General features: G+C 51.6%; 54 protein-coding genes (2 of these 54 cut by a window edge). 12 read left to right on the top strand and 42 right to left on the bottom strand.

What is annotated here, in order from left to right; translation table 11 throughout:
- The 3 genes in view from NST37_RS01125 to NST37_RS01115 are tightly spaced (at most 19 nt apart) and all read right to left on the bottom strand, a layout consistent with a single transcriptional unit that may run on beyond the window.
- Nucleotides 1-53: the 5' portion of an ATPase, T2SS/T4P/T4SS family gene (locus NST37_RS01125; protein WP_339186120.1), read on the bottom strand. Its footprint begins 1,435 nt before the window's first position; the window shows 53 of its 1,488 coding nt (coding positions 1-53); the start codon lies at nt 51-53; its stop codon lies beyond the left edge, outside the window.
- Between the two features lie 19 nt (nt 54-72).
- Nucleotides 73-1,566 (bottom strand): AAA family ATPase, encoded by a 1,494-nt coding sequence (locus NST37_RS01120; RefSeq protein WP_339186119.1) that lies wholly within the window; start codon nt 1,564-1,566, stop codon nt 73-75.
- Nucleotides 1,567-2,289, bottom strand: a complete 723-nt coding sequence (locus NST37_RS01115) for an RcpC/CpaB family pilus assembly protein (protein WP_122958273.1) — start codon at nt 2,287-2,289, stop codon at nt 1,567-1,569.
- A gap of 186 nt (nt 2,290-2,475) precedes the next feature.
- Here NST37_RS01115 and NST37_RS01110 point away from each other — a divergent pair, with 186 nt between their 5' ends.
- The 4 genes from NST37_RS01110 to NST37_RS01095 all read left to right on the top strand — a co-directional run bounded on the left by NST37_RS01110 (nt 2,476) and on the right by NST37_RS01095 (nt 6,577).
- The gene (locus tag NST37_RS01110; protein ID WP_003390299.1) at nt 2,476-2,733 is read left to right on the top strand and encodes a DoxX family membrane protein; all 258 of its coding nucleotides are present in this window, start codon (nt 2,476-2,478) and stop codon (nt 2,731-2,733) included.
- 95 nt (nt 2,734-2,828) lie between these two features.
- The gene (locus NST37_RS01105; protein ID WP_003390298.1) at nt 2,829-2,996 is read left to right on the top strand and encodes a TraB/GumN family protein; all 168 of its coding nucleotides are present in this window, start codon (nt 2,829-2,831) and stop codon (nt 2,994-2,996) included.
- A 660-nt stretch (nt 2,997-3,656) separates the two neighbouring features.
- A complete protein-coding gene (locus NST37_RS01100; protein WP_024984063.1) occupies nt 3,657-4,295 on the top strand; it encodes a hypothetical protein in 639 nt (212 codons plus the stop codon).
- Between the two features lie 884 nt (nt 4,296-5,179).
- On the top strand, nt 5,180-6,577 hold the full coding sequence (locus NST37_RS01095) for a TraB/GumN family protein (protein WP_339186116.1): 1,398 nt from the start codon (nt 5,180-5,182) through the stop codon (nt 6,575-6,577).
- Nucleotides 6,578-6,647: 70 nt separating this feature from the next.
- Here the strand turns inward: NST37_RS01095 and NST37_RS01090 are convergent, their stop codons facing one another.
- Nucleotides 6,648-7,220 carry a hypothetical protein gene (locus NST37_RS01090; RefSeq protein ID WP_339186114.1) on the bottom strand — a complete coding sequence of 191 codons (573 nt, stop codon included), beginning with the start codon at nt 7,218-7,220 and terminating at the stop codon, nt 6,648-6,650.
- Between the two features lie 670 nt (nt 7,221-7,890).
- Between NST37_RS01090 and fmdA the strand changes: the two genes are divergently transcribed.
- Both fmdA and NST37_RS01080 read left to right on the top strand, forming a co-directional pair.
- On the top strand, nt 7,891-9,069 hold the full coding sequence (gene fmdA, locus NST37_RS01085; RefSeq protein ID WP_339186112.1) for a formamidase: 1,179 nt from the start codon (nt 7,891-7,893) through the stop codon (nt 9,067-9,069).
- 36 nt (nt 9,070-9,105) lie between these two features.
- Nucleotides 9,106-9,471 (top strand): FmdB family zinc ribbon protein, encoded by a 366-nt coding sequence (locus tag NST37_RS01080; protein WP_003390290.1) that lies wholly within the window; start codon nt 9,106-9,108, stop codon nt 9,469-9,471.
- Nucleotides 9,472-9,568: 97 nt separating this feature from the next.
- Here the strand turns inward: NST37_RS01080 and NST37_RS01075 are convergent, their stop codons facing one another.
- The 8 genes from NST37_RS01075 to NST37_RS01040 all read right to left on the bottom strand — a co-directional run bounded on the left by NST37_RS01075 (nt 9,569) and on the right by NST37_RS01040 (nt 17,657).
- Entirely contained in the window at nt 9,569-9,772 is a 204-nt protein-coding gene (locus tag NST37_RS01075; protein ID WP_051567418.1) for an aspartyl-phosphate phosphatase Spo0E family protein, read from the bottom strand.
- Nucleotides 9,773-10,128: 356 nt separating this feature from the next.
- Nucleotides 10,129-11,487 carry a helix-turn-helix transcriptional regulator gene (locus NST37_RS01070; RefSeq protein ID WP_339186110.1) on the bottom strand — a complete coding sequence of 453 codons (1,359 nt, stop codon included), beginning with the start codon at nt 11,485-11,487 and terminating at the stop codon, nt 10,129-10,131.
- Between the two features lie 339 nt (nt 11,488-11,826).
- Nucleotides 11,827-12,591, bottom strand: coding sequence for a type III pantothenate kinase (locus NST37_RS01065; protein WP_122958268.1), 765 nt, complete (start codon nt 12,589-12,591; stop codon nt 11,827-11,829).
- A gap of 10 nt (nt 12,592-12,601) precedes the next feature.
- Nucleotides 12,602-13,447: a carboxylating nicotinate-nucleotide diphosphorylase gene (gene nadC, locus NST37_RS01060; protein WP_024984723.1), complete on the bottom strand. Its 846-nt coding sequence runs from the start codon at nt 13,445-13,447 to the stop codon at nt 12,602-12,604.
- A complete protein-coding gene (gene nadB, locus NST37_RS01055) occupies nt 13,437-15,059 on the bottom strand; it encodes an L-aspartate oxidase (protein ID WP_003390284.1) in 1,623 nt (540 codons plus the stop codon). Before nadB ends, nadC begins: the two co-directional genes overlap by 11 nt.
- Nucleotides 15,060-15,555: 496 nt before the next feature.
- On the bottom strand, nt 15,556-15,987 hold the full coding sequence (locus NST37_RS01050) for a Fur family transcriptional regulator (protein WP_024984725.1): 432 nt from the start codon (nt 15,985-15,987) through the stop codon (nt 15,556-15,558).
- Nucleotides 15,988-16,018: 31 nt separating this feature from the next.
- Entirely contained in the window at nt 16,019-16,858 is an 840-nt protein-coding gene (locus tag NST37_RS01045) for a metal ABC transporter permease (protein WP_003390281.1), read from the bottom strand.
- A gap of 31 nt (nt 16,859-16,889) precedes the next feature.
- Nucleotides 16,890-17,657: a metal ABC transporter ATP-binding protein gene (locus NST37_RS01040; RefSeq protein WP_171506529.1), complete on the bottom strand. Its 768-nt coding sequence runs from the start codon at nt 17,655-17,657 to the stop codon at nt 16,890-16,892.
- 278 nt (nt 17,658-17,935) lie between these two features.
- On the opposite strand from NST37_RS01040, the gene NST37_RS01035 reads away from it, so the two are divergent.
- From NST37_RS01035 to NST37_RS01025, 3 genes are all read left to right on the top strand, one after another.
- A complete protein-coding gene (locus NST37_RS01035) occupies nt 17,936-18,238 on the top strand; it encodes a metalloregulator ArsR/SmtB family transcription factor (protein ID WP_003390278.1) in 303 nt (100 codons plus the stop codon).
- A gap of 148 nt (nt 18,239-18,386) precedes the next feature.
- The gene (locus NST37_RS01030) at nt 18,387-19,571 is read left to right on the top strand and encodes an MFS transporter (protein ID WP_327926347.1); all 1,185 of its coding nucleotides are present in this window, start codon (nt 18,387-18,389) and stop codon (nt 19,569-19,571) included.
- Nucleotides 19,572-19,975: 404 nt separating this feature from the next.
- Nucleotides 19,976-20,965 (top strand): WG repeat-containing protein, encoded by a 990-nt coding sequence (locus tag NST37_RS01025; RefSeq protein ID WP_172920350.1) that lies wholly within the window; start codon nt 19,976-19,978, stop codon nt 20,963-20,965.
- Between the two features lie 81 nt (nt 20,966-21,046).
- On the opposite strand, the gene NST37_RS01020 is transcribed toward NST37_RS01025, so the two are convergent.
- Nucleotides 21,047-22,159, bottom strand: coding sequence for a zinc ABC transporter substrate-binding protein (locus NST37_RS01020; protein WP_172920351.1), 1,113 nt, complete (start codon nt 22,157-22,159; stop codon nt 21,047-21,049).
- Nucleotides 22,160-22,331: 172 nt separating this feature from the next.
- Here NST37_RS01020 and NST37_RS01015 point away from each other — a divergent pair, with 172 nt between their 5' ends.
- Complete coding sequence (locus NST37_RS01015) at nt 22,332-22,823, top strand: PCYCGC motif-containing (lipo)protein (protein WP_003390273.1); 492 nt, start codon at nt 22,332-22,334, stop codon at nt 22,821-22,823.
- A 64-nt stretch (nt 22,824-22,887) separates the two neighbouring features.
- On the opposite strand, the gene NST37_RS01010 is transcribed toward NST37_RS01015, so the two are convergent.
- Complete coding sequence (locus NST37_RS01010; RefSeq protein ID WP_339186106.1) at nt 22,888-25,074, bottom strand: acyltransferase family protein; 2,187 nt, start codon at nt 25,072-25,074, stop codon at nt 22,888-22,890.
- An 893-nt stretch (nt 25,075-25,967) separates the two neighbouring features.
- Between NST37_RS01010 and NST37_RS01005 the strand changes: the two genes are divergently transcribed.
- Entirely contained in the window at nt 25,968-26,303 is a 336-nt protein-coding gene (locus NST37_RS01005; protein WP_003390271.1) for a PadR family transcriptional regulator, read from the top strand.
- Nucleotides 26,300-27,598 carry an FtsW/RodA/SpoVE family cell cycle protein gene (locus tag NST37_RS01000; protein ID WP_031933427.1) on the top strand — a complete coding sequence of 433 codons (1,299 nt, stop codon included), beginning with the start codon at nt 26,300-26,302 and terminating at the stop codon, nt 27,596-27,598. The genes NST37_RS01005 and NST37_RS01000 overlap by 4 nt, the downstream gene beginning before the upstream one ends.
- 144 nt (nt 27,599-27,742) lie before the next feature.
- On the opposite strand, the gene nadA is transcribed toward NST37_RS01000, so the two are convergent.
- The 28 genes from nadA to NST37_RS00860 all read right to left on the bottom strand — a co-directional run.
- Nucleotides 27,743-28,687 carry a quinolinate synthase NadA gene (gene nadA / locus NST37_RS00995; RefSeq protein ID WP_003390269.1) on the bottom strand — a complete coding sequence of 315 codons (945 nt, stop codon included), beginning with the start codon at nt 28,685-28,687 and terminating at the stop codon, nt 27,743-27,745.
- Between the two features lie 96 nt (nt 28,688-28,783).
- The gene (locus NST37_RS00990; protein ID WP_003390267.1) at nt 28,784-29,647 is read right to left on the bottom strand and encodes a Cof-type HAD-IIB family hydrolase; all 864 of its coding nucleotides are present in this window, start codon (nt 29,645-29,647) and stop codon (nt 28,784-28,786) included.
- A 154-nt stretch (nt 29,648-29,801) separates the two neighbouring features.
- A complete protein-coding gene (locus tag NST37_RS00985) occupies nt 29,802-30,767 on the bottom strand; it encodes an oligopeptide/dipeptide ABC transporter ATP-binding protein (protein ID WP_031933425.1) in 966 nt (321 codons plus the stop codon).
- On the bottom strand, nt 30,760-31,746 hold the full coding sequence (locus NST37_RS00980; RefSeq protein WP_003390263.1) for an ABC transporter ATP-binding protein: 987 nt from the start codon (nt 31,744-31,746) through the stop codon (nt 30,760-30,762). Before NST37_RS00980 ends, NST37_RS00985 begins: the two co-directional genes overlap by 8 nt.
- Before the next feature lie 11 nt (nt 31,747-31,757).
- Nucleotides 31,758-32,684, bottom strand: a complete 927-nt coding sequence (gene opp4C, locus NST37_RS00975) for an oligopeptide ABC transporter permease (RefSeq protein ID WP_051925628.1) — start codon at nt 32,682-32,684, stop codon at nt 31,758-31,760.
- A 12-nt stretch (nt 32,685-32,696) separates the two neighbouring features.
- A complete protein-coding gene (locus NST37_RS00970; RefSeq protein ID WP_003390261.1) occupies nt 32,697-33,653 on the bottom strand; it encodes an ABC transporter permease in 957 nt (318 codons plus the stop codon).
- Between the two features lie 54 nt (nt 33,654-33,707).
- The gene (locus tag NST37_RS00965) at nt 33,708-35,441 is read right to left on the bottom strand and encodes an ABC transporter substrate-binding protein (RefSeq protein ID WP_024983359.1); all 1,734 of its coding nucleotides are present in this window, start codon (nt 35,439-35,441) and stop codon (nt 33,708-33,710) included.
- A 211-nt stretch (nt 35,442-35,652) separates the two neighbouring features.
- A complete protein-coding gene (locus NST37_RS00960; RefSeq protein ID WP_024983360.1) occupies nt 35,653-35,982 on the bottom strand; it encodes a hypothetical protein in 330 nt (109 codons plus the stop codon).
- Nucleotides 35,983-36,063: 81 nt separating this feature from the next.
- Nucleotides 36,064-36,705, bottom strand: coding sequence for a hypothetical protein (locus tag NST37_RS00955; protein WP_141334247.1), 642 nt, complete (start codon nt 36,703-36,705; stop codon nt 36,064-36,066).
- Nucleotides 36,706-37,042: 337 nt separating this feature from the next.
- Entirely contained in the window at nt 37,043-39,079 is a 2,037-nt protein-coding gene (gene ftsH / locus NST37_RS00950) for an ATP-dependent zinc metalloprotease FtsH (RefSeq protein WP_122958773.1), read from the bottom strand.
- A 69-nt stretch (nt 39,080-39,148) separates the two neighbouring features.
- Nucleotides 39,149-39,688: a hypoxanthine phosphoribosyltransferase gene (hpt, locus tag NST37_RS00945; RefSeq protein WP_003390258.1), complete on the bottom strand. Its 540-nt coding sequence runs from the start codon at nt 39,686-39,688 to the stop codon at nt 39,149-39,151.
- Nucleotides 39,685-41,112, bottom strand: coding sequence for a tRNA lysidine(34) synthetase TilS (tilS, locus tag NST37_RS00940; RefSeq protein ID WP_024983363.1), 1,428 nt, complete (start codon nt 41,110-41,112; stop codon nt 39,685-39,687). Before tilS ends, hpt begins: the two co-directional genes overlap by 4 nt.
- Nucleotides 41,090-41,539: a threonine/serine exporter family protein gene (locus NST37_RS00935; protein WP_122958774.1), complete on the bottom strand. Its 450-nt coding sequence runs from the start codon at nt 41,537-41,539 to the stop codon at nt 41,090-41,092. Before NST37_RS00935 ends, tilS begins: the two co-directional genes overlap by 23 nt.
- A 7-nt stretch (nt 41,540-41,546) precedes the next feature.
- A complete protein-coding gene (locus tag NST37_RS00930) occupies nt 41,547-42,296 on the bottom strand; it encodes a threonine/serine exporter family protein (protein WP_003390255.1) in 750 nt (249 codons plus the stop codon).
- A 15-nt stretch (nt 42,297-42,311) separates the two neighbouring features.
- Nucleotides 42,312-43,244: a serine/threonine protein kinase gene (locus NST37_RS00925; protein WP_003390254.1), complete on the bottom strand. Its 933-nt coding sequence runs from the start codon at nt 43,242-43,244 to the stop codon at nt 42,312-42,314.
- The gene (locus tag NST37_RS00920) at nt 43,234-43,995 is read right to left on the bottom strand and encodes a VWA domain-containing protein (RefSeq protein WP_251237975.1); all 762 of its coding nucleotides are present in this window, start codon (nt 43,993-43,995) and stop codon (nt 43,234-43,236) included. The genes NST37_RS00925 and NST37_RS00920 overlap by 11 nt, the downstream gene beginning before the upstream one ends.
- Nucleotides 43,996-44,144: 149 nt before the next feature.
- Nucleotides 44,145-45,869, bottom strand: coding sequence for a phosphoenolpyruvate--protein phosphotransferase (gene ptsP, locus NST37_RS00915; protein WP_339186103.1), 1,725 nt, complete (start codon nt 45,867-45,869; stop codon nt 44,145-44,147).
- A 15-nt stretch (nt 45,870-45,884) separates the two neighbouring features.
- Entirely contained in the window at nt 45,885-46,145 is a 261-nt protein-coding gene (locus NST37_RS00910; RefSeq protein WP_003390251.1) for an HPr family phosphocarrier protein, read from the bottom strand.
- A 21-nt stretch (nt 46,146-46,166) separates the two neighbouring features.
- Nucleotides 46,167-48,185 (bottom strand): PTS fructose transporter subunit IIABC, encoded by a 2,019-nt coding sequence (locus tag NST37_RS00905; protein ID WP_003390250.1) that lies wholly within the window; start codon nt 48,183-48,185, stop codon nt 46,167-46,169.
- A 15-nt stretch (nt 48,186-48,200) separates the two neighbouring features.
- Nucleotides 48,201-49,115: a 1-phosphofructokinase gene (gene pfkB, locus NST37_RS00900; RefSeq protein ID WP_003390248.1), complete on the bottom strand. Its 915-nt coding sequence runs from the start codon at nt 49,113-49,115 to the stop codon at nt 48,201-48,203.
- Nucleotides 49,112-49,867 carry a DeoR/GlpR family DNA-binding transcription regulator gene (locus tag NST37_RS00895; RefSeq protein WP_024983368.1) on the bottom strand — a complete coding sequence of 252 codons (756 nt, stop codon included), beginning with the start codon at nt 49,865-49,867 and terminating at the stop codon, nt 49,112-49,114. Before NST37_RS00895 ends, pfkB begins: the two co-directional genes overlap by 4 nt.
- Nucleotides 49,868-50,072: 205 nt before the next feature.
- Complete coding sequence (gene spoIIE, locus NST37_RS00890) at nt 50,073-52,550, bottom strand: stage II sporulation protein E (protein WP_003390246.1); 2,478 nt, start codon at nt 52,548-52,550, stop codon at nt 50,073-50,075.
- 360 nt (nt 52,551-52,910) lie between these two features.
- Nucleotides 52,911-53,276 carry a S1 RNA-binding domain-containing protein gene (locus NST37_RS00885; protein ID WP_003390245.1) on the bottom strand — a complete coding sequence of 122 codons (366 nt, stop codon included), beginning with the start codon at nt 53,274-53,276 and terminating at the stop codon, nt 52,911-52,913.
- Nucleotides 53,277-53,318: 42 nt separating this feature from the next.
- Nucleotides 53,319-53,630: a septum formation initiator family protein gene (locus NST37_RS00880; protein WP_024983369.1), complete on the bottom strand. Its 312-nt coding sequence runs from the start codon at nt 53,628-53,630 to the stop codon at nt 53,319-53,321.
- Between the two features lie 20 nt (nt 53,631-53,650).
- Nucleotides 53,651-54,220: a spore cortex biosynthesis protein YabQ gene (gene yabQ / locus NST37_RS00875; protein WP_003390243.1), complete on the bottom strand. Its 570-nt coding sequence runs from the start codon at nt 54,218-54,220 to the stop codon at nt 53,651-53,653.
- The gene (gene yabP / locus NST37_RS00870) at nt 54,217-54,501 is read right to left on the bottom strand and encodes a sporulation protein YabP (protein ID WP_003390242.1); all 285 of its coding nucleotides are present in this window, start codon (nt 54,499-54,501) and stop codon (nt 54,217-54,219) included. Before yabP ends, yabQ begins: the two co-directional genes overlap by 4 nt.
- A gap of 222 nt (nt 54,502-54,723) precedes the next feature.
- Nucleotides 54,724-56,787 carry a copper amine oxidase N-terminal domain-containing protein gene (locus NST37_RS00865; RefSeq protein WP_024983370.1) on the bottom strand — a complete coding sequence of 688 codons (2,064 nt, stop codon included), beginning with the start codon at nt 56,785-56,787 and terminating at the stop codon, nt 54,724-54,726.
- Between the two features lie 264 nt (nt 56,788-57,051).
- A protein-coding gene (locus NST37_RS00860; protein ID WP_003390240.1) for a tetratricopeptide repeat protein crosses the window boundary here: on the bottom strand, nt 57,052-57,671 show its 3' portion. The gene runs 55 nt beyond the window's last position; only the last 620 of its 675 coding nucleotides appear in the window; the start codon falls outside the window, past its right edge; its stop codon occupies nt 57,052-57,054.

Genomic DNA, 57,671 nt, shown 5'->3' with positions numbered 1-57,671 from the left:
CGTTCACGGGTGACAGCCTGAATTCCGAGCAAAGTCTTTTTGTCAAAGTTCATCCAGCTCTCTTCCTCCTTCCTATCTCCTCAACCACTTCCACAGGGAGGCGCGTTCCTTCTCCTTCTTTTTTCCCGAACCGTCGGCCTCTTCTTCCAGAGGCAAAAGGGCTTTGCCCAGCGCTTCAATGGCATCCTTGGCCGCCAGCTTTCCCGGATGCAGCATGACAGGATTGCCCGTGTTGATCGATTTTTTCACTTCCTGGTCATCGGGGATTGGAAATATCTTTTTGCTGGGATGGAGTTGAAAATAGGCGCGTATCTCATCCAGGGTAAACATCTCTTTTCGCTGCAAACGGTTCATGCACAGAGAAATGCGTTCTTCCGGATAATCCGCCTCCCGCAAGAGTTTTAATATACGTTGAATATTTTCAATAGAATCAACTACGGGATTCCCGACCATCACGACCTGCTCGGCAAAAAACAGCGCCTGGATCGTTGCATCCGTCGTATCTGGAGCCGTATCGATCAGGATGACATCATAGTGGCTGTTCTTGAGCGCATCCAGGATCAAATACAGATGGTAGTCTTTGATCTCAAAGCTGTGCCGGATATCGCGCGGAGAGGTCAAAACATGCAAGCCGCTTGCCTCGTGGACAACGATATGCCTGTCCACTTCCTGCGGCGAAAGCTGTACACTACCGATCTGGACCTGCCACTCCTCCTGGCTCAAATCACCCGGTTCCCGGCCTTGGGAGCGAATCCAGTCATGCAGCCGCTCGTCGATATCCTGGACCCACGAATACAGATTGGGAGTACGCGGCAAATTCAATGCAGTCGCAAAGGTTCCCAGGTCCAAATTGAAGTCGACAGCCAGAACCTTCAGAGGATTTCCGCCAAGCTTCCGTTGTGCAAAATAGATGGCGAGCTCGCGGGAAAGAAAGGTTTTTCCGACGCCCCCTTTTGGACCGTATACGGTAATGAGCTGTTTTTTTGCCTGTTGGCCGCTTCCTGCAACATAGGGGTGGTGGGGCTTGGCCTCCGCGACTCCAGAAAATCCAGCCGCCTGCATACCTGCTTCCACGCCCGGAAAAGCCGCTCCGCCCATACCGTTGCTTGTCGTTCCGATACCGGTCAGACCTGTTCCCGTCCCGCTCATTCCTCCCATCGCCGCACTGCCTGCCGGCATGCTGGCATGCATCGAGGACATGGCTGTCATGGAAGAGAGCTGCATCGCGAGCGCTTCCAATTGGCCAGAATGGATCGGCTTGGCGATCACCCACATGCCCAAATTGCGGAAAAATGGCTCCCATATCAGCTCCTGTTCACTGCAAGCGGCGATAAACAACAGGTGCGGAAAAGCAAGTCTGAACTGCTGGCACAAAACCCCTCTTTCCGCTTCCTGCACTCCCCCGAGCAGCACGATGTCCGGTTTGTTTTCATGAAGGGCCCGCCACGTCTCCTCTACCCCTGTCGTTTGTCCGCACACCTCCAGCCACCGGCTTCCGGCCGTCTGTGTTTGCAAGGCTGCGCCGACAGCGGGATCATCATCCACGATCAGCAATCGCTTTTTCACTTACTGCTCCTCCTCTCCCCACCGTTTTTTCGTTTTCATCAGAGCCGCTGCAAAGCTCGCGTCACCGACTCCCGCACTGTTTTCTTCCTCCAGGAAAGACGCCTTTCCCAAGCGGATCTTTCCGTAATGAAGGGCGTGGGTAAGCAAAACGGCTTCCCTCAGCTGCAGCGAAAGCGTGACCGCCTCCAGTCTGGGAATATCGCCGTCCATCTCTCTCTGCACCCCGATCACCGGCATGTTCCGCAGGAGCAATCCGGTATGCGCGCCGCTGTCGTCTTCAAACGATGCGTACACATGCACCCGCTCGCCAATCGCTACATGCGGATTAATGCCCGTGACGTTGTTGACCGGAATGCTGATGCCCGTCATCGACCGCTCCAGCTCCCGCCCTTTCGCAACTTCCCCCGCCTCCTCAACGTCTCCCGGCAAAAGCGGTCTTCCTCCTTCTACCCTGCGGGACAAAGGGCGGTTCAGATAACGCGGAGCTTCTTCCCACGGGATCAAGCCGAAAGCCTCCGCAGACTGCTCCCGGGCAAGGCCGCCCACCTGAATCTCGCCGCGCTCAAGATCGGATGCAGTCAGCTTTTCTCCGCTCTCCTTCGCCACATTTCCCCTCAGCTTGACAAAGACAAAGGTTTGCGGCTGCAAAAAGTGATATGCTCCCGCCGCCACGCAAGCAGCCAAGAGCAGGATGGCAACCAGCCGCAGAGGATGGATGGACATGCCTTTGCCTCCTTTCTCTGTTTTTGCCAGCGTACAAAGGATGGACGGGACAAAAAAAGCCGGCTTTCCAGCAATAGGGAAAGACGAGTCTATCTCCTCGGACTTTTGCTTCGCATATATGACATTAGATGTCATACCTTGGAAGCTACACTTAGTTCCATCTAGGGAATGAATGGGGGATTCAGTATGAAAAAATGGCTTCGTATTGCAAAATGGACTCTGTTATCTGTAACCTGCTTTTATTTTCTTTTCATTGGTTTCTTTAAATTAAATGGAAATCCGGACATTACACTCGCTTTTCAACAGTATGGATATCCTTATTGGTTTCAGATCATAATCGGTCCTGGTGAAGTGCTGGGGGGCCTCGGATTGTTATTTCATAAGCTTTTCCGCTACGCAGCCTTCGCATTGGCTTTTATTACGTCTGGCACCCGATACGGCTAAAGAGTTTAACAAACGGCAGCGACTGTGGGCAAAAGAGGATCTGGGCGGCTTTACGAAATCGTTTACTGCCTCCCAGCAAATAATGGAGAGTGACGTTGTTCGGAGAACGGGACACGAACATGGCCGTAAAGCTGGCTACCTTTCTTGAACAGGGAGGGAAATCCACCGCCTTTGTCGTCATTGGCGCCGGACATTTTGTTTTTGAGAACATGGTAATTGATCAATTGAAACAAGAAGGCTATTACGTGGAGTTTATTCGGTAGCTTTTTTGAAAAAAAAGGACGCATGATTTCCATGCGCCTTATACATTGCTCGCCCCACCTATTCTTTTCCAAAACGCTATAAATGTAGACATGAATAAACTCTCTAAAACTTATTTTTTCGATTCTTTTCCGTTGTCTCCCATCAATACGATGGGTTACGTTTAACCCTTTTCCAGAAAAGGAGTAGCATAAACTTGCGTATTTGGATAGATGTCGCTATAAACTGTAGCAATCACTCTATCCTCGTCCTTGGAGTTGTAAAAATGAGGGGCTTTTTCAACTGAAACTGCTTTTCTTCTCCTGGTGATAACCCCACAATTACCACATTTCCCTTGCTTTCATTCTTTGAAACTGTAGTCCAATCTATGGTTGTTTCTGTCCACATCGTTTCAAATTTGATTCTTCGCTTTTTACGTCTGTCCGCTTCTTTACTACCTAAATGCAGGTTCCCAAGTTGTTCCAACTAACTTCACCGAGTTACCGTGGCCGTGAAAATACAGATTAATTTTATCTCTGCTAAAGCATTTTTTTTTGGCTTTGTACACTTTATGCATTCTATTAGCATTCTATGTCCCGATTTATACATTTAATGTAAAAAATGTATTTTTTATAAAGTTAATATATTACATTAATCCCATAATATTAGAAAGGAGCTTTGCTATGAAAAAAACAATTGGAAAACTTGCAGTTCTCTCTTTATGCTCTGCTTTTCTGCTCACCTCAGTACCAACCCATGGCTTTGCCGCATCATCCTTAAGTCAAGTTGCCGTTAACGATCAACAGGATAACGCATTCGTGAAAAAAGTTGACCCTTTTGTCAAATTAGACGCCAACACTATGCGTTTCTTCTTAACAAGTGATGCAAAAAAACATTTGTCTTCGAATGAGTATTCTCAAGCAGTAGCAGCCATTAATCAAACGAATGCTTTGATTAAAAAGAACAAAAGCAACTTGATAGCAAATGGTAAAAAAGTATCAATTAACCAAAAGATGGTTGCCAATTCAATTGATACTAATGCATACTGGGATTACGAACTTTTCTGGTGGGGACACCGCTTTTATCTCTCTCATGAGTTATGTCAAGACATTCGAGCTGAAGCAATGGGAATTGGTGGAGCTGGCACCATAACGGCAGGAATCCTTGTAGGTTTAGGGGTTCCGGGTTGGGTGGCTTCAATCATCGTTGGTTCTGGAGTACTAAGTCTTTACGTCGTCACCAAGATTGACAAAGGAAATGGAGTTTATATTGATACCTTTCATGTAGGGGTTCCGGGTGTTCCTAACGTGTACTCTGCTTAATAATTTCGGTTAAATGGGTAGAACACTCCGTTCTACCCTTCATACATAGAAAGGGGGTGACGGTACTTGATAGCAACCCGCTTTATCACTCATAACGTATTTGGCTTTCTTGCCATTTTGCTAATTTCTCATTTACCACTTTCCCCCTTTCTCGGAGTCCTCTTGGTAAGTATAATATGGATGGTCTCTGCTGCCTTTTTTACAATGGACTATAAAGAAACTAAACAAATTAAAGGAATAGTTCTTGCCGCACTAACACTTTATGTCATTATGGATCTATTGGTCCTTATAACGCTTTTGGAAAACTGAAGCCCATAATAGGAATGCCCTCTTGCAATATTCGCTGGAGGGCATTGGCTATTGTTTTTCTGTTATCCGGTCTAACATCGTAAACATAAGCCAAGGTGATTTGCTTCAGTATGCCTGCCGGATCGTCGGCTAATTGCTTTTTTCAACTGTCAGGATTGTTCAATAATCATTTTGTAGTAAGGCTATCGATTGCCTTCAATTTTACTTGCTCCCAGTCATCAAGCTTCAAAGTTTCTTTGTAAATCCACAATTTTATCCCCGACTTGTTGACAACATCGTATTGTATAACTCGAATTTTCTATCAGGCTGATCGCTTTTCGGGATAATTCGGATCGTTTGCGTAGCCGCCCTTCCAGATTGCTGGCAGGCCGTCATGTAATCTGCACCAAGTACGTCATAGTAACGTATGGCTTTCCCTCGTACCGTTCAGGATTAACTCGGAGAGATCAGCGATAGACTCAGCGCAAGGTTTTGTTTTCGTAAAAGTGTTTATTACATCTATGAATAGTGTAAATAATACACCATCTTCATCATAATATATTGGGGTATAATCCCTCTGAAAGGGAGAGTATTACATGAGACTCAGTAAATGGAGTAAACTACAACGCCTACTCGCCAGCGGCTTGCTCGGCATAACCGCGATACTCGGAAGCGTATTGACCGTACAGGCGAACGAAGCGCCTGCCGCAGCGCCTGCAATCAGCCCCTGGGCCGTCCAGACCCTTCACGAAGGCGAAAAATACGGAATTTATCCGCTTGCCTGGTATCAAGACGGCACCTTTCAGCAGCCGATTACCACGGACAAATTTCAAGCTTTACTGACCAGCACGGCAGCGAAGCTGGATAAGCTGGGCTTCAGCAAGAAGACTGATTTCAGCGGCCCGAAAGCAACAGATACAATAACGAGAGAAATGGTCCTGAACTCGCTGTACGGCGTCCTCACACAGTACGAGCTGCCGGAAGCTTTCGAAATCGGCAAGCTTTCCCCGATTGATTATTTGCAAAAGAAAGGCATCGTGAGCGGAACCATTAAAAGCCTGGGACTGAACCAGCCATGCACTGTCGAGCAAGCCGCCGTCTTTGCAAGCAGGCTTGTAACCTATACATACGATACCGCCCAGGGAGGGGCAAAAGGGCTGCTCTGGAAGGCCACCAAGGGGGGCAACACGCTTTACCTGCTCGGTTCGATTCACTATGGCACTCCGGATATGTACCCGATGCAAAAAAACGTCAGGGACGCGTTCGCCGCATCCGATACCCTTTGGGTGGAGCTGAATCTCCTCTCTGACGATGAAGAGGCGTTGGAATACTTTAAAGAATCCATGATGTACACCGACGGCACAACACTGAAGGATCACGTATCCAAAGCGACGTATGAGAAGCTGCAGAAGGTTACCGACAAGCTGAAACTTCCCCGGGATGCCTTCGACTCCTACAAGCCTTGGGCCGTATCCACCGGCCTGTCCCTGAATTCCACCAGAGTCTCGCCAAGCGAGCAGCCTCAGTCTTCGGCTTTGGGGGTCGACATGTACTTCCTGCAAAGCGCGCTTCTTTCCGGGAAACCGATACACGAGTTGGAAGGCATAAAGCTGCAAGCCGATCTTTTCAACAACGCACCGCCTGACCTGCAGGAAAAAGAATTGAATGAACTGCTGGACTCGGTTTTGAATCCGGATGCCGCCTCGCAGAACACGGCGAAACAGCTTATCGAGTGGCAGCAGCTATGGGCAAAAGGGGATCTGGACGGCTTTACGAAATCATTTACTTCCTCCCCGCAAATGATGGAGAGCGCTCTTGCGAAGGGGTTGTTCGGAGAACGGGACAAGAACATGGCCGCGAAGCTGGCTTCCTTGCTTGAAAAGGAAGGCAAATCGACTGTCTTTGTCGTCATTGGTGCCGGGCATTTTGTGGTCGAGAATATGGTGATTGATCAATTGAAGCAAAAAGGCTATAAAGTGGAGTTTATTCGGTAGCTTTTTTGCGGGTAACAGAGAGGGCGCATGGATGTCATGCGCCTCTTTCATTACCGTATATAGGATCAAGCTAGTTTATATTTTCAAGGTATTTAATAAATTCGGGTAAAAATTCAGTGTTATGTAAATCTCTGGAGTGGTCTGCGATAAGTACAATACTCGCATTTAGTTCTTTACCTGAAAAATTATAGATAAGAAAATCAGTATTTGGATATATCTCACTGTATCCTTTTGTGATTCCGCTATCTTCATTCGTTGCATTATAAAAACCAGATGAATAGGATAATGCATTTTTCCATTGGAATTTTTCTTCTATACCGGGAGAAAGCCCAACCATAACAACGATTCCTTCACTCTCATTTTTATATACTAAAGTCTTGTTGTTTTCTTGAAAAAGGCTATGCTCTGAATCGGAACTGTCTTTAAATTTACGAACGAGATTCGTAATAGCCCAGTCTTCGGTTATTTCAATATAACCATCTAGTGAAAAATTAGTCTTAATATCCAGATACCTTTTGTTAAATTTGTCGATGTCTATAACTGTTGAATTACTGCTAACGTGATTACTCTGGCATGATATTAGCAGAAGGATTATGGATGTAAACATTAGGTATTTTACGTGCACTCTTTTTCCAATTTCCATACAAACCACCCTTTTTTAGAGGTTGGACACGCAAATAATAATCGAGAGACATTATAGTTTGCTTACTAAGAACATATCGCTAAAGTGCCCTTAAAACCTTACTCCGAGATCAATAGCTAGTTGGTCCTAAAGCCATCCGCAAAGTAATTGCAAACAACATCGGTTATGTCTCGCTCTCTCTTCGCAAACGGAGTCCGTAAAGGGCTTCCCCAGCCTTATGTAGTTCCTGCGTTGGAAGATCCTTCAATATTTTGCAATCGTAACATTCCCTGCCCTTCTGAGTGCTTAACAATGCTCTCGAACGCAAGCTATGCGTTCTTTATTTGTGTCGGTTTTTTGGTCACTGCTGAACCTGTATTCTTGGGAAAAATGGGTATAGAAGTAGAATATATAGCAAGCATAAGGCAAATATACCATACATTGGTAATCTCTGAATATAATTTTTAGTTTACAGAAAATGCCTATATATTTGCATTCGTCTGTCATCTATCAATAAATCTTTCACAATCTCCTTGGCGAAATTAAAAGAAGGTAGACTTGTCTTTAAAAACAAACAGACGCTTTTCTATTTTATAACAGGCTTAAATCGAACCATTCACGCATATGGACTTAACAAAGGGGGGACAGGTGAAACCAGGTGAGCAAATGAGGAAAACAAGGGGGAGACAAAATGCCTGAAGTGCTGTTCAAGGTGGATTTGACCAAACCGATGGAGGAGCAGGATTTACCCGGACACAACCGCTGGCATCCCGATATTCCTGCCGTGGCTGCGGTCAACCCGGGGGCTATGTTTCGCATCGAGTGCAAGGACTGGACGGATGGACAGATCCAGAACAACGACGATCCGAGCGACATCCGCGACGTCAATCTAAAGCGCGTCCACGTGCTCAGCGGACCGATCTGGGTAAACGGGGCAGAGCCGGGCGATTTGCTCGTCGTTGACATCCTCGACATCGGCCCGCTGCAGGGGGCGGAGTGGGGCTTTGCCGGCATTTTCGCCCGGGAAAACGGCGGCGGCTTTCTCACAGAGCATTATCCCGAGGCAGCCAAGTCGATTTGGGATTTCCACGGTATCTACACCACCTCGCGCCACATACCCGGAGTCAGATTTGCCGGGATTACCCACCCCGGACTGATCGGCGTTGCCCCTTCCCACGAGCTGCTTGCGAAGTGGAACAAGCGTGAGAGGGAGCTGGTCGCGACAGACCCGCATCGCGTGCCGGAGCTGGCTACTCTTCCCGATCCGACGAGCACTGTGCTCGGTTCGCTTACCGGTGCCGAGTATGAGCGAATCGCAGCCGAGGGGGCCCGTACCGTGCCGCCGCGGGAAAACGGAGGAAACTGCGATATCAAAAACCTGTCCAGAGGCTCCCGCATTTACTTCCCCGTCTTTGTCAAAGGGGCGAAGCTGTCGATGGGAGACATCCACTTTTCCCAGGGCGATGGCGAAATCTCTTTCTGCGGCGGGATCGAAATGGCGGGCTTCATCGATCTGCACGTGGACATTATCAAGGGCGGCATGGCCAAATACGGCATCGTCAACAATCCTGTTTTCAAACCAGGTCCGGTCGAGCCTCACTATTCCGAATTCCTTGTCTTTGAGGGCATTTCCGTCGACGAATTCAGCGGCAAGCAGCACTACCTTGACGCTCATCTCGCCTATCGTCGTGCCTGCCTGAACGCCATCGAGTATTTGAAAACGCTGGGATATACCGGCGAGCAGGCCTACATGCTGCTTTCCACCGCACCTGTGGAAGGGCGGATCAGCGGCATCGTCGACATTCCGAACGCGTGCTGCACGCTCGCCATACCGACGGCGATCTTTGACCGTGCTATCACACCGAAATAACAAACCTTCACTTTCTTTTTAGGAGAGGATGCAGTCATGCCGACCTACTCGTTTTTATGTGAAACCTGCGGCGTCTTTGATCTGTACCGCAGCATGGCACAAGCCGGGGACCCCGGCCATTGTCCGGAATGTCAAAAGCTTGCGGTCCGGCTCTATTTGCCCGCCGGGCTGATTACGTCGTCCAAAGCGCTGCGGACCCGCATCGAGCAGAGTGCGGTGCCGAAGGTGGTGAAAAGGGAGACTCCCGGCTGTTCCGGGGAAGGCCAGAGACGCGGCAGCGCTCAAGCTCACGGGCATGCTTGCGGATCGCATGGACACAGCCATGCGGGCCATGCCTCTCGTCCCGGCAAGCCGGCCTATCGTTCGCACGCACCCAGCCGTCCGTGGCAGGTGGGGCATTAATCCGTTTGAGAAAAACATCTGCGAGAATATCAAGCCCAGCACCGTGGCGTGCTGGGCTGTTTTTGCTTACGTTTGACCATGCATGTTTTCAATGATTTTATTTGATTGACTTAATTTTCATTCTGTTTTGATACTGGACAATATACTGGTCCAGACGCTGGCTCAATTCTACAACTTCCCCGTTGTCAAAGCCTTTTTCCTGAACAAGTTCAACTAATTGTCCCCGCAAGCTCTCTATAATCCTTATTAAGTCCGTCTCATTATGCCGATTTTGTTCTTGTTCACCTACCAACCGGATCATGCACCTGCCTTTAGGAGCAAGCGATTCCCCTTTTGTAGGCATTCCTTTTAACGGGCACATAAGGGGAACGTCCCATTCTAGAATTTTCACAGCGATAGGATATCACGCCTTCCTTATTATGTAATACAAGGGCATTTATAACTATACTAGATTCTCCAATAAATACGGCTTTGAAAAAATAAGGAAATATAAAAAGCCAGTACCCGTTTGAAGGTACTGGCCTTTTGATTATCCACCCATTCCGTGTGTGTAGGTTTGCACTGTTTGGGTGACTGTAGTAGTTGACGTTTCATTGTTTGCAATACCGATGCACAAGCTTACAATTAGCGCGAGTGATAACGAAAACAACTTTCGTTTCATTCTTTGAACCTCCCTATTATTTCTTGATATATTCGTTCATGCTGCTTCGATGCATGGTGTCGATGTTCCCAAAACAGTGCAGTACATCGTTTAAATGCTTCTTGATTCTTCAACTTATCGGCTAGGTCCAAACAACATAATATTTCTTCAAGTGCATTGGTAATGCGCCCTTTCTTTAACTCATAGACGATCTTATTATACCTAAAATTATAATGTCTGCCAATATTAACCGGATCCTCATATTTATAAAAACGTTCTATTTCTAGAGAATACTGTTCTAAAATAGGTTCGATAATAATGTCATATTTACTGGCCGCTTCCATGAGAGTCAAAAGCCCCGCTGGTATTTCCGCTGGATGATTGGCTAAAAACTCCAAATACTCAGGCAAAATATGGGTTTCCCCCATCAGCAAATTATACGTGTACAAATTGGCTTTTGCCCACGTCTTGAAATTCTCAACCTCTCTTTTTCCCATATCATCCAAGAGTTCGAACCATCCAAGGTCAGCATAGCCTTGAACGTATTTTTTCGCTTCGTTATACAACCCTTGCATTTGTAATGCGACACCTTTTGCGAGAAACCCTTGTCCATAGTACACAACCAAATGGCGTTCCGTTCTTAACGGCTCACAGGTCTTGCCGTTTTTTTGTTTACGCAACTCATCCTGATAGACCTTCATGGCTAGTGATCGTAGTTCGTCTGCGTACTTCTCCACTTCCCTCCACTTTTGCTGCATAAAACACACATTCGCCAATTGTAACAGCCCGTCCAACTGAAAATTTTCCGGCAAACGCTTCCGATAAGGTTCAAACCGAATAACCGCCTTCCAGTTCTCTTCGGCATCTGTCCCTTGTGCTGCCCGGAACAACCGGTACTGACTGATCAAAAAACGGTCGGAATGACTGTCCTTCTCATTTTCAATTACGAACTCATAGAACGGAACAGACTCCTTCCGTTTCCCGCCCTCAAAGAGCTGCTCTGCCACTGAAAAAAGGATCCCTACATTTTTGGGGTCATCCAGCAATTTGGAAACGATCTGTTGAATACAATCCTTCAGGCCAATTTCTGCGCACCGGATCAGGTAGGGAATCACTCGCGGGCGAGATACCCTCTCTTTTGCGAAACACTCTTCTGTGTACAATTCATAGAGCCACCCAAAAGGCTTTCCAAAAACTTTAGTCAACGCATCCAATTGTCCTATCGTCATCGGGCGGTTGCCACGTAAAATATCACTAAGGTGTCCGTGATTTATACCGGACAATTCGCTGAGCTTGCTTAATGTATAACCGTTTTGCTTCTGATGCGTTTCTATCTCTGACCGCAACGACCGTTGCACCGTCTCTTGCAGCCTCATAGAAAAACACTCCCCCTACTCCCAAAGTGATTACTATTCAGTACGTTAAGTCACTCTTGATAAAGAGATATCTTTTTTGATGTTTCTATATTTTACCATATGATACACATAGAGGTAAACTAGTGGAAGTATTTCTCCTAACATATCTTCTCATTTTGTTGGAGATAACCCCCGGCAAACAAAGAAAGAGTTTCGAGCGCCTGTCTCCTCGGTCGAGGTGAAAACAAGAAAAGCAGTAGGAGTCGATGAATCTTAAAGGCTCCCATTATAAAAGAGAGCAACCCTCCTGCCGATTTCCCTGCAAGAGAACTGCTCTCTTTTTATGAACAAGCTTACATCTCACTGATTCCGTTCGTAAATCAAACGAAGGCCCTTCAGCGTCAAGTCGCCATCAACAACATCGATGCACTCTGCTTCGTTAGCAATCAAAGGAGCCAAGCCCCCTGTCGCGACAACAGTCGGCTGTGTACCGTACTCGGCCTTGATCCGGCGGACAATGCCCTCCACCTGACCGACAAAGCCGTAGTAAATCCCGGCCTGCATCGCTGATATCGTATTTCGCCCCACCACGGACGAAGGCTTCGCGATCTCGATGCGGGGCAGCTTGGCAGCGCGGCTTACCAGCGCCTCCGTGGAAATGCCGATCCCCGGGGCTATGGCACCGCCCCAGTACTGTCCGCGCTCGTCCACATAGCAAAAGGTGGTGGCCGTGCCAAAATCGACGACGATCAGCGGGGTTCCGTACTCGTGAATCGCGGCCACCGCATTGACGATGCGGTCTGTCCCGACCTCGCGCGGATACTCGTACTTGATGTTGAGGCCGGTCTTGATTCCGGGTCCCACGATCAAAGGCTTATGGCGCAAGTACTTCTCGCACATCCGCTCCATCATCACGTTGATCGGCGGCACGACTGAGGAAATAATGACACCGTCCACGCTGTCCAACGTCAGGCCGACACTGTCAAACAGGCTGCGGACGAGCATGCCGTATTCGTCTTCTGTTTTGTTGCGGTCCGTAGCCACGCGCCAATGATGACGCAGCGTTTCTCCCTCATACAGTCCCATCACGATGTTGGAATTTCCGATGTCCATCACCAGTAGCATAAGGCTTCTCCTACCGTTTCCGGGTGTTTAAATCGAGACTGATATCGAGCGCTTTTACCGAGTGCGTCAGCGCTCCGACCGAGATGACGTCCACCCCAGTTTGGGCAATGCCCCCGATCGTCTCCAGCGTGACGCCGCCGGAGGCTTCCACGACAGCCCGGCCGCCGATCATGGCGACGGCTTCACGCATCGTCTCGTTTGGCATGTTGTCCAGCATGATGATATCGGCTCCGGCAGCCAGTGCCTCCTGCACCTGCCCCAGCGACTCCGCCTCCACTTCGATTTTCATCGTATGCGGAATGGCGGCACGGGCCGCCGCGACTGCCTGAGCAATTCCGCCCGCTCCCTTGATGTGGTTATCCTTGATCATCACGGCATCGTACAGTCCGTAGCGGTGGTTGTGTCCGCCCCCGACGCGGACTGCGTATTTTTCCAGCATTCTCAGGCCCGGGGTGGTTTTTCGCGTATCCACCACCCGCGCCTTCGTTCCTGCGACTGCGTCGGCATACTGCCTGGTCAGCGTCGCGATGCCGGACATGCGCTGAAGCAGATTGAGCGCCAGACGCTCACCGCTCAAGATCGAGCGAACCGAACCGCTGACGTCTGCGATTTGCTCTCCTTTTTCGACACGCGCCCCTTCCTGGACGCGGCTTGTAAAGGACAAGGCTGGATCTACGGTCGCAAACACCTGCTCCGCCACGGACAATCCGGCAATAATCCCTGCTTCCTTGGCGTACAGAATGCCCGTCCCTGTCTCCGTCCCGGGAATCGTGCTCATTGTCGTCACGTCTCCGAAGCCGATGTCCTCTTGCAGCCACTCTTCAATTTTGCGTTGCAATTCCCGCTTATTCCACATCGTACTGGTCACTCTCCTCACGTACACCCTCATCCATCGACTGGATGATGTGCTTGCGCCAAATCAAATCGTCTTTGTTCGGGAAATCATTGCGATAGTGTCCGCCCCGGCTTTCCTCCCGCCGCAATGCCGCGCGTGTCGTCAGCACGGCCGTACCGAGCAGGTTGAGGAATTCGAATGCCTCGATTTCATGGTGCTCGCAGGCGTAAAACCGCTGCATGCGCTCCAGCTCTTCCAACGCCTTTTGCAGTCCCTTTTCCTGCCGCTTTACGCCGACGTGGCGCAGCATCAGCTTTTGCAGCTTGACCCGCTGCTCTCTCGTGTTGACGGTCCGATTCCCCCGTTTTTCTGCCTTTGCCTGCAACGGACGTATTTCGGGCAACGGCGGAAGCTCCCGGATGCGATGAACAATCCGGTGGCCAAACACAACCGCTTCCGACAGCGAGTTGCTCGCCAGGCGGTTCGCTCCGTGCACACCCGTGCAGGATACCTCGCCGCAGGCAAACAGGCGCTTGGTAGAGGTCTCTCCGTTCAGATCGGTCTGAACTCCGCCCATGATATAGTGGCAGGCAGGCGCGACCGGAATCCAGTCGGTTACCATGTCCAGCCCGTATTGGAGGCAGAACTGGTAAATGTTTGGGAAGCGATGCTTGATCAGCTCCTCCGACTCATGCGTGATATCCAGATAAACATAAGCCGAATGCGTGCGCTCCATCTCGGAAACGATCGCCCGGGCTACGACGTCGCGCGGCGCCAATTCCTTTTGCGGATGGTACTTTTCCATGAAGCGCTCCCCGCTCGTATTGCGGAGAATCGCCCCTTCCCCGCGTACTGCTTCCGAGATGAGAAAGCGCGGCGCACCCGGATAATACAGCGCTGTCGGGTGAAACTGGATAAACTCCACATCCTTGATCCGCGCTCCGGCCCGATACGCGATCGCGATTCCGTCCGCTGTCGCGATCTCCGGGTTGGTCGTGTAGCGGTAGAGCTGACCCGCTCCCCCGGTCGCGAGCACCGTCGCCTTTGCTTCCAGGAAAAAGCGTTCGCCGTCCGGCTTCATGGCGATCACTCCGACGCATTCGCCGTCCTGTGTCACAACATCAATCGCAAAGTGGTCTTCCAGTACGGTGATGTTGGACTTCTCCCGAACGCGTGCGGACAAGGCGCGGACGATTTCCGCTCCCGTTGCGTCCCCGTGGGCATGCAAAATACGACGCTTGCTGTGCGCCCCTTCTTTGGTCAGCTCGTACCGCCCCTCGGCGTCCTTGTCAAACTCGGTGCCGTAGGCGATCAGTTCTTTTAAGCGTTCAGGCCCTTCGTGGACGAGGACTTCCACCGCTTCGTACGAGCACAGGCCCGCACCTGCAATCAAGGTGTCTTGACGGTGCAGCGCAGGCGAATCGGACTTGGCCGTGACCGCGGCAATCCCGCCCTGCGCCCAGCGCGTATTGCTGTCGTCGAGTTTCTTTTTGCTGATCAATACCACTTCATTTTGTTCACTGGCTTGCAGGGCCGTATACAGCCCGGCGATGCCAGCGCCGATGACCGCCACTTCCGTTTTCATCCGCGGCAATGTTTGCAAATCAAAGTCAGCAATATAGCGGGGGATCATTCCCTGTGTCCCTTCTCTCATCCGTGATCAAATCTATGTTTCACCCATTATAACAAATACGTCTTGGTAGCAAAATGAGTTGGCGCAGCTCTTTTGTAAGCCTGAAGCTTTGCGAGTCTTAGCAAGCTTTACGAGGCTTTCGGGTTTTGGGCGGCGTTGTCCGGGCTGCGGTGGCGGAGATGAAACAGGAGAAAAAGGCTCCAGGTTCGGTGGGACACTTGCTTGGAAGCTTATACTGTCCGGCTCCATTCCAAAAGGGAAACCGCGTCCAAAAGCAGCCTGCCCGAGGATGCGTCTCAGAGGTTGGACGCGAAAAGCGTGTTCCCCTTTTTCCATTCCTCCTGGGCCGGTGTCCCAAAGACCTTCGCCTTTTTCTCCTGTTTCATCTCTACAGCGATTGTTTTCGCCCGGTCTTCCTAAAAGCAAAAGATAAAAAATCCTTTGCTTCGATGAACTTGTCATCGCTGCAAAGGCTGAAAGGGAGTCTGTAGAAAGTTTATGAATGAGACGGCACGGACGCACAGTCGGAGCAGGTGCCGTATACTTCGAATTTGTGGCCGGTGACCTGGAAGTCCTCGGGGATCGACGACATGATGTTCATCGGGCAACCGGGGAGTGAGGAGGTCTTGCCGCATTCGGTGCAGATGACGTGGTGGTGATGGTGGCCGTCTGCCGAACAAGCGAGCCTGTATTTTCCTTCCCCATCCAGCTCCGTCTCCTCCAGAATGCCCAGATCGACGAATGTCGAGATGTTGCGATAAACGGTGTCAAAGCTGAGATTGGGGTAGTCGTCCTTGATCCGTTCCATGATATCCTTGGCTGACAGGTACCGTCTCTCTGCCGCGCAGATGCGGATCAGCTTTTCCCGTTTACCCGTGTATTTATATCCTTTTTCCTTCAATATCTGCAACGCTTCTTCTACCTTCATCATCCTTGCTCCTTCCCGCATTGGTCACATGCTATCGCAGAGCCGCTTTGATTTTCTTCACACCGAGCACGATCAACAAGATGCTTACGGCTACCAATACAATTGTACCACCAGATGCCCAATCTAGCAGATAGGCAAAATAGAGTCCGGCCAAAACGGATGTTTCGGCGAAGACGATCGCGTACAAAATCGTTTGGCGGAAGCTTCCGGCAATCTGCAGACTGGCTGCTACCGGCAGCGTAATCAGGGCGGAGATCAACAGCACGCCCACGATCCGCATGGAGGCGGCAATCGTCAGCGCCACCAGAACCATAAACCAGAGGTTGATCGAGCGGCGGGCCACTCCGGAGACGCGGGCGAATTCCTCGTCAAACGATACGGCAAACAGCTCCTTGTAAATGAGGAAAACGGTGCCGAGAACGACTGCCGCCACGCCGATCAGCGCGTACAAATCTTCCTTGCTGACCGTCACGATTTTACCGAACAAGTACGAATACAGGTCGGTGTTAAAGCCTTTGGCGATGCTGATCAAAACAGTAAACAGCCCGAGTCCGGTCGAAAGGATGATCGGAATCGCCAAGTCCTGATACGATTTGTACACCTTGCGCAGCCGCTCGATAAACAGAGAGCCGATGACCGAGAACAGCATCCCGAAAAACAGAGGATTAACAGCCTGAAACAGCGCAATCTTTTTTGAGATCAGCATGCCTGCCGCTACTCCTGAAAGCGTTACATGCGAAAGGCCGTCCGCCATCATCGACAGGCGGCGCACAATCAAAAAGGTCCCGAGAATGGGACAAATCAGTCCAATCAGTATCCCTGAAAACAGGGTATACCGCAAAAAGTCATACTGCCACCAGTCAGCCAGCATGGTTCTACTCCTTCTTTCGTTCCAAATCTACTCAATGGTGGTGAGCGAGCATTTTGATCGAATCACCGTACATCTGCTGTAAAATCTTGTCGTGATTGTGGGCAAAGTCGTGCGCGGAGCCGTGGAAGTGGAGCTTCCGCTGCAGGCAGGCTACCTTGTTGACCCACTGCGTCATCACGCCTACATCGTGGCTGACGATCATCATCGTCATGCCGTTTTCTTCTTTCAGCGAGCGAAGCAGCTCGTAAAACTGTTCAATTGACTCCTGATCCACACCGACGGTAGGCTCGTCGAGGATCAACAGCTCCGGCTCCGCCACCAATGCCCGGGCGATGAAGACTCGCTGCAGCTGCCCGCCGGACAGGTTGCCGATCCGCTGGTCCAGCTTTTCCGTCAAGCCGACGCGTTCGACGACTTCTTCGACTTTTTGGTGGTGCTTGCCTTGCAGGCGGCGGAACAAACCGACCTTTCCCACCAGACCGGAAGCAACTACCTCCCGTACGGTAGCCGGAAAGCCGCCTGCCCCGTGAGCGACCTGCTGGGCCACGTAACCGATCTTGCTCCAGTCCCGGAACTTGGACAAAGGCTGCCCAAACAGCTCCACCGTCCCCTTCGTGGCGGGAAGCAGTCCGAGCAGCAGCTTCATCAGCGTCGATTTGCCCGAGCCGTTCGGTCCGACAATGCCGACGAAGTCTCCGCGTTCCAGAGAGAAGTTTATGTTTTCCAGCACGACTTTCTCTTCATATTGAAAGAATACCGACGTCAGCTTGACTACGGCATCCTCATGTTTCGCTTCCATGACGCCATCCTTCTTCCTTTAAATCGGATTTATTCTGATTTACTACGTTACATCGTACTACGATTCGGCAAAAATCTCAAGAAGTCAAATGCGGCATTCCGCTTTTCCGCCGTCAACTCCCAGAACATCCTCTCCGCTCTTAAAGACCCGCACGTTCTGACGGCGGGTCGCAGAGCGAACGCCAAACACAGTACGGCAAGCAGGCATTAGAAGCCGCCAGAATCAACGGTCAACTGATTCGTGTTGACATATCGGAAATCGTCGATATAATGATGATTATGGAGCCAATCGAAGTGTTTAAAGCATTGTCTAACGAGTCGAGGTTGCAAATTTTGCAATGGTTAAAGGAGCCGGAAAAACATTTTGTGCCCCACGAAGGGATTGATATGAGAAAAATCGGGGTTTGCGTGAGTCAGGTCACAGAGAAGCTGAAGATGACTCAATCAACGGTTTCCCAGTATTTGTCCATACTTCAACGAGCCGGTCTGATAAAAACAGAACGGATCGGCAAATTTACGTACTATAAAAGGAATGAAGAGAAAATACGTGAATTCGCTGCTTTTTTCAATAGTGAGCTCTAATTCTATAACTGAATGCCGAAAATGTATTCGGTTTTTGTTTTGTTTGTCAAATCGACATATCGCGATATGTATTATCATATAGTTTTGTCTTTTGTATCTACATTTTTCAATTTATCGATCTAAAATCGACAAAGGAGTTGTGATTTCATTGTCCAATACGTGGAAGGTTTACTTTTTGGCATTAGTCAGTTTTTTAGTCGGCACATCCGAGTATGTCATTTCAGGCATCTTGGATAAGATTTCGGAGACCCTGGGTATCTCCGTCACTTTGACTGGGCAGCTTGTGACGATCTTTTCATTTGTTTATGCTGTCTGCACGCCGGTACTCATGGCTTTGACGGCAAAATGGGAAAGGCAAAAGCTGCTGGTTTCTGCAATGGGCATCTTCGTGTTAGGGAATGTTTTGTCTTTTGTCCTGCCTGGGTTCGAGCTTTTTGTTGCAGCCCGTGTCATCATGGCTTTAGGCGCGGGAATGGTGGTTGTCACCGCCTTGGATATTGCCGCTAAAATTGCCGCCCCGGGAAAACAAGCAAGTGCCCTTGCCACAGTGGTTATGGGATTTACTGCTTCGTTGATTATCGGGGTTCCTCTTGGACGAGTTGCAGCGGCTGCGTTCGGATGGCGGTCTGTGTTCGGCTTCCTGGCACTGGCAGGCTTGCTGGCGATGTTTGTTCTCTACACAGTATTGCCTCGAGTCAAAGGAGACGATCCCGTTCCCTTGTCCAGGCAGCTTGCTTTTTTGAAAAACGGAAAAGTAGCGCTAGGGCTTGCCATTACCTTCTTCTGGCTGGGCGGATACTCCATCGCCTATACCTATATCTCGCCTTATCTTCTCGATGTCGCCGGCTTGAAGGAGGACATGCTGAGCGCAGCTTTATTGGCGTTCGGAATCGCCAGCTTGGCCGGATCCAAATTCGGCGGGTTCAGCACGGACAAGTGGGGCGTGTTCCCGACGCTGACCGGGGGCATGCTCCTGCACGCAGCAGCCCTCATCTTGCTATCCGTTTCCGTTTCCTTGCCCCATTCGTGGCTTCTTGTTGCTGTCTTACTGGTTTTGTGGTCGTTTGCGGCCTGGTCTACCGGTCCTACGCAGCAATTTAATCTGGTTCGGATTGAACCAAACTATTCGGGAATCATGCTGGGCCTTAACCAATCCATGATGCAATTGTCCATGGCGGCTGGTGCAGGAATGGGAGGCATCATTATCGATCAAGTGTCGTTGTCATCGGTTACATGGTTCGGCATGATCGGAGTGGTCCTGGCGATCCTTGCAGCGTTTCTGTTGAGGCTGCGGATGAGTGAAGGAAAGCAGATGGCTCAAGCAAACGAATAAACGAATACAACCGGAATCAGGAGGGCCGAACCGATTCCGGTTTTTTTGTGCTTGGCAGCTCTACAAGCCCATCCTTCGTGAATCAGGAAATTTTGAGGATTATTTATCTCTCTTTTGCGAAACAAACCGGTGTAATTACCGTCATACTAATTGTAAATACAGGGATAAATACCAGAATTGAGGGATTATTATCGAACAAAGGTGATTATCGTAAAAATGAACTCCCCTTTGTTTGTTATATAAAACAGGTGTTTTGGCGACAATAACCATCCGTAAAACAAAACGTAAAATTTCGAAAATACATGGGGTGAGATTTCGCTGTGAGTATATTTCGCCTATATACTCTTGGAATGCTACTGCTGGTCATATTGGTTGGATGCTCTCCCCCAAAGCCGCAAACGGAAATGCCAGATCATGCACCCCCGCATTCAACTCCTGCCGGGCAAGTCAAACAGGGCAAGCCCTCAAGCGAAGACGACGCGCTTTTCCCCATTAGACAAAGGGACCATGCAGGATATATCAACCGGAGCAGACAGGTCGTTATCGAGCCGTCATTTCTCCAAGGTTTTGCCTTTTCAGAGGGTCTCGCCATTGTAGAAAATGACGATCGGAAGCTGGGGTACATCGATAAACAAGGAAGCGTTCGAATCGATTTTCAATTTCCCGATGCACAGGATTTTTCGGAAGGGCTGGCTGCGGTACGGGTCCCGAACGGAGAAGGATGGGGTTATATTGATCGGACCGGCAAAGTCGTCATCACACCGCAATTTAAATTCGCCGGAAGCTTTCACGAGGGGCTGGCTGCTGTCCATGATCACGACTCCTTCCGCTTTATCAACCGATCTGGAGAACCGGCTTTCGAGATCCCGTTTCCGAATGTACAAGAACTGGGGGATTACTCCGAAGGCTTGGCTTTTATAAAAACAGGGAATCTATACGGCTTTTTGGACAAAAGCGGAAAGGCAGTCATCCCGCCCACCTTCCAGAGTGCACATTCTTTTCAAGAGGGATTCGCAGCGGTGAAGCTCGACGGCAAATGGGGATTTATCGATCGACAGGGTACGATGAAAATAGCCCCCGCGTACGAATTGGCCCATGCTTTTTCCGAAGGATTGGCCGAGGTCAAGACAGGGCAAGGGTGGGGATTTGTCGACAAGACGGGAAAGACAGCCATTGCCCCGCAATTTGCGGAGGTGGGTTCCTTTTCCGAGGGGCTTGCCGCAGTAAAGCTTAACGAAAAGTGGGGGTTTATCAACGCACGCGGAGAAATCGTCATTCCGGCTCAATTTGATTTTGCTTACGACTTTCATCATGGCCTGGCTAACGTGCAAACGGGTACAGCATGGGGCTATATCGATCGAAGCGGTGGAGTTGTCTGGCCCCCGCAACAGTAAAATCCGGATATAAAAGATAGAAAAAAGGAAGCTGCCCCTTTGGCTCTATGGATCGCCAAGGACAGCTTCCGTTCCTGTTTCCTATTTCAATGCCGCACGCAGCATTTCGAGGTTGTCTTTCATAATAGAGAGATAGTCTTTCCCCGCTTTCGCCTCTTCCTCCGTCAAGCCTTCCAGAGGATTAAGCGTTCCCGTTTGGACGCCTGCTTCTTTGGCAATCACTTCGGCTACCTTCGGCGACGCCAGGGTCTCAAACAGGACATACGAAATGTTGTGTTCCTTCACGTGTTCGACGAGCTCCTTCATCTCTGACGGCGACGGCTCGTCGGCTGGATCAATCCCTGAGATTGCTACCTGCTCCAGTCCGTAACGCTTGGCCAGATAGGCAAAGGCGCTGTGGGCGACCATAAACTCTTTTTTGGAGGATTTGCTTACCATATCCGCAAAGTCTTTGTCCAGCTGATCCAGATCGGCGGCCAGCTGCTGGTAGTTCTTCTCGTAGGCATCAGCATGCGCCTTGTCCTTTTCAACCAGAGCGGACTTGATTTTCTCCGCCTGTGCTTTCAGCATGGTCGGATCGAGCCACACGTGGGGATCGGTACCACCGTGATCATGCTCGTGCTCATGGGCATGCTCCTCGGTAGAGCCAGTGGCAGCAGCCGCATCCTGCTTGTGTTCTTCGTGACCCTGGGCTTCGGAACCTTCCTTGTGTTCCTCATGTCCTTGAGCCCCGGAGCCTTCCTTGTGGTCGTCATGTCCTGCTTCGGCTGCCTCGCCCTCGTGTCCGTGATCATGGTCATGTCCCCCCGCAGCTTCCAGCAGGGAAAGTCCCTCCGTTGTATTGACCACTGTCGTCTTGTTTTTGTCCATGCCTTTTACCGCGTTGTCCACCCATGCCTCAAACCCGCTCCCGTTGTAAATGAACAGGTCGGCACTGCTCAGAGCGACCATATCCTTGGCAGTCGGCTCAAAATCATGAGGCTCCACTCCGGCTGGTACGATATTCGCCACGTCGGCATATTCGCCAGCGATCCGCTTGGCCGCATACTCCAGCGGGTAAAGCGTCGTATATACTTTTATTTTGGATGTTCCCTCATCCGTTTGCGGAGACGTATTGGCAGTATTTGCTGTGCCGCAGCCAGCCATAGCCAATGCGGTCACAATCGTCAGCGTAGCCAGCATCGTTTTTTTCATCCTTCTTCCACTCCTCTTCCAATTCATAATCATTCCGATTTGTATCTCAACCGTTTTTTATTATACGGGCAGCTGCCCATAAAGTAAATAGGATTTATTCCGATTTGCGCCGGTTTCTTCACAATTTCTTCATCGCATTATGATATGATACCGGTAAGGAGGTCTGTCCAGGATGAAACGGAAACATTTCTTTGTAATTGGTCTTTTGGCTGCAGCCCTTGTCTCCGGCTGTGCCTCTCAAGACAAAGCCCAGGGCGATCATGCAGCGCATCAGCAGCACGCCCCAAATGGAGACCTGCAGGAGATGACCGCTTCGGTGGATCAACTGCCCAGCTTTTTGGACAACCAAGACCCGCAAATCGTCGCAGCCTATAAAGTCGCTGCAGCCAATCGCGAGCTTCTCAAGGTGATTCCTTGCTACTGCGGCTGCGGTGAAAGTGCCGGCCACCAGCACAATGGAAACTGCTTTATTAAAGAGGAAAAAGAAGACGGCTCCATCGTCTGGGACGATCATGGCACCCGCTGCGGCGTATGTATGGAAATCGCCGTCGTCTCTGCCAAGATGAAACTGGATGGAAAAACCGATAAAGAAATCCGCACGTTTATCGACGATACGTATAAAGACGGCTATGGAAAGCCGACTCCGACTCCCATGCCGTCGTAAGATTCGGTTGCAGGAGCATATGACAAAACCCCTTCCAAGCGCAGGAAGGGGTTCTTGTTTTCCGCTAGTTTTCTTCGCCGAGGTACTTGATGCCATTTGCCAAAAGCGATGCGTAAACCTTGGCTCCTTCGGTGGTGAGATGAACGCCGTCTTTTACAAAATACTCATCGTGGTTGGCGCTGGCCTCATGCCAGTTGATCAGCGAAATTTGCGGAGAGCTGTCGGCCCTCTCTTTCAGTGCTTCGTTGACCGTACTCTCCCATGGACGAGGGACACGGGTGTTGATCAGGACGATCTGCCGGTTTTTGCCGAGTGTGTGCAAGAGTGAATCCATCTGCTTCTTCGTGAAAGCACCGTTTGAACCAAGCTCCAGCACCACGGTTTTGCCCAGTTTCCCTTCCGCATGGAGGCGGTTGGCCACTTCCAGCGCTTGGGACATCTGTCGGCCAACCTTTCCGTCGATGACAATTCCCGGCAGCATCTCTTTTAAGTAAGGCTCCGCGTCGAGAATTACGGAATCCCCAATGACGGTAATGCCATGGCCGTTCCCGATGACAGGTGTTTCCGCTTTTCCCTCCTGGCCTTTCTGCTGTTCCGCAGCCGAACCGTCGGGTTGGTCTGTGCTCGTGCCTTGGCTGTTGCCCGCTGATTGCTTGTCGCCCGTTGCGGCATCAGCATTCGAAGATTTGTCTGCTGCTGAAGGGGTCTGCTTCTCCTTTGACGCATTCTTTCCACCAGCAGGAGATTGCTTGCCGTCCTTGGCGCCGTTCTTTCCGGCCGCCACCGTATCCTTCGCGCTTTCTCCACTGCCGGGCTGATTGGTTTGCTTTCCATTCACTGCCTGATTGCCTGCCGGCTTTGTTGCATGTCCGCTTTTATCAGCAGCAGCACTGTCTGCACTGCCTGGGATTTGGGGTCCCTTTCCATCGCCGGGCGTTTGTGCTCCCGCAGCAGCTCCAGACCCATGCGCTTGATCAAGGGACGCTGGATCTGCTTCCGTTTTGCCATAAACCTTGTCAGGAGTAGACGAACTCGCGGTAGCTATCGGGAACAGATGCGTCATCCCGGCAAAGGAAAGGCTGATCACGAGCAAGGCCCCAATCGAAGCAATCCATGCGACGCGTCTGCTCCTCCCCGACCGTCCTTTGATGCGTTTCCACAACCGTCCCAACCCGCCGTGGCGAATCGGTTCTTCAATGAATCTCCACGACAGGGCAGCGAGCAGGACGCTTGCCGTTACCTGAACAAATGCCAGCGGGACGTTCACTCCCCCTGTATTTACCTCTGGGCTGGTCAGCACAATGACGGGATAATGCCACAGGTAGATGCCGTACGAGCGAACGCCAAACCACCGCAGAGGCTTTGCGCCCATCAGCTTGCCAAGCAAAGAGGCGGGGTGGGCAAGCACAGCTACTACGACAGCCGTTGCCAGAGAAAGTACGACCAATCCGCCTTGATAGAGAAACTCGTCATACTCATTTATATGGAAGATCATCGAAATGACGACCAAAAGACCTGCTCCCCCGACCAGATCGAGGGCCAACCGTACGCCAGCCGAGACGTTGTGGGAAAGCTTCCTGCTCGGCCATACCATCGCGAGCGCAGCCCCGATGAGCAAACCGAAAACTCTGGTGTCAGTCCCGTAATACACCCGGCTCGGATCAGCCCCCGGCTCATAAAGCAGCCCCATCGCCAGTGCTGAAGCGGCGGCTCCCGCCAGCGTCAGTCCAAGCAGCTTTCCCCGTTTTCTCAGGAGGCTAAGCCCAAGTACGAGCACCAGCGGCCAGATGAGGTAAAACTGTTCCTCTACAGCCAATGACCAAAAATGGCCCAGCGGAGAAGGCGGACCGAAGCTCTCGAAGTACGAGACCTCATGAAAGATCAGCCACCAGTTGCTGACATAGAGCAGCGCCGATCCGATTTCTTCTTTCATCGCCAAAAGTCGGGAGGGATCCTTAATGGCAAGCCATCCAACTACCGCTGCCATCATGACAAGCATCGCCGGCAGGAGCCTTCGCGCCCTCCTCAGCAAGAAATCGCCCAAATGGAGCCTGCCGCTTCGTTTCCACTCGGCGATGAGAATGTCCGTAATCAAATATCCGGACAAAACGAAAAATACACCGACCCCCAGCAGTCCTCCGGGTGTCCAATCCAGATGAAGGTGGTAAGCGATAACGGCCAGCACTGCCAAAGCTCTAAGCCCATCCAAGCCAGCCATGTAGCGGCCGTTTGCCTTGATCGGCTTAGGCATCTCGTCCACCCCCTCTGCGTGTTGCTGCTCTTGCTGTAATTGACTCTTGCTGCCCTCTTGTCATGATCAGTCTGCCTTCCCCTCTAGTGTACTTGTATATATGAAAGGAAAATCCTCGATTGAGGCGATTTCACCAAAAAACGACATTGTTTTCACACGAAGACAAACGCTCCTTCCGTCCCTCATATGAAGAGCTTTCCTATGTACGTTCCCATTATAAGAAGTACAATCGCAAATGTATTTACAAATCGTTAAAAAGAAAAAAGTTATTTTTTTCCGCAAGATAAAAAGAATCGACAAAAATGTTAAACCCCACGTAAAAGCTCGAAAACATACTTCGACAGCTATACGGTATGTTGATTGCAAAGCGTTTGATAAAATGGAAGTAACTCTCTGTCCACTGGAGATAAAAAGGGGATATTGCCCATGACGGATCAGCAATCACGTTGCTCCTCATTGATTTGCAGGTTGGACCACTTTGGGGAACTTACAAGACCGAAGAAACCTTTGCGGTGATTCAAACCTTGATCGAAAAAGCACAAGAAGCGCACATTCCGATTTTTTACATCCAATACGAAGGAATACCCGGAGATATGATGGCAAACGGATCGATGTTCTGACAGTTTGTCCAGGGGATTTCGCCTTGCGACTCCCGACAGGGGAATGACCGTCATCCCGGCAGAGCAGGTGCGATTTCAGACAGCGGCCATCTGGGGCTGCTGTTTTTTGTTCAGGCGACTGAATGGAGACTATCCAACATAAAGTTTGACGAAAAGGAACCAAAAACGTTTCGACCGATTCTTGCCATTCCCCCTTTACGAATGCGGCTGGCTTCTTGTATGATTATACCTAGATATTCGATGTATCGAATTCCAATGCAAAAGGAGGCTATCATGAAAATCAACAAGGAGCTGATGAAGGGCAGCACGGTCATCCTCATTCTGACCCTTCTCGAACGAAAAGCGATGTACGGCTACGAGATGAGCAAAGAAATGGAAAAGAGCTCAAACGGCATCCTTTCCTTGAAGGAAGGAACCCTGTACCCTATCCTCCACACGCTGGAATCGGAGGGACTTGTCGAATCGTACTGGAGCGATGGCGAAGGCGAGCGGAAGCGGAAATACTATCGGATCACCAGAGAAGGAAAAGCACGGCTGCAGGAAAAGAAACAGGAGTGGGTCGCGTTCCGCACCGCTGTTGATCAGGTACTTGGGGAGGGACGGGCATGACGCCAAACGACAAGATTCAGGCGTACATACGGCAGGTCTGCTCTCAGATTCGCTGCAAGGACGTGCATCCAGCCGTAACGCTGGAGCTGGAGAGCCACATCGCCGACAAGGTGGAGGATTTGATGGAGTCCGGCAGCACGGAAGCCGAGGCTGTCGAACGAGCCCTGGCGGAAATGGGAGATCCGTTCGCGGTGGGAAAACATCTGCATGAAGCACACAAGCCCCGGATGGAATGGAGTGTCGTCGGGATGGTGGCGGCATTGATTGGGATCGGACTCCTCGTTCTGCTCTCACTTATTGCGGGCAATCCCGAAGATATCAAGTTCCTGAAGAGACAGCTCGTCTTTGTCTGCTTTGGAATTGCTGCGTTTGTCGCCCTGCTTTACGCCAATTACAGCAAAATGAAAGCTTACGGCCTGCTCATGTATATGGGTACTCTCCTCGCAGTTTTTTTTGCGTTTACACAAGGAAAGACCATGTCAGGAAAACCGTACATGGATATCGGCATACCCATCGATATTGTCAGACTGAGTCCGTTTTTGCTGATTATCTCGCTCGCGGGAATATTTTCAGACTGGAACTGGCAAAGGAAGCTCTCTCTGTGGCTGGTATTGGGGCTGTATTTTGTTCCTTTGCTGTTTTATGTCAAGGCACCTGACCTGTTTGCCGGGATCCTTTTTTCCGTCGGTTTTTTCGTTCTGCTTTTCCGCTCGCCGGCGAGTAGGCGTCAAGCTTGCATCAGCCTAGGCACACTCTTGATTGGAGCCGTGGCATTACTCCTTCTGACGATGGAACGCTATCAGCTAGACCGCTTGTTGTACTGGGTCAACCCGTATGAAGAACCTATGGGGAGAGGATATATGCTGATTCGGTCCCTGGAGGCAATCAGATCCGCAGGCTTGTGGGGACATGGTTTCGGTACCAAGCTGGAGGGGTTGGGTTATACCGCAGCACTGGGGTCCGATTTCATTTTTGTTTATCTGGTGTACGCGTTCGGGCTGGCTGCAGGGGTCGGCGTCCTCTTGATCGGCATGCTCTTGCTGATGCGACTGTTTCGAGCCGCCAAGCAAACGAACGACCGTTACGGAGCACTGCTTATGTGTGGACTTGCGGCCATGTTTTTTACCGAGTATTTTTGGGGGATTTTGATGGCCTTCGGGTGGGTCCCATTTTTTTCCGCACCCATACCGCTCATCAGCTACGGCGGTCTTACCTTCATCAGTCACATGGCAATACTGGGTCTGGTCCTTGGAATTTTCCGCCAAAAGGACGTGAGACAGCCGCTCTCCTCTTAAAGCTTTTACAGTGAATACTTTGGCTTTCACAATAAAAACCTGCCCCCTTTTTGACAAAAGAGGTGCAGGTTTTTACTTGTATCTCGGGTTTTTACTTGTTTCTCACGTTCTCACCAGATTCCTGAAAAACAGGCCGCTCCAGCATTACGCTGGCGCCACGGCCAGCATGCGCTCCAGGGAAGCACGTGCTTTGTCCGCGATATCCTCCGGCACGTAAATCTCCGGCTTCATGTTCTCCAGCGCTTCCACGCATTTTTTCAGGTTGTTGACCTTCATGTTCGGGCAGACCAGATACTTGGAAGCAAAGATAAACGTCTTGTCCGGGCTGTCCTTCTCCAGCATGTAGCGGGTGCCGTCTTCCGTACCGATGATGAACTCTTTATGGGAGGATTCACGGCAGTATTTGAGAATGCCTGTCGTAGAACCGACGTAATCGGCCAGCGCCACTACTTCCGGACGGCACTCGGGGTGGACGACGACGAGCGCATTTGGATGCTGCGCTTTCAGCGACATGATGTCCTGGACGGAAAGCTGGTCATGCGTATTGCAGTACCCTTCCCAGATGATCATCTTCTTGTCGGTAAACTGGGAAACGTAGTGACCCAGGTTTTTATCCGGGACCCAGATGATCTCGTCGGAATCGATCGACTCGATGACCCGTTTCGCGTTGGAGGACGTACAGCAAATGTATGTTTCCGCTTTCACATCGGCGGACGTGTTGATGTACGCAACCACCTTTGCATTCGGATGCTGCGCCTTCAGCTTGCGCAAGCCTTCCACGTTGACCATGTCGGCCATCGGACAGCCGGCGCGTTCATCCGGGATGATGACGGTCTTTTGGGGATTGAGAATTTTTGCACTTTCCCCCATAAAGTGTACGCCGCAAAACAGGATGACGTCCGCGTCGGTTTCCTTGGCTTTTTGCGCCAAACCGAACGAATCTCCAATATAGTCAGCCACTTCCTGAATCTCCGGCCGCTGATAAAAATGGGCCAGAATGATGGCATTGCGTTCTTTTTTCAATTGCATCAGCCGTTCGCGCAACTCAGCGTTTCGCTGGGCCTTTTTTTCTAACGCCAAGGCTTCCATGAATATTATCCCCCTACGTAGGTGTCATAATTTAGGGCCATTGTAATCCCAACCCACTTGCTTGTCAATGCATATCCGCTGGGGAGACTGCTGTATTTACCCATCCGCCAGCACGCGCTCGCGAATAAAGCGCGCCACTCCGTCCTCGTCGTGATGCGGAGCGATAAAACGGGCCAGCTCTTTCATCGCCGGACTGGCGTTTTCCATGACGACAGGAAACCCTACGTTGGACAATGCTTCCCGGTCATTTTCCGCATCGCCAAACGCCATGACTTGTTCGGGCGCAATTCCCCATTTCCGACAAAAATAAGTGAGCCCCTCCCATTTGGAGACGCCTTTCGGGATCACCTCCACATTGTGCTTCCCTGAAGATGTGATGTCAGCCTGATCACTCCAACGCTCAAGCTGTTCCCGGACAGGCACGAGCGCTTCCGGGACGGGGTGCCAGACGAACAGCTTGACGATCTTCGACTCGCCGGTGGCGATCCGCTGCATCATTTCTGCCAAGGGAACGACCCGTGACCACTCGTAAAAGGAAAAGCGGCGCAGCGACACTCCTTCGACCGAAGCATCTTCTTCAATCAATGTTTCTATCCGTTCCCTGTCTTCCTGAACCATCCAGCGATTGCTTTCGGTGTCGTGCAGCTCATAGTAGATTGGTTCCTGCCTTAGTGTATGCACAGCCTGTTGGATCATTTCCAGCGGCAAAGCAGCATGCTGAACCAATGTTCCGTCCGCCTCCAGAACTGTCGCGCCGTTGCTGCATACATATCCGTCAAACGCGAATCCGCCGATCGGCAGCTGCGCGGATGCATAGGTGCGGCCGGTCGACAACACCAGCTTGCAGCCGCTGGCTTGCAGCAGCCTACAGGCTTCCTTCGTTGCCTCTGTCATCTGTGACTGTTCATTCAGCAGGGTCCCATCCATATCAAAAGCTGCCAGACGGAGCCTAGAAAACAAGGCGATCTCCTCCTTTGATGAAAAGAAAAGCGCAGGCGCCACATCCTGCACTTTATTTCCAAATCACTATGAATTCTTCCACCTTCAATGTACCCTATTCGCCCAGGTTATTCAATACGGGGCCAGACATTCCGCCTGCATAATCGAAAGTCCGCTATACGAGATGGCAAGCTACCTGATGATCGCTGTCCGCCAATCGTAAAACGGGTACTTCCTCCTTGCATCGGTCAGTCGCGAGCGGGCATCTCGTATGGAATTTGCAGCCCTTCGGCGGATTCGCCGGACTCGGAATGTCTCCGCGCAGAACGATCCTCTCCCGCTTGAGCCGCGGATCGGGGATAGGCACCGCCGACAACAGCGCCCGCGAATACGGGTGCAAGGGACGGGCAAACAGTTCATCCCGCGGCGCAATTTCCACCAGAGAGCCCAAATACATCACGCCGATGCGGGTGCAGAGGTGCTCCACCACACTCAAATCATGCGAGATGAACAGGTACGTAAGCTCTTTTTTCTCCTGCAGGTCGCTAAACAAATTGATGATTTGCGCCTGTATGGAGACATCCAGCGCAGAAACAGGCTCATCGGCCACAATAAACTCCGGCTGCAGGATAATCGAGCGGGCAATACCGATCCGCTGCCGCTGACCGCCGGAGAATTCATGCGGAAACCGGTCGATGTGATACGGAGCCAACCCGCAGAGAGAGAGCACCTCCTGCACCCTTTCCCGTATCTCCGACTTGTCGGCCAGCCCGTGGTCCATGAGGGCTTCTCCGATCGCATCCCCTACCCGAAGCCGGGGATTGAGCGAGCTGTACGGGTCTTGAAAAATGAACTGCATGCTGGGCCGAAGCCGACGAAGCTCTTGCTTGCTTACTGCATGCAAATCCACTCCCTTGTACTTGACCTCGCCCGCCGTTTTATCGGTAAGGCGCAAAATCGTGCGTCCCGTCGTGCTTTTGCCGCTCCCGGACTCGCCGACCAGACCGAAGGCTTCTCCCTTCCGGATGGCAAAGCTGACGTCATCGACTGCCTTGACGTGACCAATGGTCCTGCCAAAAATGCCCCCGGTAATCGGGTAGTACTTTTTCAACTGCTTGACTTCCACCAATGCCTCACGCAAGCCCGCTCTCCTCCTCGTATAACCAGCACGCCACCCTGTGCCCGTCGTCGATTTGCTTCAATTCCGGCTGCTTCAGTCGGCAAACCGACATGCAGCTCTCGCAGCGGTCATGGAAGTAGCAGGAATCAGCCAGACCAATCAGATTCGGTACTTGGCCCGGGATGGAGTTCAGCCGTTTTTTCCGCTGGCCGATCACCGGCTTTGCTTGCAAAAGCCCGCGGGTATACGGGTGCCGGGGATTGCTGAAAAGCTCCAGGACAGGCCCTTCTTCAATCACCTTGCCCGCGTACATGACGACCACATAGTCGGCCATTTCGGCAACGACGCCCAGATCATGGGTGATGAGCAATATCGCCGTGTTGTACGTTTCCTTGATCTCGCGCAAAAGATCGAGAATTTGCGCCTGAATCGTCACATCCAAAGCTGTCGTCGGTTCATCGGCGATCAGCAGTCTCGGATTGCAGCTGATCGCGATGGCGATCATGATCCGCTGCAGCATGCCTCCGCTTAGCTGATGCGGGTACGCGTTCATGATCTCCTCGGGACGGGGGATGCCTACCAGCGAAATCAGTTCAATCGCTTTCGCTCTGGCTTCCTTTTTGGAGAGAAGAAGATGCTCCCACAGAGGCTCCATGATCTGTTCGCCTATGGTCAAGACGGGATTGAGCGAAGACATCGGCTCCTGGAAAATCATCGCGATGTCATTGCCGCGCAGCTGCTGCTTCTCCAGTGGGCTGAGCTGCAGCAGGTCTACGCCATCGAACCGGATGTCTCCCCCAACCACTTTTCCTTGCGGCTCCGCTACAAGCCCCAGCACGGACATGGCCGTTACGCTTTTACCGCAGCCCGATTCCCCGACGATGCAGACCGTCTCGCCCTCCCGTACGCGAAGACTGATGTCGTTTACCGCTTTGACGACTCCCGACGGGGTGAAAAAATGGGTCTGCAGATGATCGATTGTAAGCAAAGCGTTTGTCATAACCGTCTCTCCTACCTCTTCATTTTCGGATCAAGCGCATCACGGAGGCCGTCACCGAGCAGATTGATCGAAATTACGGTGGCAAATATGGCAAAGCCGGGTGGAATCCAGAGCCACGGCCGTTTCTGAAAATCGATCAGCGTATTCGCGGCATCGATCATATTGCCCCACGTCGGCGTCGGGGGAACGACCCCCAGGCCCAGGTAGCTGAGTACAGACTCGCTCAGAATCGCTCCCCCGACCCGCAGCGTAGCTACCACGATCAGGATCGGGATTGTATTGGGCAACAGGTGAAAAAACAGCTTGCGGTGATCGCGCAGCCCCAGAGACTCGGTGGCCTGCATGAACTCCCGCTCGCGCAGACTCAAAATCTGGCTTCGCACCAGTCTCGCCAGCTCCGGCCAGCCGATCAGGCTGAGCATCAGCATGACGATGTAGATCCGGTAATCTGTGGGCACCTTCCACTCGGACAGGATCGCCCCGATAATAAACAGCAGCGGAAGTCCCGGAATCGTCATCAGAATGTCTGCAAAGCGCATCACGATTTGATCGACAACCCCTCTGTAATAGCCAGCTACTACTCCCAGAACCGAGCCGATAAAGACAGACAGCACCATGGCGGCCAGTCCCACCGTCAGCGAGATGCGGCCGGCCTGCATCAGCCGGGTCAATATGTCCCGCCCCAGGTTGTCCGTACCCAGCCAATGAGCCATGCTGGGGGGCTTGTTGATCATCACCGTATTGACCTTTCCGGATGCGTAGGGCGAAAAAAACGGCCCGATGAAGCAGAACAAAAACATAATGACCAGAAACACCAGTCCGCACATGGCGACCTTGTTCTTTTTCAGCTTGGCAAACGTATCTCTCCAGAGCGAAGACCGCCGGGCACCGGTCCGCGTGCCTGCCAGTCCCGCTGTCTCCGTGACGATGGATGACAATGTCGACTCCTCCTATTTCAATCTCACTCGCGGATCAGCCACGCCGTACAAAAGGTCGGCAAGCAGATTGCTGACGACGGTCAAAATGGCCAAAAACATCGTAAATCCCATCAACAGCGGGTAGTCGCGCAAGCTGAACGCCTGCATGTACAGCTGCCCGACCCCCGGCCAGTTGAAAATCTTCTCCGTGATGATCGCGCCGCCAAACAGGGCCGGAAGCTCAAAGCCAAGCAGGGTGATCGCGGGAAGCAAAGCGTTTCGCAGGGCGTGCTTGTAGACGACTGTTTTTTCCTTCAAGCCTTTGGCCCTTGCTGTCCGGATGAAATCCTGCCGGATGATTTCCAGCATGTTTGTACGAAAATAGCGGGTCAGGGAGCCGACCCCGAGCATTGTGAGCACAAGCACCGGCAAAAACATATGGTCGATAACCTCCCACACGTATGCAAGTCCGGTCGCATTGCTGCCGGTCGTGATCATCCCCCCGGGCGGGAACCAGCCAAGGTCCACCGCAAAAAACTTGATGATCAACAGCCCGGCGAAGAACGAGGGAAACGACATCGCGGCAAATGCCCCGATCGTCACTGCTGAGTCAAAGAATGAGTACTGTCTGGTCGCCGAGATGACCCCGATCACAATCGCGATCAGCCAAGTAAACAAGGTAGAGGCGGACGCAATCAAAAAGGAATTCCAGATGTACTGACTGAGCAGCGAGGTGACCGGCTGCTGATACTGAAGGGAATATCCAAAATCGCCCCGGACGGCATTGCCGAGCCAGACGAAATAGCGCTCCACGACCGGTTTATCCAGACCGTACATCTGTTTTAGCTCCGCTTTTCGCTCGTCAGTCAGCTTCGGATTGTTATCGACAAAATCACCCGGTGTCAGGGCGTACAGGCCAAAAATCAAAACGGATGCCCCAAACAGAGTCAGGACCATGTACAGCAGTCTGCGGATGATATAGGCTTTCATCTTGTGCCTCCCAAGGAATATGCCCAGCCCGGAGGCTGAGCATCTTCGTTCGATCTATTGAATCGGTTCAATCTTCAGATCGGGCAAATTGCCGGAAATGCCGGTATATCCGTTCGGATCAAATCCGGACACTCTCGCGTTGTGGGCGGTCAGCAGCTTCCGATAGGTGAGGAAAATGTACGGCGGATCGTCGCTCAGCTCGTTGTACAGCTCTTTGTAAATTTCTTTCCGCTTTTCAATATCGAGCGTGCTGATCCCCTTTTCCAGCAATTCGTCTACCTTTGGATTGGAGTATCCGTTCGTGCCGGTAAAGCTGCTTGAACGGTTCGACCCAAATTGAATCACGCCATCGGACGGATCGGTCAACATCGTGGTAGAGAAGGAGGCGAGGTCATGGTCACCTTTTGCTGTGCGTGCCAGCAATGCATTGTAGTCCATCAGCTCCGCTTCCAGTTGTACGCCCAGTTCCTTGTAGTTTTCTTTTGCGATCGGGATGAGCACATCGCTCAGCGGTCCTTTGGTCGTCAAGTAGTACAGCTTCAGCTTTTGGCCGTCCTTCTCGCGGATGCCGTCCGCCCCGACCTTCCAGCCTGCTTCATCCAGCAGCGCTTTCGCTTTTTCCAGATCGTAGTGATACGGATTGACCTCCTCTGTATAGGCCCAGGAGACAGGCGAGACCGGGACATTGGCTACTTGGCCGTAGCCTTGGTAAGCCGTGTCGACAATTTTTTGCCGATCCAGACCGTATATCAGCGCTTGTCTCACCCGCTTGTCCTTGAAGTACGGCTTGCTGTGGTTGAATTTGATGTAGCTGTAAGCTGTCGACGTGTACACGTTGATGTTTGCGTAGCCCAAGCTCTTCAGCAGCTCCAGATTGTCCTCGTTGGCTGTAAAGGAGTTGTAATCAGTCTCCCCTGTCTGGAAAAACTGCAGGGCATCTCCTTCTGTCGTCTTGTAGATGAAGTGCTCAACCGCCGGCTTGCCAGCGTAGTAGTGTTCGTTGGCCAGATAGCGGACCTCTTGGCCGGTGATGTATTTCTCCAGCTTATACGGGCCTGCTCCAAGCGGCTTTCCGTGCAGCGTCCGCAGATACTCCAGGTTGCCCGGTTTATAGCCTTTGCCATAGTAAGCTTTGGATAGCACCGGTCCGCCGAGGATGAGAAGCGAACGGGCATTCACTTTCTCCGTCGTGATTTGGATCGTTTGCGGGTCGATGACTTTGATCCCCTCGACGGTATCTGCCTTGCCCTCTTTGTAAGCCCGACCGCCTTTGATCTGCGTTTCAAAGATGTCTTCGTCTCCGTCGTACGCCTTGTCGTGGAGAATCGTCAGGGTAAAGGCGACGTCTTCCGCTGTCAGTGGCGAGCCGTCGCTGAATTTGAGGTTTGGCCGCAGGTGGAAGGTGTAGGTTAGCTGATCGTCCGAGATGTCCCATTTTTCCGCCAGACGGGGAATGGGTTTGCCGTTTTTGTCGACGCTCACCAGCGGCGCAAAAATGGCCGCGCTCACGTTTCCGTCGTAGCCGTTTTTGTAAAAGTACGGGTTAAATACTCCGCCCGGCTCCGTAAGCGTAGCCACAACCGTATCCGTCCGCTTTTTTGCCGCTTCCGGCGATTTAGATTTATCCGTCGCAGGAAAGAACGAATCCGGAATGCTCTGGACCGTTCTCGTCTCTTGCGGTGCAGCAGGCGTCTGATTGTCGCTTGCGCTTTCCTGGGTGGAGCAGCCGGAGACGGATACAGCTCCGACCAGGATCAGCAGCAACGCGCTAATCAATCCTTTTTTCATTCGTACATCCTCCTCAAAACGTCATGTTAAAAAAGCAACATCTGGAAATGATTATATACATATAATTCCGATGTGTAAAGTAGGTTTTATGAGGATTAAAAAAGCCGTTTTCATTCCAGGCACAAATAGAAAACGGCTCTTTGGTAAAAACAGTATCATCTTCTTTACACTACACGTATAGACAGCCGGGAAATAGGGACTGGAAGAAGAATCACCTCCCATAATAAAGAATGATCCACGTCACGAATGACGGAAGCCCTGCCAATAAAACATAGAGTGCCCATCGTTGCTCCAGTTTTCTTTCTTTTCTCATTGCCTCGTTGTTATCATCCACTACAAAATCCCTTTTCACATCTGGTGTCGCCAAATTAATCCTGTCTACTCCTAATGTTGATCCCAGCATAAGAAGTGCAAGTACGATCAATCCAAAGCCAGCATAACCTGATAACCTTATCCATACACCAATCAGATCTCCCTGATAAAGAGCGTACCCGAAAAATAACAAGACAAGAACAATCCCGATTGATAAAGATTTAATCAAGTAAGCCCCCCCTTAATAACCCAATTAGAAAACGAACACCAATTTTATGACAATATTGGTGTTCGCTTTACTTTTTCAGAGCTAATTGGTCTTATAATTATCCAGTTTTAACGTCCAAGTTTCAGTTCCCAATTTTAGCGTTGCCTTTGTGTTGACGCCAATTGTACTAGCCCAATCAGAAACTGGCTTCCAGTTTTTGGGGGCATCGTATGAGAAAGAATTTGATGATGGGTATAAAGGTCCACTATCTTGGATCACAGACCCTCCGTGTGTTCCATCATCACGCAAAGCTCCTCCTGAAGCGCCGTATCTCACTTCTCTGCTTGTTATCGACACTTTATTATCACTAATCGTCCAGCCACCAGTTACTTTGGTCAATTTCTTAAATCCATCGCCGTTAGTAGATTTGTACTTATCCCAGTAGTATGTAGAATATGCTTTGACCGAATAACTTGAATCCCAATCTTCATCAGAAGTTGACCCTAAAATGGATATTGATTTATTATCCAGTACTTCTTTAGGAATACCATAGAAGTAATAAGTTACGTAGCTCTCTTTCTGTTCACTTGTAGCAATATTTCTTTCGGTTTTTAAACGTTGTGTCGTATGATAAACTTTCAAATTTTTCTCAACACCCCCATCAGTTTGCAACTTAGCCTCAGCACTTGGAGTACTTTTATAATCTGTGATATTATTTTTCGCCCTTATAAACAATGTACTCAAATCATTAATTTCTTCCGCTTGAAAAGTCACTTCATATGAAGTTTTTGATTCTTTCGCTACAACTCCACTGACCAGAGATGGTTAAGAGGATCGCTGAGATAACACTGCTAATAATCTTTCTCACCCTAATACCTCCTATAAATTGTATTTATATACAATAATAAAATATTGAGATTTATTTGTCAAACTATACTAACTATTCGTTATTTTTACTGGTATTAATTTTGACTGCCTCACTTTTATACGCTAATTCCAAATAAAATACGGTGATCTCTCCTTGGTAGCACCCAGAAGCGATCACCGTATTCAAACTCGACTTGATCAACCTATAATCATTTTATTGTTTCTTCTCGTCCTGTTCGGACCCACTGTTCGGCGTCTCCGCAGTGTTTTCCGCTTTGTTGTCAGTGTTGCCTTCCGTCGTGCTTTCCGCGTTTTCAACGGTTTCCTTTTTGGCTTCCGTCGCTTCGCTGATGGTCGGCTCGTCTTTCTTTGGCTGGATATTCACAACCACGTCTTTGTTTTCGAGTGGATGCGGATCCAGCTTTCCGTGCTCGATCAACTGCTTGATTTGATCAGCGTCAAGCGTCTCGACTTCTAGCAGTGTGGTAGCTACAAGCTCCAGCTGATCACGGTGCTTCGTGAGCAGCTCTTTACACTTGTCGTAGCACTCATTGATAATGCTTTGCATCTCCTGGTCGATTTCGTAAGCGATCTGTTCGGAGTAGTTTCGCTCGTGGCCAATATCGCGGCCCAGGAATACTTGACCCTGATTGCGGCCAAATTGCATTGGCCCCAGTCGGCTCATCCCGTATTCCGTAATCATGCTGCGCGCAATCGCCGTTGCACGCTGGAAGTCGTTGTGAGCGCCGGTACTGATATCGCCCAGCACCAGCTCTTCTGCAACGCGTCCACCCAAGAGACCGGTAATCTTGTCGAGCAAGTCGGTCTTCGTTGCAAAGAAACGGTCTTCTTTCGGCAGCATCACTGTGTATCCACCAGCTTGGCCGCGCGGAATGATGGTTACCTTATGTACCATTTCTGCATTTCTGAGGTAGTATCCGATAATCGTATGGCCCGCTTCGTGGTAAGCCACGAGACGTCTTTCGTCTTCGCTCACTACGCGGGATTTTTTCGCCGGACCGGCGATGACGCGGTCGATGGCTTCATCGACTTCAGCCATGTTGATTTGCTTCTTGTTTTTCCGTGCTGTCAGAAGAGCTGCCTCATTCAGCAGGTTCTCCAGATCGGCACCGGTGAAGCCCGACGTGCCGCGTGCGATGACATCCAGCTTCACGTCTTCGCCAAGCGGTTTGTTGCGGGCATGGACCTTCAGTACAGCTTCGCGGCCCTTGATGTCCGGGCGGTCTACCGTAATTTGACGGTCAAAACGTCCTGGACGCAGCAGCGCAGGGTCCAGAATGTCCGGGCGGTTCGTCGCAGCGACGATGATAATGCCCTCGTTGCCGCCGAAGCCGTCCATTTCAACAAGCAATTGGTTCAGCGTTTGCTCGCGCTCGTCATGGCCGCCGCCAAGACCTGCTCCACGCTGACGACCGACTGCGTCAATCTCGTCGATAAAGATAATGCAAGGCGCGTTTTTCTTTGCGTTTTCAAACAAATCACGCACGCGGGACGCACCCACCCCGACAAACATCTCTACAAAGTCAGAACCGGAGATGCTGAAGAACGGCACACCCGCTTCACCGGCAACAGCACGGGCAAGCAAGGTTTTACCGGTACCAGGAGGACCCACGAGCAGCACGCCTTTTGGAATGCGCGCGCCAACTGCGTCAAACTTGCGCGGGTCTTTGAGGAACTCGACCACTTCCTCCAGCTCCGCCTTTTCTTCGTCTGCTCCTGCAACATCGTTGAATGTAACGCGCTTTTTCTCTTCGTTGTATAGCTTCGCACGGCTCTTCCCGAAGTTCATCACTCGGCTGCCGCCGCCCTGAGCCTGGTTTAACAGGAAGAAGAACAGGATAAAGATGATGATGAAAGGAATGATCGATGTCAGGAACGTCAGCCAGATGCTGTTGCCTTCCTGCGGAGCGACCTCAACCCTTTTCACTTTTTGCTCATCGATCTTCGCGTTAACCAGCTTGATGATATCCGAATCGTAAAGCGGTACATTTGTTACAAACTTGGTTTCCTGTCCCGGATTCGCTGCTTTCAGGATACCGTCTACCCGATACGTTCCTCCCTCAGGACGAAGCGTAAGCTCGGAGACGTTATCGGTTAACAGCTGTACCCGGAATTCCTGATATGTAAGTTTCCCAACCTTATCAGAACCGGAGAGGATAAAATTCACGATCCCGACCGTGACAAGAAAGATTAGTAGGTAGAACCCGGTATTACGAAAAAAGCGATTCATTCCTTACCTCCTCTCACGAACAGACACTTTTCACATTTTACCATATGGAGTCAGTTCTTCACAACAAAGCTAGTTCGTGTAAACTTCCGGTTTTAGTACGCCAATAAATGGCAGGTTTCGATATTTCTCGGCAAAATCCAGACCGTAGCCGACTACGAATTCGTCTGGAATCGTAAATCCGCTGTAATCTGGCGAGATGTCTACTTTGCGGCGATCCGGCTTGTTGAGAAGCGTCACGACCTTTACGGAAGCCGCCTGGCGGTGGCGCAGAAGCTCCATCAGCCTGCTCAGCGTCAAACCGCTGTCCATGATGTCCTCGACAACGAGGACGTGACGGCCTTCGGCGGAAGTGTCGAGGTCCTTCAGGATTTTCACCATCCCGGAAGACTCGGTTCCGCTTCCATAGCTGGATACGGCCATAAAGTCCATTTCGCAGGGAATGTCCATATGGCGAAGCAAATCGGCCATAAATACGACAGCGCCCTTCAAAACGCAGATGACCAACGGGTTTTTGTCCCGGTATTCTTCGCTCAAGATAGAGCCCAGCTCTTTAACCTTGCTGGCAATTTGTTCTTCGGTGAGCAAAATCTCCTTGATGTCTTGGTTCACGTTAATACCTCCCGCCACTCTTCTCCAAACTCCACTTCCACATACAATACCCGCTTGGTCCGTTCACTTACAGGCGCAATGGCGGATCGGCGGATGCCCGGAACCCAGATCACCTGGTCGCCCGCAGTCAGGATCGGCAGTCTGTCCCGCCACTTCTGCGGCACCTTGGCGTCGATCAGCAGTTCCTTCAGCTTTTTGCTCCCCGCTGTTCCCCATAGAGGCATGCGGTCACCTTGCTTTCGATTGCGAACGCATAAAGGCCCAGGAAGGCGATCGGCATCAAAAGCCGCCGCGTGATCGGGAACTCGTGCCCAATCGATGGGGCCATCACGATAAAACGTATGTACCGCTGCTCCACTTTCCGTAATCAGTGTTGTTCCCGGAACAGCAAGCTGGTAGCAGAAAATCTGACGATATAATTTCTGGCCATTCGTCTGAAAGCGAACCTGCCGATATGCCCTGGCCACTGTCACGGCACCGGGCAAATCCAGTTCAGCAGACGGACGATTTCCCTCTATCATGCGCAAAACGGCCTCCACATGTTGCGAAGACCATTCGATTTGGCTTGAGAGATAACTTAATATTAGAGTAATCATTCTCCTTTGTAAAGCAACGTCACAACTTTGAAACTTGTCGGCGTCGATCGTCACGTCGCCTTTTTTCTGCTTGATCACAACCGCTTTTAACTGATCGCGACTCTGCTTTTGCAGGTAAGCTTCATCCTCCTGAACGGCCTTTGACAGGGAAAGGATGTGCTCGCGGTAGCGCTCGTTTACCTGCTCCAACAGCGGCATTACTTCCAGCCGGATCAGGTTGCGGGCGTACTTGCGCGAGCGGTTGCTGCTGTCCTCTCGCGGGAATAGCGCGTTTTCCTCACAGTAGCGCTCCAGCTCCGCTCTGCTCACATGCAGAAGCGGCCGGATCAGCTCGACCTGGCCCTCCACCAGCCAGCGCCTGGCTGGCATCCCGGTCAGACCGGAGAGGCGCGTTCCCCTCAACAGCCGAAACAAGACCGTCTCCACCTGGTCGTCGGCATGATGCGCCACGGCTACTTTGGCAGCGCCTGTACGAAGCGCGACCTGCTTGTAGAGATCATAGCGCACAGCGCGGCTCGCTTCCTGAGCCCCCATGCCGGTCTCCTTCATGACATCTGGAATGCTCCGTTCAAACAAGTGAAAAGAAACCCCGAGGGATTGGCACAGCTCTCCGGCATAGTCCGCGTCCCTGCCCGCTTCCTCCCCGCGGAAACCGTGATTCAGGTGTACAGCGTGCAATTTCCAGCCGTACTGATAGTGTGAATTGAGAGCCCACAAGATATGCAAAAGGGCAGTCGAGTCATTTCCGCCAGAGATGCCGACCACGACTGTCTCGCCCGGCTCCAGGAGCCTGCTGCGCTCGATGTTATTGCGCACGCTTTCTAGCATGGCGCGCTCCCCTCCAGATGGCAAATAAAGAAATTCCCAGGATCAGACCGGACGCGATCGCTCCTGCCACCATCGCAGTCTGCATGGCCAGCATGATTCCTTCCATATATTGTCCATTTACGAAGGCAAGCATCGCTTTGTAAGCAAGAGATCCCGGCACCAGAGGGATGATGCCGGCAACACTGAAGTTGGTGGAGGGGACCCTCAGCCAGACGGACAAAACTTGACTTAATATGGAAACGGTTGTCGCTGCCGCAAACGTGCATAAAATAACCTCAGCCCCAAAATATGGGAGAATGGAGAAAACAAGCCATCCGGTCAAACCGGCGAAGCCGCATGCCAGCAAGGTGCGCACCGGAACATTAAACAGCAATCCCCACGCCATCGAAGACAACAGACTGAGGCCCAATCCTTTCAACAATACCATTCGTCTCTCACCTCACGAACCACAGGGTAATAGCCGTCGCTACCGCAACGGAAAGTGCTGTCAAAAGCGCTTCTGCCCCGCGTGAGACTCCCGCGACGAGATCTCCGGCCATCAGATCCCTGAGCGAGTTGGTGATGGCGATCCCCGGGAAGAGAGGAAGCATGGCACCGATGATCAGGATGCTGAGGTGCAGCTCCGTAAAAAAGGTAGCGCACAGGAGCGCAAACAATCCGCCCAGCAAAGCTGATACAAATTCAGTAAAAAATTTGATCCGTAGAAACTTTTCAAAAAATTGCAGACTGAGGTTGACCGTCAGTCCCGCCAATGCGGAGGGCAGCAGATCATACCAAGTACCGCCCGCAAGCATGGCAAAAGAGCCGCTGGCAACGCCAGCCGCCGTATGCAGCATCCATTTGGGGTAAACCGGTTTTCCCTGATCGATTTGCTGAAACAGGTTGTAGGCTTCATAGATGGTAATATCTCCCGAAACAAACCGGCGCGAGACGTCGTTGGCCAAGGTGACCTTGCTCAAATTGATCGTCCGGCTGGGTGTGCGGATCATGCGTGTATGATCTTGTCCATTCGCACGAAATGACAAGATGATGCTGGTCGGGGTCGCGGAGCTGTTAACCGAATCCATGCCGGCCGCCTTGGCAATCCACGACATCGTCTCTTCCGTACGATACGTTTCCCCGCCGTTCTTCAACATAATTTCGCCTGCCAACAAGCAGGTATCCATAACAAGATCTGGGGACACCTATTGTCACACCCCTTACATCATCCATGCATAATACAATGTTCCGGCCAATAGCAGCATGGATGCGACAAACAACCCGCCTATCCAGATGCCTGATGAACCGGACCCTGACGCCTTTTTTTGCTGAACTGCAGTCGTACGGCCTTGCACGATCGCCAGCATATCGCTTTTCATTTCTTCCGCTCCCGCGTACTGTCCGTGGAAAGCCTTGATGAGCGGAACCCGAAATGGGTAAAGGCTGTCGTTGTTCCGTATTATATCACAGAGCAGACTGGTTTGACGCGGCTCCGTTCGAGAACTCTTCCAAACTTCCGGGCTGCTTGCCAGACGGACGGTCATCACGGCCAGCGAGAAGAGATCATAGGCCGGCTCTGCGCGTCTGTCACCCGCATGCCAGGCAGCCCGGTCATACTCCTCCGTAAATTGCCTGACCGCACAGCCATGTTTCGTAACCCCTCCAAAATCGATCAGCCTCACTTGACTGTCTGCACGGGTTACAATCACGTTTTCCGGCTTCAAGTCGCCGAAAACCCATCCTCTTTGATGGAGGACGGCCAGTCTGGCCAAAAGCTGGATGATCAAAACCGGCACCCAATCCGTTCCCGTGCGCTGGACGAACTGATCCAGCTGCTCGCCATCGAGGTATTCCATCGCGTAAAAGGTGCATGACCGCCCGTCAATATAGAGGTCATCCACGTCGCAGAGGAGCGGAGCGACGGTTACCCGTGCATCCCGCCCCTGCTGAACGCTTTTTAGCGCATGGACTTCCATCAGAATATCCATGCCTTCCGCTCCGATTTTCACGGCTCGCCGAACCCCGTCCTGGGACACCAGATAGACCGCCCCGTTGGCACCACGCCCCAGCTCCCGCAGGACATGGTACGTTTTCTGATTCCATTTGCCGCGAAATTGGGGAGGCAGCTTGGGAATGGCGCGATTAAAAGACATGGTCTCTCAAACTGCCTTGGTCACCGTCTTCGAGCTCATTATGCCCGTAGCGATCGCGCAAGCCGGTTGGGAGCTTGACATGCTCAAACAGTGCAATCGCTTCGATAATCGCCGGTCCAGTCGGTGTAATCCCGCTCATCGTCAGTCCGGAAGTCAACTGATGAGCCTGATCCACCTCCTCAGTCCACGGGATGCGGACATCGAGGTGATTTTGTTTCCCAGGAAATGAACAAACAGCCATCCGGCTTTGTCCGCTTCTCGAACGAAGGCTGATGCTGAAGTCGTGGATGGCTTGCTGGACAGCAGCCAGCTTCGGCTTCATGCTTCCGGAGGCATCGACCAGCATCACTACATCGAGACGACTGCGTTCGCCCAGCTCGTCCACCATCCCGGCGACCTGGACTCTTTTCTCGGGAACCAATCCCTCCATGGCGGAATCGCCCAAAATCTCTTTCAATTCCTTGCTTACTACCTGGTGGATCGTCCGCGTCATAGCCTTGCGTGTCAACATCTGTACGGTTTGGGCCAACTGCTGGGGGTACACGATGTCAAACAGACCGCCGCCCGCTTCTGCTATTTCGCGAATTTCCTTCTCTCCCTGCTCGCCCATATCGCCTTTTTCAACCACGCCGATGACGTTTACCGTGATCCCCTGCTCCCTCGCCAGGGTCGCAGCCGCAACCGGACTAATGCCGGAGTTGGAGCAGCCGTCCGTCACCACCAAAATTTGTCGTAAGGTTGCTTCTTTCACTAGTCATCTCCCCATTCTGTCTTGCCTGTATTGGTAACCAGTATCGACAGTGCAAAGGGGAAACATACCAGAAGGATTGCCGCAGGCTTGTCAGAAGCCCGCTGCAACCCTTCTTTTATCCATCATTTTATCTATCGTTCACTTCATCGTCACAGCTTGCTGATCACATGCTCCTGGATATACGCCCGGATATCCTCTCCGCTCTCCAGTGCCAGCGCTTGCTTGGCGACGGCTACCATCTCAGATGCGTCCAATTGCTTCAGAAGATGGCGGGTGCGCAGAATGGAGGTCGCGCTCATGCTGAACTCGTCCAGGCCCAGGCCCAGCAGGATCGGTACCGCAAGCTCTTCTCCGGCCATTTCACCGCACATGCCTACCCATTTCCCTTCTTGATGAGCCGCTTTGATCACCTGGCGGATCAGTCTCAGGACAGCGGGATGAAAAGGATCGTACAAGTAGGAGACCTGCTCGTTCATCCGGTCGGCGGCCATCGTATACTGGATCAGATCGTTCGTGCCGATACTGAAGAAGTCGACCTCCTTGGCCAACTGGTCGGCGATCATGGCAGCCGCCGGAACCTCAATCATGATTCCCACTTCGAGATTCTCGTTAAACGGAATGTGGTTATTGCGCAAATCCGTTTTCACTTCGTCCAGCAACTGGTTTGCCCTGCGCAGTTCTCGCAGCGTCGCGATCATGGGGTACATGATTTTAATGCCCCCGTACGCACTCGCTCTGAGCAAGGCACGCAGCTGTGTCTTGAACAGCTCGGGACGGTCCAGACAAAGGCGGATGGCCCGATAGCCGAGAAACGGATTCAGCTCCTTTGGCATCTCCAAATAGGAAAGCTCCTTGTCCCCGCCAATATCCAGCGTCCTGATCACCACAGGCTTTTCTCCCATCGCCTGCGCAGCAGCTTTGTAAGCCTCAAACTGCTCCTCTTCTGTCGGAAACTGTGCTTTTCCCATGTACAAAAACTCGGTGCGGAACAACCCGATCGCCTCGGCTCCGTTTTGAAGCGCTTGCACGGCGTCCTGCGGATTGCCGATATTGGCAGCCAGTTCTACCCGCTTGCCGTCTTTCGTTATCGTCGCTTCCTTGACCAGACGGGCCCACTTCTCTTTTTGCTCAGCGTAGGCCTTTTGCTTTTCCTCATACGTACGGATGACTGTCTCATCCGGCTGGATAAACACTTTTCCCTCCAGCCCGTCGACGATCACCGTATCCCCGGTCTGAACCTGCTCCGTGATCGCAGACAGCCCGACTACGGCCGGGATTTCCATCGTGCGAGCCATAATTGCCGAGTGAGACGTACGGCCTCCGATATTGGTCAAAAAGCCTTTCACCTTGTCGCGGTCAAGCTGTGCCGTATCGGATGGGGTCAGATCATGCACGACGAGAACGATCGGGCCGTCCAGGCTTGTATCCAACTGTTCAGAGATGCCTAGCAGCTTTCTCAGTACACGCTGGCTTACATCGCGAAGATCGGCTGCCCGCTCCCGCATGTACTCGTTATCCATGCTTTCGAATAACACGACAAAGCTGTCGCGAACGTCTTCCACAGCGGCTTCCGCATTCAGCCCCTCGCTCGCAATTTTCGCCTCAATTGCACTGATGAAGTCGGGGTCCTGCAAAAACATCTGGTGGGCTTCAAAAATGGCCGCTTCTTTCTCCCCGATGTCCTTGCGCGTCTTTTCCTTGATCAGCTCTAATTCTTGATGAGCCTCCTGTATGCTCCGTTGAAACCGTTCCACTTCTGCAGCTCTCTGTTCTTCACCGATGGTCCGGCGTTCATAGCGGATTTCTTCGCTGCCTTTGACCACCGCACGTCCGATGACGATTCCCGGAGCTGCCGCAATGCCCTGGATAACCATGTGATCGCCCCTTACTTATTCATGGACCGCTTCGAGCAGGCCTCCCAATTCCTCCATGGCTTGCTGCTCCCCTTCGCCATTGATTTCGAGCGTAATCTCGTCGCCTTTTGCCGCACCAAGCGTCATCAGACCCATAATGCTTTTTCCGTTTACCTTTTTCGTCCCTTTGATCACATTGATCTCGCAGGCGTAGGCTGTCGCCTTTTGGACGAACAGGGACGCAGGACGGGCATGCAGCCCGGTCGGATTTTTAATAGTAAAAGTTTGAGTCAACATCGTGATTCACTCCTTGTCCAGTTATTTGACTGCTTCTTTTTTCAAAAGATTGATCATCAGTGCCGTTACAATCGTACCGACCACAATCGACACTACGTACATTCCGGCATTGCCGATAACGGGGAGAACGAATATGCCCCCATGCGGTGCCGGCAGCGTGCACCCGAAGAACATCGACAGACCGCCAGCCACAGCCGAACCGGCCATCGTCGACGGAATGACGCGCGTCGGATCAGCCGCGGCAAACGGGATCGCTCCTTCGGTAATGAAGGATGCCCCCAAAACGTATGCGGTTTTCCCTGCTTGTCGTTCTTCGGCAGTAAATTTCTTCTTAAACAGCGTGGTTGCCAACGCCAATCCAAGTGGCGGTGTCATCCCTGCTGCCATGATCGCCGCATGCGGACCGAAGTTTCCTTCGGCAATCATGGCGATCCCGAACGTAAACGCCGCTTTGTTAAACGGCCCGCCCATATCGAAGGCCATCATCGCTCCGAGGATAACCCCGAGGATAACCGCATTTCCCTGGTTCATGTTCTTCAGCCAGTCGCTAAGACCCGTATTGATTGCCGCCAAAGGCTCGGAGATGACGTAGACCATGACCAGACCCGTCAGCAGTATCCCGAGCAGCGGATAAATCAGCATCGGCTTTAGCCCTTCCAAGGACTGAGGAAGTCCTGCAAACAGCTTTTTCAATCCGAGCACGATATACCCGGCAAGAAAACCGGCGATCAGTCCGCCCAAAAATCCGGCGCCGCTGGCAGCCGCCAGCATCCCGCCTACCATACCCGGCGCAAAGCCCGGACGGTCGGCGATGCTCTTGGCGATAAATCCGGCCAGGACGGGAATCATCAGTGCAAACGCCGTCCCGCTGCCGATGTCCATCAAAGCCTTGGCGAATGGATGGAAGGTAGGATCGTTCGGGTCAGACGCCTTGATTCCAAACATGAAGCTCAGCGCGATAATGATCCCGCCACCCACGACAAATGGCAGCATGTTGGACACGCCATTCATCAGGTGCTTGTAAAATGCGAATTGCTTTGCTCCCTTTTCTTCAGTGGATTCGGCGGATTCGCCATTCTGACCGCTGTTGCCCTCGAAGGTCCTTCCTTCTTGTTTGACTGCCCGATTCAACAGGGCTTCCGGTTGCCGGATCCCTTCGGCTACCGGCACTTCAATCACCACTTTGCCTTTGAACCGTTCCATCTCGACTTGCTTGTCGGCCGCGACGATAACGGCAGCGGCGTCCCGAATATCCTCCGGTGTGAGCTTGTTTTTAACTCCACCCGAGCCATTCGTCTCGACTTTGATGGGTATCCCCAATTCTCCGGCCTTTTTCTTCAGGGCATCGGCAGCCATATACGTATGCGCGATTCCGGTCGGACACGCTGTCACTGCGACCACCTTTGGCCGTGCCGGGAGCGAATCCCCGGTTTCGCCAGCGGGGATAGCATCTGGCGAAGCCCCCGCTTCGGCGCTGTGCACCGCAGCGTTTTCTGCTCCGGCTTGCCCTGTTGTCTGGCTGCCCGTTGATTCGTCCGCTGTTGTTCCGTCTGACTCCTGCGCGCTGTTGATCTCCCGCTCCTTGACGGCGATGATCTCCAGCACCTCTTCCTTTGAACCGGCCGCCATCAGCCGCTTGCGGAGGTCTTCATCCATCAGCATCTGGGAGAGCAGAGCCAGCGTTTCCAGGTGGGCCTGGTTGGCATTCTCCGTTGCCGCAATCATGAAAAAAAGATGGGCTTTGGTTCCGTCAAATGACTGAAAGTCGATTCCCTGTTTGGAAAAGCCAAACGCGATGCTGGGCGTCTTCACAGCCGCTGTCTTTGCATGCGGTATGGCAATGCCTTCGCCGATACCTGTCGAGCTGAGCGCTTCTCGGGCGAGAATAGCTTCTTTCATCCCGTCCCTGCTGTTCAATCGCCCCGCCTCATCCAGCTTGGCGATCAGCTCGTCCAGGACTTCTTCTTTTGTTGAAGCCGCAAGCGATAGGATAATGGTATCTTCTTTGAGCAAATCCCCAATGCGAATCTGATCAGACATATGTGACCCCCCTTATCATTCCACTCTGCTGATGGTTATCTTCGGAGAAAACGCTTTGATTTTCTCGTGTGTGCAAAATCCTTCCGACAAGGCTGTGGCGCTCCCCGCCGCCACGGCGAAGCGGAATGCGTCTTCCAGCTCCATGCCCTTTTCGTATGCGTACAAAAAGCCGGCTACCACAGAATCTCCGGCACCGATGGAATTAACCGGGTCCTGCTTCGGGATACGGGCCGCAAAAGCCGCCTTGCTGTTGACAAAGACAGCGCCCTGTTCCGCCATCGAGACGATGACGTTCCGGGCTCCCGCCTCAAGCGCCTTTTTTCCGTAAAAAATGGCGTCAGCCGGCGACAAAATGTTCACCCCGAACAATTCGCCCAGCTCGTGATGATTTGGCTTGATCAAAAATGGCCGCTCCGCCAAGCCGTCTGCCAGCGCTTTTCCGCTCGCGTCCAGAAAAATGCGGACACCCTTTGGTACCAGACGCTTCATGATGGCTTGATAGATGTCATTCGGAACCCCGCGTGGCACGCTGCCGGCCAGAACCAGGCAGTCTTCATCCGTCAGTTGGTCAAGCCGGCCGTGCAGCTTGGCCAGCGCTTCTGCAGGAATTTCCGGCGGAACTCCGCTAATATCGGTCTCGACATGGGCCTTGATTTTGATGTTTAGCCGAGATTCCTGTTCGATTTTAATCAACTCGTGCCGGATACCGTCCCGCTCCAGTTGATCAGCGATAAACGCTCCTGCGAAGCCTCCTACAAACCCCAGGGCCGTACTGTCCATTTCCAGATTGCGAAGCACCTTGGACACGTTGATGCCCTTGCCTCCCGCAACCTTCCTGTCCTTTTGTGCCTTGTGAATCTGTCCCTCTTCCCAAGAGTCAATCCAGACGTGATAGTCGATCGAAGGATTCAAGGTCACTGTATAAATCATGCTTTCACCACTTTTAGTTGTGTCAGTTTTGCGTATTCCCGCTGTTCCTCATCGGGCAAACCGTCATCAGTAATGACGGTGACGCGATCCATGTCCCCGACTTTGGCAAAAGTCACGCGGGAAAACTTGTTTGAATCGCACAGAACAAAGCACTCGTCCGCGTAGTGAAGCGCCAACTGCTTGACATACGCTTCATCCGGGTCGGGAGTGGTCAGTCCGTGCTTTTTATCGATCCCGTTCATGCCTAGAAAGCATTTGTCGAAACGGTATTGGCTGATCGTATTGACGGCATCTCGGCCCACCAGCGACAATGTAGCCGCTTTCATTTCACCGCCGAGCAAAATGGTCTTGATCTTCCGCTGGCTCAGTTGCAGCGCGATGTCGATTCCGTTTGTCACCACGATAATATTTTCATGAGGAATAAAAGCGAGCATCTGGTAAGTCGTTGTTCCCGCATCAATAAAAATAGAATCGCCTTCCTCGATCAGGCTTGCGGCATATTTGGCGATGGCCACCTTTTCTTTCTCGTGCTTTACCGCTTTTTCTTGAATGGAGGGCTCTTCGATCTTGCTTTGCAGCAAAGCCGCGCCTCCATGGACGCGCTTCAACAGGCGCTGTTCCTCCAGGTCGCTGAGATCCCGCCTCACCGTAGACTCCGATGCGCCGGTCATCTCCACCAGCTCAAGAATGCGGACAACACCCTTTTCCTTGAGTGCCTTCAAAATCATTTCATGACGTTCCGGGGTTAGCATGACAACCTCCTTTCCTCCGTAGCAGAAAAGAAAAAGCATGATGCTGTTACATCTCGATTATAATCCAAAAAACGATCATAAACAATCACAATTAATCATTATCAATCAGAAAACACAACGAAATCTGTCATGTTCTTTCAAAACAAACCACAAAAAAGGCAGCTTGCTCGAATCAGCAGCTACCTTATCTATTCCCTAGAACTCCTTAACTCACAATTCTCGGCCGCTCCAGCTTGGGCATCCCGTGTACCTGGATCGACGACCATTGCGGGACAAATCTGTCAATTCTCGCCACCAGCACAGTCATATCGTCGACGATCTGGCCGGAGTGCTGCCGGATCACGCGCTCCAGCAGCAGATCGGCTACTTCCTGGGGATCATTCGTCTGAAATTCGGAAAGGATCCGCTTCATCCAGGCCTGGCGATTTTCGATATGCCGTGGTGCCTCATAGATTCCGTCTGACATCATGATCAAAAGGTCGCCCGGCTTCAAGGTGCGGGAGACGACATCGACCTCGATATCCTCCAGAATGCCGACCGGCAGGTTGTTGGCCGTTATCGTGATGACATCTGATCCGCGCTTGACGAAGCTCGGTGTCGATCCAATCTTTATGAATCGGGTATGAGCCGTTTGCAGGTCAATCAAAGCCAGGTCTACCGTTGCAAACATTTCATCCGTGGAGCGAAGCGCCAAAACGGAGTTGACAGTCTTGATCGACAGCTTTTCATCGATGCCTGAACGAAGCAGTTGTTGCAGCATGTCCAGAGCGGACTGACTCTCCAGAAACGCCCGCTCGCCATTGCCCATTCCGTCGCTGATCGCAAGCGCCATCTTGCCATTCCCCAAGTCCATCGTCCGAAAGCTGTCTCCGGATAGAAGCTTCCCGTCTTTTGCGGCTCCCGCGATGCCGATGTCGACCTCGAACGTTTTTGCCGAAGCGAGGCACATCGTGCAGCTGCCGTCCTTCTGCGCCTCACAGTGCCGCTCTTTCACCACGATGTTCTCGCCTAAAATTTCCGTCAGCATCGGTGCGACGATCTTGGCGCACTCGTCCCTTCCATAGCAGGTAGGCTGGCTGATCTCAATGTCAACCTTCCCTTCCTCCAAATTGTGGATCTCCACCCGCCGCACAGACAATCCCAATCCCTCCAGCGCCTGGGACACCTGTTTTTCCTGCAGGCTCAGCTCCATCCCTTCGCGCTGAATCTCACGGGCAAAATCGCTCATGACCCGCGATACTCCGGACAGTTGATCCGCCACCAGCTTGCGGCTTTCCTTCACTTGCTTTTTCAAAAGCTCAAACGCCAGCTGACGATCGTACTCCTGCTCCATGACGGTCATCACTTTTTCCGTTTTGACGCACTTTCTCTCCCAATCGCGCGGAGGGGTGACATGGGCGAGCGAGCCGGTCTCCTGCAGCTTGTCGATCATCCAGCGCATGCCTTGATAGATCGCCTCCGGATCCTTTTCCCAGCATTGCTCGCGCTTCCAGCATTTTTGGCAAGTAAACTCGGTCACCCGGCTCAAAAATGCATCGGCTTCTTCATCGCGTTCTTCCGTATCGGCGGCCGTCTGGGCAAAGCTGCGGGACAACTGGGTAAACAGCTCGGAGAACTGCTGGATCTTGCCAGCCGTCACATCGCGGACACGCCGCATGTACTCTTGATGGGATTGCAGATTTTCTGTTGTCCCCGGAATAAAGCGCGAGACGTTTTTCCATACGCTGGCCGGAGTCAGCAAGAACAAGATGATCGCAAGGCCGGTCTCAACCAGTGACAAATAGAGGGTTTCTTCCGCTCCGCCGTAAATGGCCAGGATGGCTGTACCGATCAATAATCCCGCAGATACGCCAACCTTGCCGCCTTCTTTCAACAGGCCCGCGAGCAGACCGGAAAAGGCGAGCAGATTGATTTGCATTAACGCGCCTACATTTGCCAGGCTGAGGATCAGGCCTGTTACCACCCCGACCGCGGCCCCGATCGTTCCTCCCCCGGCAAAAGCAAACAAGAGAAGCAAATACCGCGACAGGACGTGCTCCATGGAGAGGCCTTCAACTGTCCAGTTTACCGTGCCCGTCATCAATGAGGCGAGCAGGATCACCAGTGAGACGACCTCTTCGCTTTTCAGGGGCTCATACGGTTTTGCCAAATGGATGATGGACAAGGATTGGATAAAAATCAAGGTGAGGACAAAGCTCAGCACCGACTCTACCGCCACCATAACCAGCTTGTAGGTCGTTACCTGGTTGGTGATGGCGTCAAACAACAGGTGGCTGGCAAAAACCGTGATCAGGACAAACAGAGGAGTCCTGGAGAAGTCTTTGCGCCGCAGCCGCTCGCTCCATTTGCAAACAGCCAGTGCCAGCGCCACGCTCATGACGGCCTGCAAGCCCATCGGAACGGTATGGGTAAAGGCCCCGAAAACGAGAGCAACCCCACATGCGAGGATGCTATCCTTGCGTAGGTAGTACATGACCATAAAATACGGAACGATAAAGGGAGTCAATTCCTCCAGGATCAAAGCTCGTCCCAGTAAAAAACCCATCAGGAAGGGCAGCAGCTTCCATTTCTCGGCTGTTTCTGCAATGCGTTCTCCCCATGTTCCCGTTGCGGCATTCCATTGCTCCGAAACCCGCCTCGACCACATGTTGCCTGTACTGGTTACGTTTTTATTTATCATCATCTTGCTACACCACCCCGTTAACGTATTCAATGGTTCCCATTATACGGAGGCAGTGCTGTAAAATTTGTCAAAAAACCAAGGCGTATTCCTAAAATCGTGCGACAAAATCATTGACGCAATTGGCCCCATTAAACTTGGCTTCGACAAGCTTTTTGCCGAAGCCATGGGATGAATTGCTTTGGATAAAAAAAAGAACCGACGTTTTGGCGGTCTACGTCGGCTGACAGGTGATTCGCGCTTAGCGAAACGGGCTTGTCATTATAGATTCGTCATCGTTTTGAAATGCCCTTCCTCATTCTCTCGTCATTTTGCGCATTTTTGTAAATAAGAAAACTCGCAATACTCAGACATTATTGCAGGTCAACGGCCCCGCCCTCTCTTGTCCCTTTTCTTCCTGAGAGCTGTCTGACGGTCTTCACTTTCCTTGATAAACCTGTTGAGCTTGTCTTCAAATCCTTCTGCCCGATCACGCATATGTCGGGGAGACCTTTCTTTATCCTGCGCTTTTTTTATCGAAAGACCGATTTTTCCGTCACGGATATTCAGCACCTTGACGGTGACCTTGTCTCCAAGCTTGAGATGATCGTTAATGTCTTTTACGTAAGTGGACGCGATTTCACTGATGTGAACAAGCCCCGTTTCTCCACCGGGCAATTCTACGAAAGCACCGAATTTTGTGATGCCTGTCACTTTCCCTTCCAGTTTGCTCCCTACTTCGACTCCCATGGACGTGAAAGGCCTCCCTTTGGTGAAGATATCCCTGAACGTCTACTCCGGAATCACGTATATACTTTCGCCCGGCTTTGTATAAAAGAATTGCTTTCGTGCCAGCTCTGCGATGTAGTCCTGGTCGTATAGGCGGCTTGCCTTGTACGTCAGTTCCGCTTGCTCGGCCTGAACGGCGTTCATTTCCTGCTTGAGAGCTTCGAGTTCGGCTTTCTTTCCGGCCAGATCCTCGCTTTGCACATAAAGCGTATAGCCGGCCCAAACAAACAGGCAGAGGACGAAGAAGAGAACAAGGCGGATTCTCCGCTTTTGTCCCTTTCGATTATTCACTTGAGGGGGGGATACGGTTCGCATGTTTGCCACCTCGATTGCTGTTACTTCTGCTTCTTCCCGAATAACCATTTCTTCCAATGACTCCGAAACCCTGCCCATTTCCCGAATATATTTTTCCCCAATTGCTGACCCCATCTGGCAAAAGGAGACGTAAGCGTGCGAATGATCTTCCATCCATAGCCGAAAATGGTCGTCACAATTGTCAGCAGAAAAGTGACCAGCATGAAAACCAATTTATACAAAAGCAATACAGGGCGGACGATTAACGTATTGATTATTGCTACTATGGTTCGATATAACCACCGTATGAATTTTATCACGGCGTGAAGAAATTGCACATACTTCTTACTGCCTATGACAAAATACACCCATGCTCCGAGAAGCATGCCGATGAAGATGGGCAATCTGACAATCCCGTCATTTACCCGGACGAGGACCCAAAAGACGACACCCATGCTGCCTACCCAGAACAAAATGTCGAGAAAGAAGGTCACCCAAGCCGGAAGCCTGCCCTTTCCTGTGAATACGTGATACGTATCATACCCCATCCCCATTAAAGCCCCACAAACCGACATGGCCAGAACCGTTTGCAACTGAACCGCGATACTCACTTGAATAACTTCCCGAAGAATCCTCTCGACCGGTCTGTAGCCTGCCCTTGCTCCAGATAAGCCATTTCGTGTACCAAGCCCTCAATCGCCACTTCACCGGTCTCCAGGCTCAGGTTCTTCATATGCAGGTTCTGTCCACGTATGGTTAAAAAGCCGCCTTCCGTTTCCAAAAGAAACTCTTCACTATCAAAGCTCTCGACGTTCTTCACACCGGAAATCGCCAAACTTCGGCGATTGATCATTACGACTTCGTGACGTGGCCGCTTCACGTGGTCGTTCATCGTTTTCGCCCTCCTCACGGTACCTCGTTCTTGTACCATAAATATGGAGGGGGATGTCCTTTTAGAACAACAAGCCTTCACGATTGTCGAGCTTCTTTCCCGGGACAAGAAAAAAAGAGGGGTATCCTCCGGGCCTCTGCCGAAGGATACTCCCCTTCCAGATGATTGTATTGCTGCATGAAGAGCCGGTTGCATCGATGCGGCCCTGTCATGTTGGAGGTTTTATTTAAATACTGCGTAGCTGCCGTTGTTGTAGGAAATCTTGTACTGCAACTGATCCAGCACAAAACGGAGCGGAACGACTGGCACGTTGTTTCTCGCTTGCACCGCTACCGGCAAGGTAACGGCTTTTCCATTGACCGTCGCAACGTTGGAGCCTACCTTGAATTGAATCGTTTTGCCATTGCCCACGATCTTGGCGGTGGCATTGGTATACGTGGTCGAGACACCCAGACCGTCACGGAAGAACGGCGCCGGCATCAAGGTGTGGCCATTTACTGCAAATGGCGCTGCCGGCAGGGCAATTTTCTTGCCGTTTTTCATGAATGAACCGACGCTCGCCTGGAAGGTCACGGAATTCGGCGGTACGACATTTACCGGGCGGGCAAACAGCAGACCCGGCTCTTCGGAAGAATACACGCCAATGCTGTAGACTCCTCCTGCAGCCGGCGTGGCTATTCCGGCCGTCTCCAGCAGATTGATGTTCACGCCAGATCTCGCAGGGATGTCCTGCGACGGAACGATGATCAGGTTTTGCCCGCGAACGCCGACAAACGCTGCCGCTACGCCGTTAACCGTTACCGTCTGTGGAGCGATGTACGCCGGCACACGGAAACCGACCGGCAAGACGATCTCGACAAAATCCCTGTTCCTGACCAGCGGAACGCCGAGCGATCGGATCGCCACCTGCATGCCAGTGACCGCTTGCGGAGTCGTTTTGCTCAAGGTCAGCGTAGCTGTGCTGTTGTCGACTGGCACCGGCGTTACCGGATTCGTCGGATTTGTAGGATTTGTCGGATTGGTGATCGGAGCCCCGGAGATTTCAAAGCTTTCCGAGTAGTATTTTCTTCCGTCAACAGTCACGACAATCTCATAAGAGCCCGGCGTATTCGGGTTGCGCAGGAAAGCATCGTAGCCAAACTCGATATTCAGCTTGCTGCTGCTGCCAAAACCGCTTGGCGTACGGAACGATACCCGGCTGCCGTTGACGCCGAGCGACATGACCTCTGAGCCGTTTACTTTCACGTTCAGGTTGGACAAGACCGGCGGGACCATCTCTGCTCGAGGGAAGTCGACCGTAACGAGCGTATTGGCATACACCTTTTCGTTCAGGCTGACGTCAAAGCTGTAGCCGGTGCGCGCTCCTACTCCCTTGTCCGAAAGCTTAACATCAAACGCTTTCTTCTTGCCGCCCTTTACTTCAAAGGTTTTGGACTCATAATCCCTGTCGTTGTAAGAAACCTTGTACGTGTACTTGCTGCCTGCGGAGGACGGGTTTCTGATTTCAGCCGAAGAGGAAAACTCCAGCTTGATATAGTCGTCACCGTCTGCCCCTTTCGGTATCTCGATTCTGATCGAGTCGCTGTCAGTAATCCGTACGTCATCCGCCTTCGACCCGTTTACCTTCACATCGGAGTTGTCGATCTTTTTGGGCAGCATGTCCTTGTCGGGAAAATCGACGTAGATGTATTTGCCCTTTTTCAATTTGTCCGACTTGGACAGGCTGAATTTACCCAGCGTGATCGAAGTGGTTGCGCCTTCCTCGTAGTTGCCCTGGCTTACGTCAAAATCCTTGGAGCTGCCCTTGGAGGAAGAGCTTTTGCCGATCGTGATGTCTTCGTCGTCGTAGCTTTCCCGGTTTGTTTTGACCTTGATCGCATAATCGCCTTTTTTCGACGGGTTGACGACCCTGTCGATGTAGAGAATAAGCCCGGTGTCCGCTTTTATTTTTTCATCGACCGTTATTTTTATTTCTCTGGAACCTACGTCGACCTTATCGATGTCGACCTTGCTCTTGTCGTCATCCTTTAGGGTGACGTCGGATTCCCTCACTTTTTTCAGCGAGTACCCCGAAGGAAATGAAACGGTAATCGTGTCTCCTCTTTTCAAATCCTTCTCGATTTCAAATTCAATTGTATATTCGGTTTCTTCATCCGTATCTGTATTGTCGGCGGATACATCGTCCACGGACAGTGCATAAGCCGCCATCGGGCTCATGGCTAACGGTGCTGTCAATACCGTGGCTGCCATCAGCGCAGCCAGACCTTTTTTTGCGCTTTTGTGCATCACAAACGCCTCCTTTTCCATGCAACTCTCTCCATCATAGGAAAAGGCTAGGGAAAAATCGTTACAAACAGGTAACGATTTCTTAACCGGCGTCTCCTGTTCGCTTCCCGCAAGGTGCGGCATGGTGCGGTAAAAAAGCAGTATGCCCGATATGCCCATTGCCAGGCAGCGACATGGCCTCAGCACCAAAGTAAAGTAAAAAGACTGCACACTTTCGCAGTCTTTTCGTGATCCTGGCATTTGTGGGATCAGCTCTCGTTTCTGCTAGCCCATGCCCTTTAACCATGAGAGCAATGCCCAGCGCCTTTCTGTCCGTCTCTTGTACTTGGGCAACCCCCGGTATACGTCTACGGCTTCCCTGTATGCCTGCTTTGCCTTTTCCTTTTGCTTCAGGTCTTCGTAGAGCTTGCCGAGCTTGTAATACACCTCAGCCGATGACTTGTGCATGCCAGCCAGCTCTTCCAGATAGGAGAGCGCTTTTTCCGGCCGGTTCTCCTTGGCAAAAGCCTCCCCCAAACGCAAATACGGCTCGCCGTATTTTACCCGCGGATTCAGCTTTAGAGCTTGCAGCAGAGTCTCTTCCCCTTCCGCGATCCGTCCTGTTTTCAACAAGCACGCACCCCGCTCGCTGATGTACTCCGCCGACTCCTGCATCACTTGTGATATTTGATCCAGATAGTCCAGCGCCTCTTTGTACTCCCCTTTTTCCATCAAAAGGCGAGCTGCCTCCATCTTGGCAGATGAGTCATGCGGGTTCAGCTGGAGCGTCCGCTTGAGAGCTGCCAGGCGCCGATTCCGCCGAAACGGCTTGGTGACATCCGGAAAAAGCCGGACAAAGCGCATATCCAGTACATAGAGAACGATCAGGATGATCAGAATCGCCA

Origin of the sequence: Brevibacillus sp. FSL K6-6036 (assembly GCF_037964015.1) — a bacterium.
Classification (GTDB): domain Bacteria; phylum Bacillota; class Bacilli; order Brevibacillales; family Brevibacillaceae; genus Brevibacillus; species Brevibacillus borstelensis.
The sequence above is the reverse complement of the archived record's forward strand: the minus strand, read 5'-3'. Positions and strand labels throughout refer to the sequence as shown.

Coding starts and splice junctions, on each gene's coding strand:
- NST37_RS01040 (WP_171506529.1), bottom strand. CDS start 17,657: ATGGAAGCGAAACATGAGGATGCCGTAGTCAAGCTGACGTCGGTATTC.
- tilS (WP_024983363.1), bottom strand. CDS start 41,112: ATGCTAGAAAGCGTGCGCAATAACATCGAGCGCAGCAGGCTCCTGGAG.
- NST37_RS01080 (WP_003390290.1), top strand. CDS start 9,106: ATGCCGACCTACTCGTTTTTATGTGAAACCTGCGGCGTCTTTGATCTG.
- ptsP (WP_339186103.1), bottom strand. CDS start 45,869: ATGGTTATCCAGGGCATTGCGGCAGCTCCGGGAATCGTCATCGGACGT.
- NST37_RS01100 (WP_024984063.1), top strand. CDS start 3,657: ATGAAAAAAACAATTGGAAAACTTGCAGTTCTCTCTTTATGCTCTGCT.
- NST37_RS01075 (WP_051567418.1), bottom strand. CDS start 9,772: ATGATCCGGTTGGTAGGTGAACAAGAACAAAATCGGCATAATGAGACG.
- pfkB (WP_003390248.1), bottom strand. CDS start 49,115: ATGATTTATACAGTGACCTTGAATCCTTCGATCGACTATCACGTCTGG.
- NST37_RS01070 (WP_339186110.1), bottom strand. CDS start 11,487: ATGAGGCTGCAAGAGACGGTGCAACGGTCGTTGCGGTCAGAGATAGAA.
- NST37_RS00970 (WP_003390261.1), bottom strand. CDS start 33,653: ATGAAAGCCTATATCATCCGCAGACTGCTGTACATGGTCCTGACTCTG.
- NST37_RS00865 (WP_024983370.1), bottom strand. CDS start 56,787: ATGCACAAAAGCGCAAAAAAAGGTCTGGCTGCGCTGATGGCAGCCACG.
- NST37_RS01000 (WP_031933427.1), top strand. CDS start 26,300: ATGACGCCAAACGACAAGATTCAGGCGTACATACGGCAGGTCTGCTCT.
- NST37_RS01035 (WP_003390278.1), top strand. CDS start 17,936: ATGGAGCCAATCGAAGTGTTTAAAGCATTGTCTAACGAGTCGAGGTTG.
- NST37_RS01015 (WP_003390273.1), top strand. CDS start 22,332: ATGAAACGGAAACATTTCTTTGTAATTGGTCTTTTGGCTGCAGCCCTT.
- NST37_RS01005 (WP_003390271.1), top strand. CDS start 25,968: ATGAAAATCAACAAGGAGCTGATGAAGGGCAGCACGGTCATCCTCATT.
- NST37_RS00925 (WP_003390254.1), bottom strand. CDS start 43,244: ATGTCTTTTAATCGCGCCATTCCCAAGCTGCCTCCCCAATTTCGCGGC.
- yabP (WP_003390242.1), bottom strand. CDS start 54,501: ATGAACGACCACGTGAAGCGGCCACGTCACGAAGTCGTAATGATCAAT.
- NST37_RS00880 (WP_024983369.1), bottom strand. CDS start 53,630: ATGCGAACCGTATCCCCCCCTCAAGTGAATAATCGAAAGGGACAAAAG.
- NST37_RS01115 (WP_122958273.1), bottom strand. CDS start 2,289: ATGTCCATCCATCCTCTGCGGCTGGTTGCCATCCTGCTCTTGGCTGCT.
- NST37_RS01050 (WP_024984725.1), bottom strand. CDS start 15,987: ATGAAGGTAGAAGAAGCGTTGCAGATATTGAAGGAAAAAGGATATAAA.
- NST37_RS00935 (WP_122958774.1), bottom strand. CDS start 41,539: ATGGTATTGTTGAAAGGATTGGGCCTCAGTCTGTTGTCTTCGATGGCG.
- NST37_RS00895 (WP_024983368.1), bottom strand. CDS start 49,867: ATGCTAACCCCGGAACGTCATGAAATGATTTTGAAGGCACTCAAGGAA.
- nadA (WP_003390269.1), bottom strand. CDS start 28,687: ATGGAAGCCTTGGCGTTAGAAAAAAAGGCCCAGCGAAACGCTGAGTTG.
- NST37_RS01095 (WP_339186116.1), top strand. CDS start 5,180: ATGAGACTCAGTAAATGGAGTAAACTACAACGCCTACTCGCCAGCGGC.
- NST37_RS00905 (WP_003390250.1), bottom strand. CDS start 48,185: ATGTCTGATCAGATTCGCATTGGGGATTTGCTCAAAGAAGATACCATT.
- NST37_RS01020 (WP_172920351.1), bottom strand. CDS start 22,159: ATGAAAAAAACGATGCTGGCTACGCTGACGATTGTGACCGCATTGGCT.
- NST37_RS00885 (WP_003390245.1), bottom strand. CDS start 53,276: ATGGGAGTCGAAGTAGGGAGCAAACTGGAAGGGAAAGTGACAGGCATC.
- NST37_RS00910 (WP_003390251.1), bottom strand. CDS start 46,145: ATGTTGACTCAAACTTTTACTATTAAAAATCCGACCGGGCTGCATGCC.
- ftsH (WP_122958773.1), bottom strand. CDS start 39,079: ATGAATCGCTTTTTTCGTAATACCGGGTTCTACCTACTAATCTTTCTT.
- nadB (WP_003390284.1), bottom strand. CDS start 15,059: ATGATCCCCCGCTATATTGCTGACTTTGATTTGCAAACATTGCCGCGG.
- NST37_RS01010 (WP_339186106.1), bottom strand. CDS start 25,074: ATGCCTAAGCCGATCAAGGCAAACGGCCGCTACATGGCTGGCTTGGAT.
- NST37_RS01065 (WP_122958268.1), bottom strand. CDS start 12,591: ATGCTACTGGTGATGGACATCGGAAATTCCAACATCGTGATGGGACTG.
- NST37_RS01110 (WP_003390299.1), top strand. CDS start 2,476: ATGAAAAAATGGCTTCGTATTGCAAAATGGACTCTGTTATCTGTAACC.
- NST37_RS01045 (WP_003390281.1), bottom strand. CDS start 16,858: ATGCTGGCTGACTGGTGGCAGTATGACTTTTTGCGGTATACCCTGTTT.
- spoIIE (WP_003390246.1), bottom strand. CDS start 52,550: ATGATGATAAATAAAAACGTAACCAGTACAGGCAACATGTGGTCGAGG.
- NST37_RS00965 (WP_024983359.1), bottom strand. CDS start 35,441: ATGAAAAAAGGATTGATTAGCGCGTTGCTGCTGATCCTGGTCGGAGCT.
- fmdA (WP_339186112.1), top strand. CDS start 7,891: ATGCCTGAAGTGCTGTTCAAGGTGGATTTGACCAAACCGATGGAGGAG.
- nadC (WP_024984723.1), bottom strand. CDS start 13,447: ATGTGGAATAAGCGGGAATTGCAACGCAAAATTGAAGAGTGGCTGCAA.
- NST37_RS01090 (WP_339186114.1), bottom strand. CDS start 7,220: ATGGAAATTGGAAAAAGAGTGCACGTAAAATACCTAATGTTTACATCC.
- NST37_RS01025 (WP_172920350.1), top strand. CDS start 19,976: ATGCCAGATCATGCACCCCCGCATTCAACTCCTGCCGGGCAAGTCAAA.
- NST37_RS00980 (WP_003390263.1), bottom strand. CDS start 31,746: ATGACAAACGCTTTGCTTACAATCGATCATCTGCAGACCCATTTTTTC.